41 protein-coding genes (1 of these 41 running past the window's edge) are annotated in these 57,671 nt (G+C 55.8%); 12 read left to right on the forward strand and 29 right to left on the reverse strand.

Annotation, left to right across the window (positions count from 1 at the left end; all coding sequences use genetic code 11):
• The first annotated feature begins 513 nt into the window (after nucleotides 1-513).
• Nucleotides 514-1,509 carry a small ribosomal subunit Rsm22 family protein gene (locus VAE55_RS00005; protein WP_322813780.1) on the forward strand — a complete coding sequence of 332 codons (996 nt, stop codon included), beginning with the start codon at nucleotides 514-516 and terminating at the stop codon, nucleotides 1,507-1,509.
• 63 nt (nucleotides 1,510-1,572) lie between these two features.
• Entirely contained in the window at nucleotides 1,573-4,668 is a 3,096-nt protein-coding gene (locus VAE55_RS00010) for a PAS domain-containing protein (RefSeq protein ID WP_322813781.1), read from the forward strand.
• Here VAE55_RS00010 and VAE55_RS00015 read toward each other — a convergent pair.
• The 23 genes from VAE55_RS00015 to VAE55_RS00125 all read right to left on the reverse strand — a co-directional run bounded on the left by VAE55_RS00015 (nucleotide 4,657) and on the right by VAE55_RS00125 (nucleotide 31,158).
• A complete protein-coding gene (locus VAE55_RS00015; RefSeq protein WP_322813782.1) occupies nucleotides 4,657-5,892 on the reverse strand; it encodes a glycosyltransferase family 4 protein in 1,236 nt (411 codons plus the stop codon). The genes VAE55_RS00010 and VAE55_RS00015 overlap by 12 nt on opposite strands.
• 4 nt (nucleotides 5,893-5,896) lie before the next feature.
• Entirely contained in the window at nucleotides 5,897-7,285 is a 1,389-nt protein-coding gene (locus VAE55_RS00020; protein WP_322813783.1) for a phenylacetate--CoA ligase family protein, read from the reverse strand.
• Complete coding sequence (locus VAE55_RS00025) at nucleotides 7,282-8,148, reverse strand: carbohydrate deacetylase (protein WP_322813784.1); 867 nt, start codon at nucleotides 8,146-8,148, stop codon at nucleotides 7,282-7,284. Before VAE55_RS00025 ends, VAE55_RS00020 begins: the two co-directional genes overlap by 4 nt.
• Nucleotides 8,145-9,371, reverse strand: coding sequence for a glycosyltransferase family 4 protein (locus VAE55_RS00030; protein ID WP_322813785.1), 1,227 nt, complete (start codon nucleotides 9,369-9,371; stop codon nucleotides 8,145-8,147). Before VAE55_RS00030 ends, VAE55_RS00025 begins: the two co-directional genes overlap by 4 nt.
• Nucleotides 9,293-10,105 carry a glycosyltransferase family 2 protein gene (locus tag VAE55_RS00035; protein WP_322813786.1) on the reverse strand — a complete coding sequence of 271 codons (813 nt, stop codon included), beginning with the start codon at nucleotides 10,103-10,105 and terminating at the stop codon, nucleotides 9,293-9,295. Before VAE55_RS00035 ends, VAE55_RS00030 begins: the two co-directional genes overlap by 79 nt.
• Complete coding sequence (locus VAE55_RS00040; protein ID WP_322813787.1) at nucleotides 10,102-11,295, reverse strand: glycosyltransferase; 1,194 nt, start codon at nucleotides 11,293-11,295, stop codon at nucleotides 10,102-10,104. The genes VAE55_RS00035 and VAE55_RS00040 overlap by 4 nt, the downstream gene beginning before the upstream one ends.
• The gene (locus tag VAE55_RS00045) at nucleotides 11,292-12,647 is read right to left on the reverse strand and encodes an O-antigen ligase family protein (RefSeq protein ID WP_322813788.1); all 1,356 of its coding nucleotides are present in this window, start codon (nucleotides 12,645-12,647) and stop codon (nucleotides 11,292-11,294) included. Before VAE55_RS00045 ends, VAE55_RS00040 begins: the two co-directional genes overlap by 4 nt.
• Nucleotides 12,648-12,659: 12 nt before the next feature.
• Entirely contained in the window at nucleotides 12,660-13,565 is a 906-nt protein-coding gene (locus VAE55_RS00050) for a glycosyltransferase family 2 protein (RefSeq protein WP_322813789.1), read from the reverse strand.
• Between the two features lies 1 nt (nucleotide 13,566).
• Nucleotides 13,567-14,574, reverse strand: a complete 1,008-nt coding sequence (locus tag VAE55_RS00055; RefSeq protein ID WP_322813790.1) for a GDP-L-fucose synthase — start codon at nucleotides 14,572-14,574, stop codon at nucleotides 13,567-13,569.
• 21 nt (nucleotides 14,575-14,595) lie between these two features.
• Nucleotides 14,596-15,636, reverse strand: a complete 1,041-nt coding sequence (locus VAE55_RS00060; RefSeq protein ID WP_322813791.1) for an NAD(P)-dependent oxidoreductase — start codon at nucleotides 15,634-15,636, stop codon at nucleotides 14,596-14,598.
• 21 nt (nucleotides 15,637-15,657) lie between these two features.
• Complete coding sequence (locus tag VAE55_RS00065) at nucleotides 15,658-17,178, reverse strand: efflux RND transporter periplasmic adaptor subunit (protein WP_322813792.1); 1,521 nt, start codon at nucleotides 17,176-17,178, stop codon at nucleotides 15,658-15,660.
• A gap of 3 nt (nucleotides 17,179-17,181) precedes the next feature.
• Entirely contained in the window at nucleotides 17,182-18,591 is a 1,410-nt protein-coding gene (locus tag VAE55_RS00070; RefSeq protein WP_322813793.1) for a polysaccharide biosynthesis tyrosine autokinase, read from the reverse strand.
• Between the two features lie 223 nt (nucleotides 18,592-18,814).
• Nucleotides 18,815-20,110 carry a glycosyltransferase family 4 protein gene (locus VAE55_RS00075; RefSeq protein WP_322813794.1) on the reverse strand — a complete coding sequence of 432 codons (1,296 nt, stop codon included), beginning with the start codon at nucleotides 20,108-20,110 and terminating at the stop codon, nucleotides 18,815-18,817.
• A gap of 5 nt (nucleotides 20,111-20,115) precedes the next feature.
• Nucleotides 20,116-21,096, reverse strand: a complete 981-nt coding sequence (locus VAE55_RS00080) for a glycosyltransferase family A protein (RefSeq protein ID WP_322813795.1) — start codon at nucleotides 21,094-21,096, stop codon at nucleotides 20,116-20,118.
• A gap of 3 nt (nucleotides 21,097-21,099) precedes the next feature.
• Entirely contained in the window at nucleotides 21,100-21,789 is a 690-nt protein-coding gene (locus VAE55_RS00085; protein ID WP_322813796.1) for an acyltransferase, read from the reverse strand.
• A gap of 20 nt (nucleotides 21,790-21,809) precedes the next feature.
• Nucleotides 21,810-22,592 (reverse strand): sulfotransferase domain-containing protein, encoded by a 783-nt coding sequence (locus VAE55_RS00090; protein ID WP_322813797.1) that lies wholly within the window; start codon nucleotides 22,590-22,592, stop codon nucleotides 21,810-21,812.
• Complete coding sequence (locus tag VAE55_RS00095; protein ID WP_416181149.1) at nucleotides 22,593-24,302, reverse strand: bifunctional sulfate adenylyltransferase/adenylylsulfate kinase; 1,710 nt, start codon at nucleotides 24,300-24,302, stop codon at nucleotides 22,593-22,595.
• A gap of 60 nt (nucleotides 24,303-24,362) precedes the next feature.
• Complete coding sequence (locus tag VAE55_RS00100) at nucleotides 24,363-25,094, reverse strand: polysaccharide deacetylase family protein (protein WP_322813799.1); 732 nt, start codon at nucleotides 25,092-25,094, stop codon at nucleotides 24,363-24,365.
• A gap of 48 nt (nucleotides 25,095-25,142) precedes the next feature.
• Complete coding sequence (locus tag VAE55_RS00105; RefSeq protein WP_322813800.1) at nucleotides 25,143-26,042, reverse strand: glycosyltransferase family A protein; 900 nt, start codon at nucleotides 26,040-26,042, stop codon at nucleotides 25,143-25,145.
• 90 nt (nucleotides 26,043-26,132) lie between these two features.
• Nucleotides 26,133-27,455, reverse strand: coding sequence for a nucleotide sugar dehydrogenase (locus tag VAE55_RS00110; RefSeq protein ID WP_322813801.1), 1,323 nt, complete (start codon nucleotides 27,453-27,455; stop codon nucleotides 26,133-26,135).
• A gap of 78 nt (nucleotides 27,456-27,533) precedes the next feature.
• Nucleotides 27,534-29,015, reverse strand: coding sequence for a VanZ family protein (locus VAE55_RS00115; protein ID WP_322813802.1), 1,482 nt, complete (start codon nucleotides 29,013-29,015; stop codon nucleotides 27,534-27,536).
• A complete protein-coding gene (locus VAE55_RS00120) occupies nucleotides 28,999-30,267 on the reverse strand; it encodes an ABC transporter ATP-binding protein (RefSeq protein WP_322813803.1) in 1,269 nt (422 codons plus the stop codon). The genes VAE55_RS00115 and VAE55_RS00120 overlap by 17 nt, the downstream gene beginning before the upstream one ends.
• Before the next feature lie 3 nt (nucleotides 30,268-30,270).
• Entirely contained in the window at nucleotides 30,271-31,158 is an 888-nt protein-coding gene (locus VAE55_RS00125) for an ABC transporter permease (protein ID WP_322813804.1), read from the reverse strand.
• A gap of 272 nt (nucleotides 31,159-31,430) precedes the next feature.
• Here VAE55_RS00125 and VAE55_RS00130 point away from each other — a divergent pair, with 272 nt between their 5' ends.
• The 3 genes from VAE55_RS00130 (at nucleotide 31,431) to aroB (ending at nucleotide 36,260) form a co-directional block, all read left to right on the forward strand.
• Complete coding sequence (locus VAE55_RS00130; RefSeq protein ID WP_322813805.1) at nucleotides 31,431-33,761, forward strand: xanthine dehydrogenase family protein molybdopterin-binding subunit; 2,331 nt, start codon at nucleotides 31,431-31,433, stop codon at nucleotides 33,759-33,761.
• A gap of 3 nt (nucleotides 33,762-33,764) precedes the next feature.
• Entirely contained in the window at nucleotides 33,765-34,994 is a 1,230-nt protein-coding gene (gene glp / locus VAE55_RS00135) for a gephyrin-like molybdotransferase Glp (protein ID WP_322813806.1), read from the forward strand.
• Between the two features lie 141 nt (nucleotides 34,995-35,135).
• The gene (gene aroB / locus VAE55_RS00140; RefSeq protein WP_322813807.1) at nucleotides 35,136-36,260 is read left to right on the forward strand and encodes a 3-dehydroquinate synthase; all 1,125 of its coding nucleotides are present in this window, start codon (nucleotides 35,136-35,138) and stop codon (nucleotides 36,258-36,260) included.
• A gap of 450 nt (nucleotides 36,261-36,710) precedes the next feature.
• Here aroB and VAE55_RS00145 read toward each other — a convergent pair whose 3' ends face one another.
• The gene (locus VAE55_RS00145) at nucleotides 36,711-39,566 is read right to left on the reverse strand and encodes an N-acetylmuramoyl-L-alanine amidase (protein ID WP_322813808.1); all 2,856 of its coding nucleotides are present in this window, start codon (nucleotides 39,564-39,566) and stop codon (nucleotides 36,711-36,713) included.
• A 729-nt stretch (nucleotides 39,567-40,295) separates the two neighbouring features.
• Between VAE55_RS00145 and VAE55_RS00150 the strand changes: the two genes are divergently transcribed.
• Together VAE55_RS00150 and VAE55_RS00155 are read left to right on the forward strand one after the other, a co-directional pair.
• Nucleotides 40,296-42,926 (forward strand): ATP-binding protein, encoded by a 2,631-nt coding sequence (locus VAE55_RS00150; protein WP_322813809.1) that lies wholly within the window; start codon nucleotides 40,296-40,298, stop codon nucleotides 42,924-42,926.
• Nucleotides 42,923-44,113, forward strand: a complete 1,191-nt coding sequence (locus VAE55_RS00155) for a hybrid sensor histidine kinase/response regulator (protein ID WP_322813810.1) — start codon at nucleotides 42,923-42,925, stop codon at nucleotides 44,111-44,113. The genes VAE55_RS00150 and VAE55_RS00155 overlap by 4 nt, the downstream gene beginning before the upstream one ends.
• Before the next feature lie 74 nt (nucleotides 44,114-44,187).
• Here VAE55_RS00155 and VAE55_RS00160 read toward each other — a convergent pair whose 3' ends face one another.
• Together VAE55_RS00160 and VAE55_RS00165 are read right to left on the reverse strand one after the other, a co-directional pair.
• Nucleotides 44,188-45,972 (reverse strand): ABC transporter ATP-binding protein, encoded by a 1,785-nt coding sequence (locus tag VAE55_RS00160; RefSeq protein WP_322813811.1) that lies wholly within the window; start codon nucleotides 45,970-45,972, stop codon nucleotides 44,188-44,190.
• A gap of 215 nt (nucleotides 45,973-46,187) precedes the next feature.
• Nucleotides 46,188-47,936 (reverse strand): ABC transporter ATP-binding protein, encoded by a 1,749-nt coding sequence (locus VAE55_RS00165; RefSeq protein WP_322813812.1) that lies wholly within the window; start codon nucleotides 47,934-47,936, stop codon nucleotides 46,188-46,190.
• An 833-nt stretch (nucleotides 47,937-48,769) separates the two neighbouring features.
• Between VAE55_RS00165 and pufB the strand changes: the two genes are divergently transcribed.
• The 5 genes from pufB (at nucleotide 48,770) to VAE55_RS00190 (ending at nucleotide 52,910) form a co-directional block, all read left to right on the forward strand.
• Nucleotides 48,770-48,931, forward strand: a complete 162-nt coding sequence (gene pufB / locus VAE55_RS00170) for a light-harvesting antenna LH1, beta subunit (protein WP_012257957.1) — start codon at nucleotides 48,770-48,772, stop codon at nucleotides 48,929-48,931.
• Between the two features lie 27 nt (nucleotides 48,932-48,958).
• Nucleotides 48,959-49,132, forward strand: coding sequence for a light-harvesting protein (gene pufA / locus VAE55_RS00175; protein WP_012257956.1), 174 nt, complete (start codon nucleotides 48,959-48,961; stop codon nucleotides 49,130-49,132).
• 247 nt (nucleotides 49,133-49,379) lie between these two features.
• Complete coding sequence (gene puf2C / locus VAE55_RS00180; RefSeq protein ID WP_322813813.1) at nucleotides 49,380-50,624, forward strand: cytochrome c-554 Puf2C; 1,245 nt, start codon at nucleotides 49,380-49,382, stop codon at nucleotides 50,622-50,624.
• Nucleotides 50,625-50,697: 73 nt separating this feature from the next.
• The gene (gene chlG, locus VAE55_RS00185; RefSeq protein ID WP_322813814.1) at nucleotides 50,698-51,621 is read left to right on the forward strand and encodes a chlorophyll synthase ChlG; all 924 of its coding nucleotides are present in this window, start codon (nucleotides 50,698-50,700) and stop codon (nucleotides 51,619-51,621) included.
• Nucleotides 51,622-51,650: 29 nt separating this feature from the next.
• Entirely contained in the window at nucleotides 51,651-52,910 is a 1,260-nt protein-coding gene (locus VAE55_RS00190) for a geranylgeranyl diphosphate reductase (RefSeq protein WP_322813815.1), read from the forward strand.
• A 508-nt stretch (nucleotides 52,911-53,418) separates the two neighbouring features.
• Here VAE55_RS00190 and VAE55_RS00195 read toward each other — a convergent pair.
• From VAE55_RS00195 to VAE55_RS00205, 3 genes are all read right to left on the reverse strand, one after another.
• Nucleotides 53,419-54,810, reverse strand: coding sequence for a dipeptidase (locus VAE55_RS00195; protein ID WP_322813816.1), 1,392 nt, complete (start codon nucleotides 54,808-54,810; stop codon nucleotides 53,419-53,421).
• A gap of 54 nt (nucleotides 54,811-54,864) precedes the next feature.
• Nucleotides 54,865-57,399 (reverse strand): SDR family NAD(P)-dependent oxidoreductase, encoded by a 2,535-nt coding sequence (locus VAE55_RS00200; RefSeq protein ID WP_322813817.1) that lies wholly within the window; start codon nucleotides 57,397-57,399, stop codon nucleotides 54,865-54,867.
• 94 nt (nucleotides 57,400-57,493) lie between these two features.
• Nucleotides 57,494-57,671: the 3' end of an aspartate aminotransferase family protein gene (locus tag VAE55_RS00205; RefSeq protein ID WP_322813818.1), read on the reverse strand. Its footprint extends 1,247 nt past the window's final position; the window shows 178 of its 1,425 coding nt (coding positions 1,248-1,425); its start codon lies off the right edge, out of view; its stop codon occupies nucleotides 57,494-57,496.

A 57,671-nucleotide genomic window follows, 5' to 3' on the forward strand; every position in this document is an offset into this window, starting at 1 on the left:
GCTCGTCACGATCATGGAATTGTTCGGCAATGAATGAGATACCTTCACAGTAGATGTTTTTTGAAACAGGTTCTATTCAGGGCAGGCAGCATATTTTGACCAACGCAACTTCTACCTCATCAGGAAGGCCCATCGAGGGTAAGGGCATGTAGGGTATCTCTGAGACCTGTTTGCGGTATACGTTTACGTATTCTATCTACCGCCAGTAGTGGCGTGATAGCGCAAAACGTTTAGAGTATGCGCAAAGTTCTACCAGCCAATCAATCTCAGTACATCGCATTGCTATCTGCGCTCCGACTTCTGGTCACGAATGGACGGATCGCTTGTCAACCACCATCTCTCATCATTGGTATAATGCAGCGCGTGCTGTGCAGAGTGGACGGATGTATCATTGTCGTCCGTTTGTACCTTTGTCATTGGTTTGGGATAGAGGTGAGATGAGCTCAATCCAGGCCCGGTGACAAATATTTCGCTTCTGGAAGGGTTGGCCCTACCGATAGCATTGGAACGCTTATGCAACTACCGACAACTCTGCAGAATGCACTAGAGCGAATGATCGCCTCGCAGCCGGCTTCGGCACTTGAACGGACTGCGCTCCAACTATCGGCCCGCTATCGCGAGACGGGTAGCGGAGCGCCTGTCATTGCCACAACGCTTGAGGCAGTAGCCTACGCAGCGTGGCGCATGCCGGCCACCTACGCTGCTCTGCGTGCTGTTTTCCGCCGATTAGCTGAAGTGCAGCCCGATTTTACGCCCAAACGGATGCTTGACATTGGTGCCGGCAGCGGTGCTGCGATCTGGGCCGCAACCGAACAATGGCCTTCACTGCAACAGGTGGTAGCAATCGAACGGCAACCGGCGATGGCCCGGATTGGTAAACAACTAACAGCCAATGCCGATCTCCCCACTATCGTGTGGCAACAGCAGGATGTGCTAACCATGGATCGCCTGTCTGAAAGTGATCTGGTGGTTGCCGGATATGTCTATGGCGAAATCGAACCAACAGCCCGTACCCTTGTACTGAGCCGACTATGGAAAGCTGCTGGTGGCGCATTGGTATTAGTTGAACCTGGAACACCGACTGGCCACACGACCATCTTGCACGCACGCAGTGAGCTAATCAAACGGAATGCTCACTTACTGGCGCCATGTCCGCATACCGCAGCCTGTCCATTGGCTGAGGGGAACGACTGGTGCCATTTTGCGCAACGCATTGCCCGCCCTGCGTTTCTTCGTCGGTTAAAAGCCGCCGAAGCACCGTTTGAAGATGAGAAATTTGCGTACCTGATCACATCGCGACATGAGGGCAAGCCGATTGACGGACGAATCGTCCGCCATCCGATCACTCACAATGGGCGGATTGAACTCCAGGTTTGTACAGATCAGGGACTGCAAGCGATAACCATCACCCGCGGTCAAAAAATGCTCTGGCGCCAGGCCCGTGACAGTGGTTGGGGCGATCCCTGGACAGACAATCCCCCCACAGGTGGAAGCAATCACGATGACTGAAGTGATATAATAGTAGATACCCGGTGCGATCCGTCGCCTCGGTTACATTTTAAGGACACCATTATGGCTGACGCACGCACCCACCTCATTCTCTTCGCAGTTGAAGATCTGCGTGAGCCGATTGCACAGACTCTTGCACCTTTCTCCTCTATCAGTTACTCATTCGTGACAACGTTACCGGAGCTGCTTGATGCGATCAATCAACATCAATCAGTCGTTGTTTTGTGTCGCGCAGAGGATTACATCAATACTCCGGTTGGCCTTTCAATAATCCTCCTCTGCGTAGATGATGATGTGCTATTAGCTCATTTTGCCAATCGACCGGGTATTGTAGACGTGTTATTTGAAAATCGTCTTCAACGCTTGCCATTCATTGTGCAACGAGAGATACGGCAACAACAAGCCCTTGACGGGGAAACCCGTCGGCTGCGCATGATTATTGAGCACTCACCGCACGGTGTGATTGAAGTGGAAACGAGCAACCGGCTTATTCGCTGGACGAATCCGGCTATGAATCAACTCTTCGGGTATTCGGCAGCAGAAATGCGCTCGCTACGCCTGGAAGAGATGCACCCGGATGAAGAACGGGCAACTGCCATTGATGCATTTCACCGGATGGTCGCAGGCGATGAGTCTCCCATTCTGAACGTGATCTGTCAGCGACGCGACGGTTCCATCTTTTACTGCAACATTGCCCCAGGAGGTGTATATGGCAATGGTCAGCGACTGATCTTTATCTTTTTTACCGATGTTACTGGTGAGTATCAAAGTCTGCAAACGCTGCGGGTAAACGCCTATCGGCTGGAACTGGCTTTGCGCACTGCCAATCAAGGGCTGTACGATATTGATGTGCGCAGTGGGTTGACCGTTGTAAATGACGAATATGCCACAATGTTAGGGTACGATCCGGCGACATTCACCGAAACAAACCAGCGTTGGCGCGAACGTTTGCACCCTGCCGACGCGGCAATGGTGTACCAGACGTATCTCGACTATCTTGCCGGACGAATCCCTGAGTATCGGGTGGAATTTCGCTCGCGGATGCAACAGGGCGGTTGGAAATGGATTCTCTCGGTTGGCGCTATTGTCGAGCGTGATGTTCATGGTCATCCATTACGCATGCTCGGTACACATACCGACATCAGTGCATTGAAGCGTCTGGAATTCCAGGAACGTTTACGGGTTCAGCTCTTCACCAGCTTGCTCGGAGGTGAAAGTTTGGAGAACCTTATGAGTATTCTATTAAAAACCTTTGAGGAGGAGCAGCCCGATACACGCTGTGCCCTTGTCCTCTTTGATACTACGAGTCGCCGACAAACGCATGTCATTGCCTCAAACCTGCCATCAGGGTTGAATGAGCTGCTGGAAGAGGGGCTGCGGCAACCATCACAATCGCGCTGGCAATCAATTCTTGCCAGGCAACGGCTCTGGATACCAGATTTGCGGCTCGATCCACAGTGGACAGATTACGCTGTCTCTGCTCAACTCCACGGTTTCACAACCCTCTGGGCAGAACCAATTTCCGGGGCAGGTGGAACCATCATCGGCGCATTTACCGTCTGGTCAGCACGTAACACGCTGCCACAGCGCGATGATCAGATTCTTCTTCAGTTTGTCGGGCATCTGGCCGGGCCGGTAATTGAGCAGCACGTGATCGCCGAACGCCTTCGAATCAGTGAAGAACGCTACACACTGGCCGAACGGGCCGTGCAGGATGGGGTATGGGACTGGGACATCATTAACGGCGTTACCTACCTTTCGCCGCAGTGGAAAGCGCTCTTCGGCTTCGGCGAAGATGAATTACCGAATGCGATTACGACCTTTTTCGAGCGCATTCATCCCGATGACTGGTCAGAGGTGACCAAAGCCCTCGACCGTCACTTTGCCGGATACGAACCGTTCCACATGGAATTTCGCATGCGTTACCGTGACGGCAAATATCGCTGGGTACTGGCACGCGGCGAGGCATTGCGCGACAATGAGGGAACGGTCACTCGCATGGTTGGGGCATTGAGTGACGTTACCGAACGCAGACAGCTTGACGAACGAATCCGCGAGACACAGAAACTGGAAGCCCTCGGCTTGCTGACCGGTGGCCTGGCCCACGATTTTAATAATCTGCTCGGCATCATCATCGGTAATCTTGATCTGTCGCTGAGCGACTGGCAAGGGGATGAAGCAACCCGTCAGGCCATTGACTCTGCGCTGCAAGCAGCGCTGCGTGGTGCCGAATTAACCAAAAGCCTGCTAGCAGTTGCCCGCCGCCAGCCGCTGGCCCCTACCAGCATTGATGTATTGCAGGTCATCCGCGAATTTTTGCCGTTGATTCAAGTTACAGTTGGATCAACAATCAAGGTTCAGTTGATCGAGCAAGCCTCCAGTCCGGCTCGTGCCGACCGGGCCGGCCTCGAAGCCGCACTTCTCAACCTGATCATCAACAGCCGCGATGCCATGCCGCAAGGTGGATCACTGGCTATCAAAATCAGAGAGCAGCATGTGACGGCAGAAGATACCATGTTGCTGGCGATTCTGGCGCCTGGCTGCTACATCGCTATCGATGTGACCGACACTGGGACGGGCATGACGCCGGAAGTTGCCGAACGGGCATTTGAACCGTTCTTTACGACCAAAGAACGCGGACGCGGCACCGGGCTTGGCCTGGCAATGGTCTACGGCTTCGCCCGTCAATCAGGGGGAACGGCACAGATTTATTCGACATCTGGACTGGGCACAACGATCCGGTTATATCTGCCGTGTGCCCAAGAGATCGAGCCGGAAGTTTCGGCGCCTGTGCCACTCGCAGCACGGCGTGAGGCGCGAATTCTGGTCGTTGATGACGACGCCGATCTGCTTCAGATCACTGCAGCTACGCTCCGTAATCTGGGCTATACCGTCTTCACGGCGACTACCGGCCAAGCAGCGCTGGCAATTCTGCAGGATGAAGTGATTGATTTACTCCTGACCGATGTAGTCATGCCTGAAATGGACGGTCGCACGCTGTCAGTAGCAGCCCAACAGATCAGTCCATATCTCAAAGTACTGTACATGAGTGGTTTTGCAGCGTTGCAAAGCACCGACATGAGTGGTCTAGTGGTAATTGAGAAGCCATTTCGCGCCAGCACCCTCGAAGTTGCCGTACAAGAGGCGCTAAACGCGTAGCTCCTGATGGACTGCCGCCTCTAACACGGCTAGCACCTCAGACGCCAATCGGCGACGATCAAAGCACTGTTCGGCTAGAAAGCGAGCATTCCGCCCGGCCTGTCGGGTAAACTCTGGATGTTCACACATATACACTATCTGCGCCGCCAGGTCGGCGGGATCGCCAGCGCGTGCGTAGCGACCGCATTGATATTCGGAGACGAGGTGTTGCAGCCACCCCGGTGTATTGACAATGACCGGTTTACCTGCCGCCAGCGCGTCGAACAGCTTGTTAGGTGAACAGGTTGCTAGTACCGGAACGTCTTTGAAGATGGTCAGACAGACATCTGCTGCTGATACCAGATCTGCTACCTCTGTCTTGGCAAGCGGATCGAGGAAGCGCACATTACGCAGACCATAATGACGACTTTGTTCTTCTAACCAGGGACGCTGACGTCCCTGACCGACCAGCACGATCAGAACATCGTTACGCCCCTGGTGTTGCAAAACCCGTGCCGCTTCTACCACCTGGCTTAAGTCGTTAGCTTCACCCATCGTGCCGAAGTAGAGAACCAGGAACGGTGGATTGCCAAGCTGCTGCCGCCAGTGTTGGCCATCGCGCTGTGGATGAAAGAGATCAAGATCGGCTGCGTTTGGAATGACACTGATCTTTTCCGGGGCTACCCCGGCATCGATCACCCCTTGCCGCATACCAGGTGAGAGGGCAATAACATGCTGCGACCGGCGGTAAATCGTCCGTTCGAGCCAGCGTGCGATAAGTATGAGAAGAGGATGCCGAAGTACCCCCATCTGGATCGGTGCCTCTGGCCATAGATCGCGCACTTCAAAGACCAGTGGCACTCGGTACCAGCGACTAGCCAGCATACCGGGAATACCAATCGTCAGTGGGGTGCTGGTAGCGAACACCACATCAGGCCGTTCCACCCGTACCACCACAATCAGGCTGGTCAGCGCAAAGAGAAGGAAGGCGATAATGCGTTGGCCATAACTAATGGCCGTGCCGCGACTATAGTCGGCATAGCCAGCCCGCACCTCAATCACGTTGATCCCATCAACCACCTGCCGTCGCCACAACCCGCCAGACCATGGCTCCTGGCGATTGGCAGCAGTAACCATCGTTACCTGATGGCCTTGCTGAATGAAGAAACGCGCAAACTCATACGAACGTGTACCGCCTACCCCGATGCGGGTTGTGAAGTATTGATGGAGATAGAGGATACGCATCGTACTACACCTCGATCTCGCGCACGACGTGCCGCAATTTACCAGCACGGGTTCGCGGCAGGCGTTCAACCAGTTCCCAGTCAATTTGCATCGTCGGCCCCAAATAGCGGCGTGCCGCTTCGATAACAGCTTCCATCGAAGCCGGGACAAAATCAGATGCCGGTACCACGCGGATCACAATGCGATCATGGGCAACCTGAGCAATCTGACTCTCTTTGATGCCCACCCCCGGCTTGGTCACATGGCTCAGTCGTCCAATCCAACGCCCATCAGGCGTCTTGATACGATCATCAATCCGCCCTTCAATCGCCAGCCACGAGGGACTATGCCGACCACAAGGACAGTCATCGGCAGCGAGAGTTGCCAGATCGCCGGTTTGATAGCGAATAAACGGTGTGCCTGAACTGGCAAATGAGGTAACGACAATCTGCCCGGTTTCACCAGGAGCGACCGGGTTTCCCTGCTCATCAACTACCTCGGCGATAGCCGCCCGACTGAGCACGTGGTAACGGTGATGCTCACATTGCCACGCGATCTGACCAACCTCTCCGGTACCATAGGTCTGCACCACCGGACAACCAAACGCCTGCTCGACGACGGCTTGCTGTTCGAGCGAGATACCTTCACTATCGGTGATGATTCCCCGTAACGCCGGTGGCCGATCACCGCTCTCCAGGATGTACGTTGCCAGCAGGTGCCACGACGTTGGATAGCCGGTCCCGTACACTACTGCATGGTCACGCAGTGCTCGCAGATAATGTGGATAATATGACAGAGCAAGATGGTAAGCCGAGCATTGCAATTGACGGTAGAGGTCAATCCAGACCCAAAATGGTGGTTGTGTCCGAGTATAAGGGACCACGTAAGCACCGGAGAAACGGGCACGTGGTTGACCAAAGTGACACCCTAGGGCTGCCAACATCGCATCGGCCGGAGCCTGGTGATTTCGCGTTGCCTCGCGGTCAAGGTAGAAGGTCAGTGGTGTTCCGGTCGATCCACTGGTTTTGCGCGGCCAAAGAGTACGGCGATTGAGATCGGGGGCGACAAGCGCGAGGGGATTGCGCCGAATCTGCTCCTTGCTGAGCATTGGTAAATTGCTCAGATCAACAAGGCTGGTCAATGGGCGATCCGGCAAGGTATCGCGATAGAACGGCACGCGCCGACGAACCTCTGCCAGCAAGTGGTTTAGGCGATAAAGCTGCCATTCCTCTTGATCAGAGCGAGAGCGAAAGTACCAGGCCGGATTATGTTCAGCAACCAGACGCCGGTAATCACCGTGACGCCGAAACCATTCGCGACGAACGGCTTCCGCATTCACCAGAATCCGTTGCAACCAGCGTGGTGAATGATCGTAGAGTTGTTGCTGAGATGGAAGCGGGAGCAATCGCATCATAGTACTTCGAAACCAACAGTCTGCACTCCTATTGCTGCCAATCGCTCAACCAATGTCGGATCGCGAAAGACTTCAAATTCGCGTAGGCGTGATTCGGTTAGACCACCGAAGAGTTCGGAAATAACCCGCGTTGCCGGGTGGATAACCAGTTCGGCGGGAAGACGACGCGGCCAGGGAATGCGTGCTACGATCTGTTCGATAGCAGCCTTACCCGGCCCAAAGCCCGGCGTACTCACAACACCAGCCGGCATCCGTAAACCGCGCTTTTCCGCCGCAGCGGCCCAACGCGCAATGATTTGCCCCTTTAACCAGTAGATTGGATGAGTCAGATAGTACCGTAACGTCGAACGATGACGAGGCACTGTAATCCGCCGGTGTGAGCGCATAGCCGGAATACCGAGGCGATGGGCCAGATCAACCACTAGTGGAAAGAGCCGGGGCAACACATGCACGTTCTGGTGAGTATTCCAAAATGCGGGCTGTCCAGTCAGTTCAACAAATCGGGCATGCTGGGCCTGCAATTCAATGATAACCTGAGTTGGAGATATGCGACGCGACAACCAGCGCCGACGAAACTCTGCCGCCGACCAGAATCGTCCATTGGGGGCGACCAGATCGGACACTTCAGACAACGATGCTACCGGCGTACCTGCCGTCAATGTCCAGTGGATGCCAATCGAAGCAGAGGGAAAATCCTTCGCTAGGCGATCTGCATCGGTATATGCCGGCATATTGGTCATTACGCAAGTCGCCCGCAATGCCCCGGCAGCGAGGCATTCTTCAATAGCTCGATTCACTTCAGAGCACATACCATAATCATCGGCAGTGATGATCAACTGATGGGGATTGCGATAGTTGCTCATAACAGCTCTGCGTATAATGCCAGCAAATATTGTGCTTCACGTTGCCAGTTATATTCATTAATTATTCGTCGCCGACCCTCAGCACCCATGGCCTGTCGTAATGCCGGGTTATCGAGTAAGTGCAGGATGGCGTTGGCATAGGCTTCGCTATCGTCGGGTGGAACCATTATTGCACAACGACCATCACCAACGAAAGGACGACTCGGTGGCAGATCGCTGAGAACTACCGGCATAGCGAGTGCCATGAACTCAAACAGCTTAGTCGGAATGTTGTGTTGGAACTTCGGCAGATCGGGGAGCGGAATAAAGCCTATCCGGGCCTGCCGCACGCGGGATGCCACCTGATCGTGTGGCACGGGATCGGGATCGATCACGAAATCGTCTTGCAAGCCACGGCGAGTCAACTCTTCCCGTGCCCATCCGATCTCCGGGCAACGCCCAAAAAAGAGCCAGCGCACCCAGCGTCCTCGCCGCCGTAAGGCTTCGGCGACTGCGAACGTCACTTCGAGATGGTAGCGCGGGATTGTCCCGTGGTATACCAGATCGAACGGTGTATCTTCAGACGGGGATGGTTGTTGGAGGAAGAGATCGAGCTGCGGAAAATTATGCACCGTTACTACCCGCTTGGCGCGAAATTGCCGCAGGTAGAGATCGGCCACACCGCGATCAGCCGTAATAATCGCATCGAAGGTCCGTGCAGCCAGGCGCTCAAGCGCAGCTATGCCAAGTTCTAATCCCTTGCGTAGGAAAGAATTGACATGATGTTTCTGACGGATATACGCCGTGTTATTTTCGTGACAATCGAACACGACCCGAGCGCCAGTTGTTGCTTTTAACCACAGACCAAGCGGGATCAATTCAGGATCGTGCAGGTGATACAGATCAGCCCTGAGCTGACGCGCCAGGGCAGCCGCCCGCCGTATCCGTTGCCAGCGACGTTTCAAAGCCAGCGCTAACCGTTGTTCGGCAGGTGCGCCAACACTGTGCAAATGAACCGCTTTGCGCTCCAGTTCAGTGACCGGCAACGATACCAGGAGATGAGTCTCGTAACCGGCTGATGCCAGGCTCGCACATTCACGGTAGAAGATGCGCTGATCAAACGGTGGATGGACGGTTGAGATATGAACAACCCGATAGGGGGCGATCAAAGGCCGCTCAATCGGGCGCGCCACCGTTCGGGCAGCAGCGGTATCATCGGATAGATAAGAGTGCGGTTGAGCCATCGCATTCCCCCAAAGATGGTCTCGTATAGACGCAATTCCCATGGTGCGTACACCGTCTGTAATGCCCGTTGCCGTTCGGCATCACGAAGTGCTGAACGTCGACTACTGACGCCACCACCGTCGAAGATTGCAACCTCTTTCGCGACGTGTCGATAACGCACGCGCCGTCGCAGGATCATGTCGAGCAGATAAGCGTAATCGGCTAGAATCCGGTAATCGGTGGCAAAAGGTTGGGCAAGATAGATCTCACGACGGACGAACCAGACCTGCTGACAGATCATTTTGCGATACAGCCAGAAGCGATTGAGCCGATCAGGGTAGGTAATCAACCGACCGGCACCGGCACGCCCGGTTCCCAGATGCGGATGCCGGACAAACGAGCGTACATCCCCGTAGAGAAAATCGGGTTCGCCACTGCGAGTAATCTCCTCTGCCACTGCCGAGAGCACATCTGGCCCGTTAAACCGATCACCAGCGTTGAGAAAACAGACATATGTTCCCTGAGCGTGGGCAACCCCCTGATTCATCGCATCGTAGATACCGGTGTCAGGAGAGACGATCACACGTACACCGAGAGACTGGAGACGCTCGGCTGTCCCATCGGCTGAACAGCCATCTTTCACTAGGTATTCAACGTCCGCAAAATCTTGTGCCAGGACGCTACGTGCCGTCTGCTCGGCATCCACCGCGCAATTCAAGGTAATCGTAATGATACTGAACAGTGGTTGCTTCACATTGTGTCTCCTGAGCTGATGGAACGCTGATAGCGGGCCCATTGCGTTTGATAGCGCCGGCGATGCTCTGGAATAAATTTGGCTTGCAACGCCGGTGGTAATCGTTTCACCAATGCTGGCGGTGTCTGTTCCCGCACTAGTTGAATCAGACGAGCTCGTGGTTGCCACCAGAACAGGTATGCCAGATAATCTCGCCAAGCCCGTAGCTGTTCCCGTCGCCGGGCTGCCTGCACCATCTGCTGATAGCGCGGATCGGCAAGCAGACGCTCAATATCGTCGGTACGACGTTGTTCAACGATCACCCGCCCTGTTGTTATATCGGCCCGCAACTCTTCAATAGGCTGTGGATGGCGGCCATCAAAACGGCACAACCAGTTACGTGTACCGTACTGATCCATAATCCACAGGCCATTTGTCAGATTCACCTCGCTGAGCAGATCGAGATTTTTCTGCAAACGACCACGCTCGCGTTCCCACGGTTGATTCTGGTAATACGCCCCTTTACGGGTATACTGGTACGGAAACACCATGTAGTAGTGATACATCCAGACCCCAAACGTATCGGCATATGCCATTCGGCGCCGGGTCACATCCCGTCCGTGTTCATCCACAATCGTCGGCGGGCGATGACTATCGTAGCGGTACCCTGGCCGCCAGCGGAAGACCCGCCGATAACGGCCCCACGGCTCACCCTGGTATTGCCGATGCCAGAACAAACCACCATCGGCTAGGTAATCAAAGCCACCCCAGAAGTGATAGGCACGAAAACAGAGACAACTGGTTTCGGGATGCTGCTGAAGATACGCTGCTACCTGGGCAATATCGGCGGGATGGTAAAACTCATCAACATCAATCTGCCACAACCAATCACCGGTTGCCCGTTCAGCATATGCCCGACTCTGTTCATCCTTCTCACCCGGCCAGAAGCCATTTGGATGACCGCACATCTCGGCAGTGACAATGATCAATTTATCGTCAGGGTCTTCTTCCGCTTTGAAACGGTACAATGTCTGTAACGTACCGTCAAGTGAATGACCATCAGGATTGGCCGAGTGGGCTGCCCGTGGACTGGCACCTTCTGCCACAATGATCTGATGTGCATAGGGGTAAATGGCACGCAAATTGTAGCGTAGAAATGGCTCACCATTGAGCACAATCATGCCAAACGTGATCCGCGGGTGGTTATTCATTGCTGTACCCCTGCTGTAACTGTGCGCTGACGTACTCGCAATAGTGCCGGCAATGGTTGATGGGCAGGAGCCATCGCTACACCGATACTGAGTGCCCACACTGCCCAAAGCGGCCAGTGCAGATGGGCGGTTGACATTGTATTTCCCGATGCTTGGCCGTGCACCACTGCAAAGAGGAACAAACTAAAGAAGACAACCCGCCACATAGACCGATCATCGTTGGGAGTCTGCGTCCAAACCGCCGGCAACCGACGCAATGCCCAAACGAGATAACCAATCAGGAACGTCATCCCAATCAGCCCCTGATCGGCCAGGGTACCGATAAAGATATTGTGCGACCAGAGTTTCTGTTCAAACCCCCACCCCCACACCGGTGAAGCGAGAAAATAGTTCCAGCCAATCAACCATAGACCACCGCGATCCTCAAAGATGTTAAACGACTCTTCAAGACCACTCTCACCTTCACGCACGATCAGGTGGGGAGCAACCTGGTACAGAAGAACGACAATTACTACAATTGCAGCAATCGCCAGCGGTACGCGCCAGGGCTTCTTGCCCGAACGCGACAATGCCCAGGCGAAGATCAAACTGGCAGCTAATCCCGCCCCACTGAGTGATTGCCGGGCACCGGTAAGAAACACTCCGTAACCACAGAAGAGCGCTAGAGCAAGCACGGCTATCATCGACCATAAATGACGGGCCTGGAGAAATAGTCCAAGTCCCAGCAGAAATGCAATACTCAAGTGATGTGAGAAATAATTGTATTCACGAATACCAAGATTCCGATACGGCAGTGATGAAAGGCCAGGATCACTCAATAGATAACTGAGTGGAACATCGATGAAGCGCAACGCTGCGTACAACCCATAGGCGCTAGTCAATAGGTAGGCGAGCGCAAACCGTCTTGCTGCACCAGAATCACGGATCACCATCAAGGCGACGAGCGATCCGATGATAATGTTTAGTAACAATGGACGTGCAATCGACATTTTGTTCGGCAAATCAAACTGATACAGCACACAAAGCGCCCATCCCCACCACAATCCCATCCACGGGATGATCCATGAATCGACAGTCGGTACCAATTGTCGTGTCGTTACATCAAGACGCTGTGGCAGCAATGACCACGTTCGTACAACATGGAGGTACCGGATCAACGCCAGCACAATCGTCATCAATAACGGCCAGGTAGCTGCGCTCGGCCCCACGAAGACCGTGCGTGTCCATAGTGCCACCGACAAATACATCGCCAACGGAATCTCTGGCCGTCCACGCCAGACAGCGTAAAGGCACACCAATCCGAGTAACACCAGTTCTATCGGGTTCAGAATGATTGGGCCAGTAACAATCATCGCCTCGCCTTGCTAGCACTCTACACCGTAGGCGCGATAAAGCCGATTCCGCACACTGGCATGTTTTTGCCAAAGCCACCAGAGCATGCGCAGGCCGGCATACCGGTATATACCAACCGGTTGCGCATAACGCCGCTGGAGTAGGGCATGCTCGCGCTGCCAAACCGCATGCAGAGTGGCGGTTTTCGCTTCTTCGTGCAGGCGAAAGTCACCGAGCGGCGGACCGGGTAAGCGGCGGCTGGGACCGGCTGCGCTGAGGCGAATGAAGAGATCGCGATCCATGCAGAAACGTAACTGGCGATCAACCCCACCTACCTGTTCATACACACTGCGCCGCCAAAAACACCCTTGCTGCGGCCAGCGATGCACACCCAATAGTGCAGTTAGGATCGGATTAGGAGGTAAAGCAAAAATCCGGGCGGTCACCCGCCCCTCAGCATCAATGAAATTCACATCACCGCTGGCGAAGGCCAGCCATGGCCGTTCGGCAAAGAAGCGACCGACTCGTTGCAGCGCACCGGGCTGCAACCGATCATCAGAATTGATCCAGGCCAGAATCTCACCGGTTGCCCGCGCAAAACCGTCGGCCAATGCTGCTGATTGACCACCATCCGGTTTGGATTGCCAGTAGCTCAGCCACGGTGCGTAGCGGCGAATGATCTCAACACTACCATCACGGCTGCCGCCATCCATCACAATGTATTCAAGGTTCGGATAACCTTGCAACAACACCGAGCGAATTGTCTCTTCCAGGTAGGCAGCCTGCTGATACGACGGTGTTACAATCGTGATACGCGGCCACCCACCTGGCCGCTGGGGAGCCGGTGGCGTTGCGACCGTCCACGGCCAGCCCGACCGGTTAGCCGGTGGTAGTGGTAGATCGGTAATTGCTGGTGCCGAACCATGTACCATTGTCATATCAGTGCGCCTCACCAGCTGCTCGCATTGCCATAAGCGACTCACGCTGGCTGCGATACCATTCAATTGTTGCTCGCAGACCATTGGCAAACGTCGTTTCGGCCCGGAAACCAAACCGCTCCCACGCCCGGCTCACATCAAGCTTACGACGCGGTTGACCATTGGGCTTCGTCGTATCCCAGACAATCCGCCCGCGAAAGCCGGTCAGATCGGCGATCAAGGTCACCAGATCGCGAATGCTAATTTCGTAACTACTGCCAATGTTCACCGGTGCCGGATCGTTGTAACGCTCACTCGCCAGCAAGATACCCTCAGCAGCATCAGCGGCATAAATGAACTCGCGGGTTGGCGAACCGTCACCCCAAACCACAATCTCATCATCGCCGCGTTCGGTGGCTTCGATACATTTGCGGATCAGGGCAGGAATCACGTGCGACGTTTCTAAATCAAAATTATCGCGTGGGCCGTAGAGATTGACCGGCAACAGAAAGATCGAATTGAAACCGTACTGCTGGCGGTACGCCTCACCCTGTACCAGCAGCATCTTCTTCGCCAAGCCATATGGAGCGTTCGTCTCTTCCGGGTAGCCGTTCCAGAGGTCGTCTTCCTTAAACGGCACCGGCGTATATTTGGGATACGCACAAACCGTACCAATCGTCACAAACTTCCGCACGCCAAACCGCCAGCTCTCGTGCAAAAGCTGCACACCCATCATCAGGTTATCGTAGAAGAACTCTGCCGGATGATCGCGATTGGCACCGATACCGCCAACCCGGGCCGCCATATGGATGACAATATCGGGTTGCGCATCGGCCAGAAGCTGGCGAATAGCCTCAAGCTGACGCAGATCGTACTGGTGCGAACGTGGGACAACGATCCGCCACGCACCACGCTCATGTAGCTTTTCGACGACATACGAACCGAGAAAGCCAGCACCACCGGTCACTACAACCGACTTGTCCTGCCAGAACTCATAGCTATCAGGCCAGTGATGATTGTTGAGATGCATAGAAACCTCACAGAGCAGGGCTTACTGGACGATGAACTGAGCGTTGCGGTACTGGCTATCAAGTGCGTCTTTGATCACACCGTTCGTCAAGACACTGGCCACCTCGCGAATGCCCTGTTCGACGCTAATCCGCGGTCGGAAACCGAGGCGTTCGCGGATTTTGGCAAACGAAACGCGAATATCGCGCATATCCCCACCGAAGGTCAGGTCTTTGTACTCAACCACAGTTCCCTCGACATGTCGTTGCACCAGGGCCACAATTTCATCCTTGGTGTAATTCCCTTCATCGCTTCCCACATTAAAAATCTCACGATCGACAACCGTTGCCGGAGCTTCCAGACCCAGCAAAATTGCGTCACACACATCGCGCACGTGCACAAACGAACGCGCGTAGCCGCGCTGGTAGATGATTAGTTTGCGGCGTGTGATCGCTTCGAGGACGAATTGGTTAATAATGAGATCAAAACGTGTGCGGGGCGATACCCCAAACAGAGTGGCGAAACGGAAGAGAATCGGCATAGTCGCTGCCCCGGCCGTGTTTTCGTGCAGGAACTGCTCGGCCGCAATCTTTGTCTCGGCGTAGAGTGATTGCGGATTCAGCGGCGACTCTTCAGTTACCGGCTTGCCATCGGTTGAGAGACCATAATTGCTGTAGGTAGAAGCAAAGACGAAACGCGGAACTCTCCCGGCCTCGGCGACGGCGAAGACCCGTTTGGTTCCTTCAAAGTTATACCGCCAGGCGACCTGCGGCCCTACCATCTGGCAGGCCGGAAAACCGACGATTGCCGCCAGATGAATGACTGCATCGAACGATGCCGGCGGCAAATCACCGACGGCAATGCCATCACCGGTGGCACGCAGAGTTGCCGGATCGCAAATATCGCCTTTAGTAAAGCGGAAGTTCGGATGATACCAATATCCCAACAAAGACGCTCCACCGAAGAGAAGGTCGTCTACCACTGTTACCGACCAGCCCTGGTTCAAGAGTACGCCAGTTAGTAATGAACCAATATACCCTGCGCCACCGGTAATCAAGGCATGAGGCGTCTTCGCACTCGTCATTTGCTTCCTCCTCTAGAATGGTTACTGACCTGCCGAAAAGACGACTTGTGCATTCATATTCCAGCGTAGCCGCTGATCCCAGCTATCGGGAATAATGCGCACGGTATACGTCGTACCGATACCGGTCTCCTGGCCAATCGGTTCGATGTAGCTGACCTTTCCGCTCAGACGTAGATCAGGGAGAGCGATGAAACTGATCGTGACGGGATCGTTTTCCTTTATCAAGCTGACGTGAATTTCACTCAGGTTAGGCACCACAATTTGCCACTGATCCAGCGTAGCCAGGGTGATAACCCGCTGATTGGCTTCAACCGTCTGACCAGGGTGCACCGTTACTGCGACCACCGTCGCATCAATCGGTGCTCGAATCTGGTACCGTTCACGGTTCAGTTCCGCCCGACGCACTTCAATTTCAGCCCGCTCGATCCGTGCCTGCGCAATCGCAATCTGGGCGCTGGTTGGTTCAGCTACCAGACGGGCGAAATCAGCTTCAGCCTTGCGCAGTTCTGCTTCGTAAACTGCCACCTCGTGGGGATGGTTGATAGTTAACTGCGCCAAACGAGCTTCTGCCTGCAAAATCCGCTTTTCGGCTGCCGCAATTTCATCAGGGGTTGCCGGACGCAATGCATTGGCCAAAATAGCTTCTGATTGTTCAACTTCGGCACGATAGGCCGCAATCTCGCTAAACTCATTCTGGCGCACCGTTTCGAGCGCAACCCGTGCTTCTTGTAGACGCCGTTCGGCGTTTTCCACTGCCCGCAATAGACGCGTTTCATTATCAATCTGGGCCTGCGTCAACATACCGCCACTCTCAACAATCTGCTGATTCGCCCAGGCGACCCGCGAATAGTCATCCTGCGCATTACGCAATTCATTCGCCAGTCGCTCAATTTGCGACTCGAGCTGGGTTTTCTCACCCGCCAACGTATTGATGCGAGTTTGCAGACGTGCTCGAGTCTCCGCTACTGCGGCTTCTAGCCGAGCACGGGCTTCGGGCGCGATTCCCTTCTGCAAGCGCTCGAGCACTGCACGCGCCTCCCGTAATTCAGCCCGGACAGCAGCAATATCGCTTTGGGTGACATTTGTCCGCCCATCGGCCAACCGGGCACGGGCCCGCTCAATCTCGGCTTCAGCCTGAGCAATTTGCTCGGGCGTAGCTCCACTACGCAACTGCTCGTAGTTCGCCTGTGCCTCTGCCAGTGCTACCCGCGCTTCAGCCAGTGTCAAATCGAGTGCCCGAATATCCAGGCTTGCCATGACATCGCCGGCCCGCACCCGATCCCCGGGTTTAACCAGCACCTCGACGACCGATCCGCCATTGACAAAACTGAGATCGAGCACAGTCATTGGCTGAACACGTCCGTTAGCGATCAGCGTGCCATTGACAATGGTTGGGGCAGCAGTCGGCGCAGGTGCCGGCGACGATTCAGTTGCCTGCGGCGTCGCCACAGCTACCGCTTCGGTATCAGGCATCGTCTGCTGAGTACAGGCACTTAGTAGCAACGCCAGCGTGGTGGTCAACATCAACCAGAAACGTCGCATAGGTCAATCTCCTGCATCGCCAACAGTCTCACTGCGGTTAGCCACCACCATTGAAGGCTTCGGTTCGGTGCGATGGGCATTAGGAAGGATGAATCGACTACGACGCTTGCAAACCCCGTTTAACACGATCCCCAAACAGGCGATATCGGTCTGCTGCAGCAGCTCCAGCATGTGTCGCAGATCACTCTCAGTCGTTTGGCCAGATCGCACAACGGCCAGGGTCGTATCCACAGCACGCAATAACAGGGTGGTATCGGCAAAGGTTAAAAGTGGAGCAGTATCGATGATAATGACCTCAGCATACTGGCGCAGTGCGTCCAGCACCTTCTCCAGATGTACCCCACCCAGCAACTGAGCTGGCAATCCCAACACATTACCCGCTGTCAGCACGTAAAGGTTTGCCTGTGCGGTAACCCGGAGAAATGGCTCAATAGCCTGAGCAGTACTACTGAGCAAGTTTGAGAGACCACCCTGATTCGGTAGGTCAAACAAGGTGTACTGGACCGGATTGCGAAGATTCGCATCAACCAGTACCACACGCCGTCCAGTTTGCGCCAGTGCTACCGCCAGGTTAGCCGCTGTTAGACTCCGCCCCTCGCCGGCTACTGCACTGATAACGGCAATCACTTGCGGACGAACATCGGCAGCCAGTGCATCGAGATGCAGCCGGAACATGCGATACGCTTCGGCATCGAGCGATGTCGGTTCCCTAAGCGTCACCAATTGGGCTGCCGGTGTTGATCCTTTGAGCCTGCCAACGGTAACCAGTGGCCGCCCACCACCGCGCCGGCTCAAATCGCCCTCATCGCTGATCCGGGTATTGAAGTAGTCGTAGAGAAAACCAATCACAATTGCAATCAGTACTGCAATAAAGGCACTGAGGACGATGTTGCGGGTATAATCCGGGCTGACCGGATTGCGTTTTGCATACGCCGGATCGACGATGATCAGGGTCGACGCCTGCGCGTAGGGATTATCGAGCAGATCACGCTCCAGAGCCTGGAACGAAGCGACAATCGCATCGGCCAGTTCAACAGCACGTTGCCGGCTGGTATCGCGCACCGAAAGCAGAAATAGCTCGGTCTTACTAACTTCAGTTGTACTAGTACGTGCTGCCAGTTGGGCAGGTGTCACTCCTTCAACCATTCCAGCCGCACGCTCCAGCACCGGCCGTACCAGCAGTAATTCACGTACTGTCAGTGCATACCGTTCACGTGCCCGGAGATCTTCGAGGGTTGGTGAAGGTCGGGCAAAGATGCCCTGATCCTGGTTCACCATGAGCATTGTTGAGGCTTCGTAAAGGCGGGGCTGGGTCTGCGAGTAGGCATAACCTACGCCGCCACCAACGAGCGCAAACAGGATGATCAACCATGCCCAGCGCCAGATAAAGAGCAGGTAGTTTTTGAGTTCCAAGTGACCCTCCACACAGTGCGCACAAGAGGTCTCTTGCACGTGCCAGATACAACGAAATCTCTCACGATCATCTGGTCTGTGGCGTGGAGCAATGTGTGATCGGGGAAACAGACCGTTTGACAACCATTATATTATATAGACGCTCTACCACATCGCACTGTAGTTGTAGCCGGAAAACGTGACAGTGAGATGTCATCTACAGAAGAGCGTTATAACAAAACGTTCATCGCCGCAGGCGTACCGCAGAATCGGAATGAGCCGATGTAGTAATCTGGTGATAGAGTTCAAGATAGCGCTGCGCCTGCAATTCCTGTCGGTATTCGGCCAGAGCAATCGCCCGACACTGCCCTCTCATCAGCTGTCGCTCATCGGTGTTGGTTAACAGACGCTGCATTGCTGCTCGCAGCGCCACCACATCACCAACCGGTGCCAGCCAGCCGGTTTGCCCGGGACGCACAAGCTCGCCGATGCCACCGGTATCAAAGCCAACCACCGGCGTGCCACACGCCAACGCTTCCAGCACCGTACTCGGCATGTTGTCTTGCAACGAAGGAATGACAAAAAGATCAGCCGCGCTATACACCAGAGCCAGTCTGGTATCTTCATCGATCACACCCAACGGACGATGCGCTATTGGTGCAGCTATCGGCGGCGGATTACGCCCAATCGAAACCAACAGCAGATCTGACTCATCACTCATTCCGGCCAGGGCCGCCGTTAGTTCGGCAAAGCCCTTACGTCGGTTTGCCACCGAAACTGCCACGAAGAGGACGATCTTCGCCTGTTGAGGCAAGCCCAGGGTCGCCCGGGCATACGCTTGATCGAAGGGAGCGAAAACGGTTGTGTCGAGGCCGTTGGGAATGATGTGTACCGGCAAATGCCCGAACAGCGAACTACGCTGTACTTCAGCCGCCATCCAGCGGTTGAGAGCGACGATATGCAGACGTCCGGCAGGCACTACGGCCAATGCGGCGCGTTTGCGTCGCCAGATTTGATACGAGAGATCATGATCGTTATGCGATCCGAGCTGTGGACAGGCACCACAGGCCGCAGTATAGCGCTCACACCCCTCGTTATAGTGACAGCCACCGGTGAACGGCTGCTGATCGGATAGCCGCCATACAACCGGCACCCGTCGGGGTACGACGCGAAAGAAGCTGATGTAGTCAACCAAACCGGCCACCCAATGCAAATTGATGACGTCACACGGCGGCAGCGCCCGTACCAGCTCTGCCCCGTAGCGACTGCGATCATCACTAAATGGCTCCAGCCCGGACGGTCGGGTCCGGAGGTATGGCTTCATCGCCTGCCGGATGAGCCAGCCCCGCCAGCGCCGTTGCCAGCGCTTGACGATACTCACGGTAGCAGGCAGAGTCTGTACGGTTGGATCATCACTACGTCGGTTTGCCACCAGCATTTGTGACCGACAGCCCGCTGCAAGTAAGGACCGATGGAGACGATAGGCTGCTCTGGCCGCACCGCCACTTATATCGTTGGTGCTGAGATGAACCACGTGCATATCCGTCACCGTGCCGGTAAACGTCGGTGCGCCAGCCTCCCCACTGCTGGTAATGAGTAGAGCATTTCAGGCAGTGCTCGCCGGTAATATGCCGGAATAAACGGTAAAGCAAAACCGGCTTTCAGCCAATCAATGTACCGTTCCCGACCACGGTAGAGCTGTCGCCATCGTCCGTAGTACGTTGTCCAGATCACGCGCGTAATGGCATCACGACAGACAGCCCATTCGTGCGGATGTTGTCGTGCGTATGCACGCAACACCGGATGCTGGTGCAGAAATGCCAGAAACTGCCGTGATGCCCGCGCCAGACTGGACACACCCACCGATTTGCCAAAACTGGTGTCGTAGATGCGATGGCGAAACACCGCTTCATCACAGTAAACAATGCTACGATCAATGCTGAGAACAACCAGAAGCGCGTTATCTACCCCATTACCACCATCGAAATCGGGGTACCCACCAACTGCCCGCAGATCGGCGGTACGCGCCAGATTGGTGGTAAAGCAGACGAATTTGTGCTGGTTATAGCCCCAGCGTCGGATCCAATCAGGGCCACGCATCACTCGTGGCGGCAATGGTCGGTCGGCGGTCGAAGCCACGACCCGGTTCTGTTCATCGAGTACTTCAACCCGGGAAATGGCAGCGGCTGCCCCAGTATGAGACTCCAGAGCTGCTACCATAGCGTTCAGATAGCCCGGTGCCAGTTCATCATCATCGCTCAGCAGGACAAAATAATCACCGCTGGCGGCGGCCAGCAACTGATTAAAGTGCGGCACAATCGGCACCGACGCCGGGTTCTGACGAAACACAAAGGGGCGCGGATAGTGCTCACGCACCAGATTCAGCACGGCGTCGCCATTACAGCCATTATCGGAAACAATCAACTCAATAGCTGGATAGTCCTGATCAGCTACTGATCGGATGGCCTGAGCGACGTAGGTTAGTCGCTTGTAAACCGGGATTGCCACCGTTACCGTCGCTGCCATTGTTCACCTCGCACGTTCCACATCCTGCTCAGTTCGCTCACGCACGATACGCGCCGGAATACCGGCGGCAATCACTCCTGCCGGCATACTGCGGGTTACGACACTCCCGGCCCCCACCACCGTCCCGGTACCAATCGTGACCCCCGACAGCACCACGACGCCGTAACCCAACCAGACATCATCTTCCAGCACGATAGGCCCCTTGCTGGTAAGGGGCTGGCTCCCTATCGGCTGACCGGGCGCCGTCCCATGGTCGTAGGGATAGAATGCACATTGCGGTGCAATCTGACAGCCACGCCCGATGACAATCTGTTCAACATACGCCGATAGTTGACAGCGGGGCTGAATACCGGTTCGTTCACCGATACGCAGGCTACCACCACGACCGCATTCGATGATCGTATCGCGGTGTAGCTCTACGTAATCACCTAGATCAATCTGGCCGCCATCCTGACGCTGATAGATCACAACGCCATCACCAACAAAGACATGCCGCCCTCGTCGGATACAACGACCACTCAGTTGAGCCGATGGCGCAATGTAGCCCTGTGGATAGCGATGAGCGAGCGCGACCCGTGCTTTGTAAGGAGCATGCGGCCACGCTGCCAGCCACGTCGCCACTTTCCCCCATCGCCCAGGGCCGGCCTGCCGCATCCACCAATTAGTCCAGAAACGTACCAGTCGTTCTCGCATAACGGCTTCTCCCGCTATGATCAGGCCGCTCGATCTCCATAACCGGCAGCCAGCATGCCCGCGCGATGGTATTGCCAGAACAGGTCCTCATCGGCGGGCGAAAACAAATTGCGCCAGTCACCTGAACCGCCTTTACGCACAAAGAATGGCGTAGCAGCGCCATTGGCAGCCTGTTCCTTGGCACGCATGCGCTCGAACGACGAGGCAGCAACCGCTGCCACGATCTGGTCGTCGGTGGCCTGAATCTGGCAAAAATCGAGGATATGGCGCACCTGTGAGGGTGTATCGGCGTAGAGATCTTCGTACTTCACCACCAGCAACTCAGCGCCGCTGTTCAGCCACCCCAACACATGATCTGACCAGCGTCCCCAGTAGATGTCACCCACAATAATCTCGTGCAGACTTACCGGTTTATCCGACCGGCGGTTACGCCAGTGATAGTACGATGTTATCGCATCACGACCATCGCGCACAATGTAGATAGCCCGCCGGAACACCGGTCGGTAGTGCAGATGGGTCTTCACAAACCGCGGGCGCATCTGGTTGAAGGGGGTTGTTGGATCGGCCATATAGACCAGATCGCCCTTGATATGGCTGTCTGGAACGTAGCGACCAAAACCCTGGAGTTCTAATTCCTGGCCGGCCAGCAGATTGGCCAGCAAAAACCGCACCCAGGTATTCCCCGACTTGGGAAACGAGGCCAGATAGTAAAAATCGGGTTGCGGTTTAAAACCTAGATCGGCATGTGGGCCTTTCAACCATCGCCGTAGTGTACGCCGGGCGTGTGCGAAGACATCTTTCATCTATCCCTCCAGGAATCCCTTCTCTTCCAGATAGCGAATGATCTTGCGCGCATTCTCTTCCGGGGTCACATCCGTGGTGGTCAGGGTCAACTCAGGGTTGACCGGCGGTTCATACGGATCATCAATGCCGGTAAAGCCACGTAGTTCACCACGCCGGGCTTTTGCGTATAGCCCTTTGACATCACGCTGCTCACACACTTCGAGCGGGGTGTCAACAAACACTTCGATGAACTGATCGCTGCCGATCATTGTCCGACACTCATTGCGCGCCGCCCGATAGGGGCTGACCGCCGCACAGATGACCGCACCACCAGCTTTCACCACGGCACTGGCAACAAAGCCGATCCGCAGAATGTTGGTATCACGATCTTCCCGCGAGAAACCCAACCCTTTCGACAGATGGGTACGCACAACGTCACCATCCAGGACTGTTGGTATACGGCCCCGTTCCAGCAAGAGCACATTCAAGATGGCGGCAATGGTCGATTTTCCGGCCCCACTCAGACCGGTAAACCAGACACAAAACCCTTGCCGATGGCGAGGTGGATACATCTGGCGTAGAATCTCGGCAGTCTCCGGGCGCGTAAACCATTCAGGCAAGAGCCGCCCTTTCGCCAGATACTCATCTCGCACCTGTGTACCTGAAATAGAGGCAATTTCGTCCCCTAGCGGCACCTCGTCGATTGTGACATAGCGCCCTTCCCGTTTGAGATACACCAGTTCGGTGAACGGGATCATCGTCACACCTATTTCGTGCGCATAATGAGCCAGTAGCTCCTGCGCCGCATACGGCCCGTAGAACGGCTTACCTGTACTGTCGTGCCCAGGGCCGGCATGGTCACGGCCAACAATGAAATGATTTGCACCGTAATTGCGGCGGATGATGGCGTGCCAAACCGCTTCACGTGGGCCGGCCATGCGCATCGCTAACGGCAACAGACTGAGCAGAGTACGACCAGGATCGTAGTATTTTTCGACCAGCAACCGGTAACTACGAACACGGGTAAAGTGATCGACATCGCCGGGTTTGGTCAAGCCAACAACCGGATGGATCAGCAGGCTGCCATCTACCTGCGCTGCAGCCCGTTTGGTCAGCTCTTCGTGAATGCGATGCATCGGGTTGCGTGTCTGAAAGGCAACCACGTTTGGCCGACCCATCGCCTGTAACAGACGCCGCACTTCAGCCGGGGTACGACGGAGATCGGTAAAGTCGTAGTAGCGGGGCAGATTGACAATGCGCAGACGACCGGCAGCATAAAACTTACCCCAACGCACCATTTCGGCCACCAGCGGATGGCGTGGATCGGTCGTACCCAGAACGGCCAGCGCTTCGCGTTCGGCATCCCACCGATAGATGTCACTTACCTCCATGATAGCCAGGGGATTGTTATGCACATCGCGCAGGACGATGCGGTCGCTGCCGAAATGACTCTGTTCAACCGGTAACGTCACCGGAATTGGCCAGAGTGTACCATCCGCCAGCCGCATCTCTTCCAGGACACGCTCGTAATCTGCCCGCCCCATAAAACCGGTCAGCGGTGAAAAGCCACCGGTAGCCAGCAGTTCTAGATCGCACATACTGCGCATGGAAATTTGAATCGAAGGCAGGCATGAGGCTTCGGCAAGTACGTCATCGCGCTCTTCGGCTGGCACACACAGATCAATCAGACGACCACCATACGGCGAAATGAGAAGATTGTCGTTGAGCATAAACTTCCTTAACTTGGCAAAACCAATCAGCGCGTCCACAATGGGCGCACCTCACAATCATTACAATGCCGGACGAAACCAGGGCACCCGCACTGGCGTTCCGGCACGGAGCAACTCGGGCACGGTAACAAAGCGATAGGTACGTTGCAATTCGGGTAAGGCCATCGCTAGTGCTGACACCAGATTGGAACGGTCGGCAGCCTGGGGATCACGCGGATTTGCCAATCGGTCATGGAGCAAGATAATACTCCCCGGTCGCACCTGCTCTACCAGCCGGGCAGCCAGTTGCGATGGCGGCTGCGCAAGCCAGTCCTCAATATGGCACGTCCAGCCAACAACTTCATACCCAAACAGGAAGGCATCGAAGCGTGAACCGTAGGATTGTCCGCCATAAGGTGGGCGAAATAAACGCACCCGGTATGGTGCGAGGACCTGCTGCGTTCGCCACAATTCACGCCAGCGTTGCCAGCGCCGGGTTTGCGGCAGACGAATGTGACTGAAGGTATGATTTCCAATCGCATGACCGGCGGCTACCATTCGTGCCACCAGATGACGCTGATCAATAGCGTATTGGCCTAGCAGAAAAAAGGTTGCCCGAAGTTGATACTGTTCGCACAGATCGAGAATCTGCGAAGTAAAGACGGGATGTGGCCCATCGTCGAAGGTTAACGCAGCCAGCGGTTCAGTCGTCTCTACCCGCACCAGCGTGCCGAAGAGACGCCGACCGATTGGGGTGAACCAACGCCGGACACGCCGGCCAGCACTGTATGTAACAAAAGATCGAGGGATCACAGCAGCCTTTCACACATTGACCAGGGAGCAGCGAAATGATTTTCAACTCTAAATCGCTAGTGGTGGGCAGCGGTATTGCAAACTGCCCTGCAACAAACCGATCAACCAGGCATTCATTCGCAACCATTCGGCGAGATGTGCACGTTGTCGAATCTGGACAACCCGCCCTACCTGCCGCAACCAGCGCCGCGCATACGAGAGCCAGGGTGAAAGTGATCGGCGCGGTGTGTCAGCCAGATGACTGTAGCGACGAGCCAGAGCTACATTGGCAATCGCCCGTTCCCTGGTTTGACGCAGCATCCCGACCAGCGTATCGCGATAACGCACATAGACGAGGGCATCCGGCACGAATGTCAGCGGCACCTGACACTGTAACTGCACTCGAAAACAGTAGTCGGTGTCCATCAGACGCGACAGGGTTTCATCGAAACCACCGATCTGATCGTGCAGGGCACGTTCGATTGCCAGCCCCGAACCACCGGCGTGGGGCAGGTATGGTGGATAGCTCACCCGCTGCAAGCCATCGGCCTGTGGGTTGCGCCGTGTTCGGCTCAGCCACGAATGATGATTGAGATGTTCAATATCGAAACGGGAAGCAACAAAGGGAAAGGTGTCAAGTGCCTGGCCAATTGCCGCTACCCAGCCTGGCGCCACCACATCATCGGCATCGACGAAGGCCAGTGCCGTGCCACACGCATGGCGTGCTCCCTCATTGCGGGCAAACGCTCCGCCACGCCGGGCACCGGCATCGATAATACGCAGATTCGGCATACGTACCAGAAAATCTGCCGCTACCCGTCGTGATTCATCGCATGAACCGTTATCAGCGACGATCACTTCCCAAGGCCGATCCCAGTGCTGGTTTGCGAGCGCCGTCAATTGTTCACCCAGTGTTGTTGCTGCGTTGTAGCACGGAATGATGATACTGAGACGCACTTCACGCTGCACGGTATCCCTCCTCGTTACCCCCCATCGTTCCGTATTACTGTTATGCCAACACCGGGTGAATCAATGATGATTGGCATACCGGAGTTCAGACTACAATACTGTAATCTTTGCCCGTAACTCACCCTGAATGTTGCGGGTTGCGTTGCGTGTATCCACGATTGCCGGAGCCAGCGTCACGATCCGCTCGTAGTCAAACACACGATGATTGGTGATAATGACAACGCAATCGCACTGACGGAGCAACTCGTCAGTTAATGGTACTGTTTGCATACACCGGCCATCGTGCAGCTCAAATTGGGTAATATGCGGATCGCAGGGAATCACTATTGCGCCGTCGGCAGTCAGCAGATCGTAGACCTTAAATGCCGGTGATTCGCGATAATCATCGACATCCGGTTTGTAGGCAATCCCAAGCAGCAGAATAGTACTCCCATTCAGCGGCTTACGGGCACGATTAAGAGCTCGCACAACCAGATCGTGAACATGCCGCGGCATTTGACTGTTTATTTCACCGGCCAGCTCAATAAACCGGGTTGTCAGATCATACGCTCGCGCCTTCCACGTCAGGTAGAACGGATCGATGGGAATACAGTGACCACCCAGCCCTGGCCCAGGGGTAAACTTCATAAAGCCGTAGGGCTTGGTCGCAGCGGCATCAATCACTTCCCAGACATCAATGCCCATTCGGTCGCAGAGCAATGCCAGTTCGTTGACCAACGCAATATTGACGGCGCGAAAGATGTTCTCGAACAACTTCGTTAGCTCGGCAACGTCTGGTGAGCTAACCGGCACCACCCGACTGGTGATATAGCCGTAGAAGGCACCGGCCAGTTCAGTGCAGTGTGGTGTCACACCCCCCACCACCTTCGGCGTATTTTCAACACTGTAACCCTTGCTACTCGTCTGACCGGGATCGATGCGTTCGGGTGAGAACGCCAGAAAAATCTGTTCGCCAACCTTCAAGCCGGAGCGCTCGATGCGGGGCATGATCAGTTCACGGGTGGTACCGGGGTAGGTAGTACTCTCCAGAATCACCAGTTGACCGGGCCGAATGCTGGCCGCGACATCTTCACTCGCCGCTTCGACAAAGCGCATATCCGGTTCGCGCGTTGCGTTGAGCGGAGTAGGAACGCAGATGACCAAAAGATCACATTCGGCCATCCGACGAACATCGGTTGTTGCCTCAATCCGGCCCGCTGCGCGCAGAGTCGCTAACGCATCACTGGATACGTCGCCAATGTAGCTCTCGCCGCGATTGACCTGCGCGACACGCATTGGACTGACATCAAAACCAAGCACGGAAAACCCAACCCGCCCGGCACGCTCGGCGAGCGGCAACCCGACATACCCTAATCCAATCACACCGACTTTCGCAGTGCGGCCGTGGATGCGATTCATTAATTCGTGGAACATGATGGCACAGACTCCGTGTTATCTGTTAAGAAGCTCAATCTGACATTATACGTGAGACGATAAGACACTGGTATACGATTATGGCTTCCTGGCCAACCAGAAAACAATCAGACCACTCACAACAATGGTAAGCATGCCGGCCACCAGCATCCCCCCACTCAACGGCTGGGCAATAACCAGCCAGGGCGCACTACTGATGAGCAGTGGCCCTGATGCCGCGACGATGATCGGTAGCCAGCGCCTACCGCGCCAGGGCAAGCCAGCCAGTGCCAGCGGCAGACAGATCGCTCCGGCCAAAGCAATCGTCCAGCCTCCGATCTGATGTGTCTGAACCAGGAGCCAGCGATTGATCAGCGCCTCACCCGGGCCAAAGGCATACCATTGCGGGTGCGCCTGACCATCAACAAAGAGACGGGCAACGGCACCGTCATAACTCAGCGCCAATAGCCGGGGTTGCCCGTCAGGGAAGACATTGGCAAAGCGTAACGGCGGCCGGTCATCGGCTACGCGAGTCAGCGACAGCCGCATCCGTACCAGCAGGTCGGCACCTGCCTGAATCAAACTGATGTTGTGCCCATCAATGCCACGGCCAAAATTGACAATCAGGCCCTCCGTGGTGCGATCTGGTTCGCGGGCAGCCACCTGAGCGACCAGCGTAAATGCTCGTGTCTGGGCAATTTCCGCTGCCACGCCACGCAATGGCTCACTGCTCATCAGCCAGCGCTGATACCCCACACCTACCCCGGATTCGGTAAGGGTAGGCCGACCCTGAGCCACCAGCGGACGCGCAAATGGCCCATTCCCAGCCGGGGGCAGCTCGCTGAAATCGTAGGCGAACAACGGTTGCCTCGCAATTGCGTCGCCTGGCGTCCGTACCACTCGCGCATCATCTGCGGTAAAGGCTCGATTGTAGAGCGCAGTAAAGCCTACATAACCCGGCCAAAAGCGTCGTCCATCATTGGCAGCGCCGATCTGAAGTGTGTAGCGATCCGACCATGTCGTGGGCAATGTCGCCCGTTGCCAGCGCGTGACCATCCACGTGCTGCCGGCCAGCCAGAACGTCAATCCAACAACCACGACCCATGCCGGTGTCATCCGCACACCATGATTTATCCAGCAGCCGAGTCGCTCGACCGGGAGGAGCATTGGCTGAGCCAGCCACCATGCTCCCAAAGCGGCGCCAAACGTGTTCGCTACCACATCCAATAGCGCGGCAGTGCGACCGGGAATGGTCAGTTGGGCAACCTCGATCCCAAGTGCGACAGACGCACTCAGCACAATGACACCAACGCGTTGCCACGGTAAAGGGATGCCACAACCGGCCAGAAACCAGCGTAACGCCATGCCTAAAGGAATAAACAGAACAATATTTTGTGCCATATCAAACGCATGGCTTAGACCGGTCATAAGCTCAAAGATTGGATTGGTCGGCCATAATCTGGTGAAAGCAAAGGGGTATAAGGTCACCATCCCGACGAGCAGGATGGTTGGCAAGAGCAATGCAACACCATAGCGACGCAAAGCATAGCGGAAAGCTACAAGTTCAGGCTGACGGCTCATGGATCGTCGTCCATGGTAAAAGTGGTCGCACCACCCCGGAAAGGTTGCCGGCCCAATCACCACGTGCTGAGTCTCCTTCCAGACTATCGATCACCTGAAAAGCAACCGCATCACGTTCGGCGAATTGACCAATCGGCGGATCGAGAGTGGTCAGTGCTGCTTCGACGTACAGCGATCCCTCAGCCAGAAAATTGCCGGGAATGGTCACCCTGGAGATATAACGACCCGGCGGTCGTGGCCGCTGCCGCCATTCAGGATCAAGATCGAGGGTGGTAAACACAGCGATATTATCTTCGTTATAGAGGCGAAAGTGCGGCATCAATATGTACCCACCGGTCGTAACCACAAACTCCATCTCAAGCGTTACCGGAGTCCGGATATCAATTGTGTCCGAGACATCGCCATCAACATCGCGAACACGCACTGCCCGCAGGTGGGCAATCTCCTTGCCCGGCGCACTCATCCGATCTGGCCAGACCCGTTCCGCAATCGAATGTGTGCCCTTCCCCAGATAGACACCGACCACCTGCTGTGCCGGCCCATCGGCCACCACCTGTCCCTGATTGAGCAGAATGGCCCGCTGACACATGCGCAGGATGGATTGCATACTGTGCGAGACAAACAGGACAGTACGCCCCTGCTGGCCCACATCTTGCATCTTATTGAGACATTTTTTCTGAAAGCGCGCATCGCCAACGGCCAATACCTCATCGACAATCAGAATTTCTGGCTCAAGATGCGCAGCAACTGCGAAGGCTAGCCGCACATACATGCCCGATGAATAAAACTTCACCGGTGTATCGATAAACTTTTCTACCTCGGCAAACTGGACAATTGCGTCAAAATTGCGATCGATTTCGCGTTTGCGCATTCCCAGAATAGCACCGTTAAGATAGATATTCTCGCGCCCGGTCAATTCGGGATGAAAACCGGTACCAACTTCGAGCAAAGAAGCCACCCGGCCGTACAACTCGGCTCTCCCTCGGGTTGGTTCGGTAATGCGCGAGAGGACTTTCAGCAGGGTACTCTTCCCAGCGCCATTACGCCCGATGATCCCAACCACTTCCCCTTGCTGAATATCGAATGAAACACCATTGAGCGCCCACAGCTCGGTCGTCGTTGTTTTCTGCGTGCGGCCACGCAGTCGCTCGGTAATGGCATCGCGTAGCGTGACGTATCCCATATCACGCTGCTTAATCGCACCAATCCGATACTGTTTCGCTAAATCACGGGCCCGAATTGCGTAGTGCATAGGCTAGATAATATCGGCAAACTTACGTTCCGCCGCCTGAAAGTAGAACAAACCGGAACTGAATATCGTTACTGCCATCATGACCGAGATTAACATCAAGAGACTGGGAGGTTGCGTCCCCAGCAATGCCCAGCGCAAACCTTCGACAACGCTCACCATTGGATTGAGGGCGTAAAGAAACTGCCAGTACCCTTCTACCAGATTGCTCGGATACACGACCGGCGTAGCAAACAACCAGAGCTGAATTAGAAACGGAGTAGCGTGCCGCACATCACGGTAGCGGGCGTTAATTGCCGAGAGCCAGAACCCTACACCCATAGCGGTGAACATCGCCAGCACTAGAAAGAGCGGCAAAAGGAAAATCGCCGGGGTAAGTGGCCACCGGTACCACACCATCAATGCCAACAGGATGAGAAACGACAAACTAAAATCAACCACACCGGCCAGCACACTGGCGGTAGGAATTGCCAGTCGGGGAAAGTAGACTTTGCGCACAATGCTAGCACTGCCTACCAGACTATTTGCCGCCTGCCCAACTGTGTTGGCAAAAAACTGCCACGGCAAGAGACCAGCCAGATTGAAGAGTGGGTAAGGAATACCGTTTGTATTAACACCGGCCAATCGCCCAAAGATAATCGTAAAGACAACGAGCTGTAACGTTGGTTGAATGATGGCCCAACTGGCGCCCAGCAGTGTCTGCTTGTAACGTACTTTCACATCACGCCAGACGAAGAAAAAGAGTAATTCGCGGTAAGCCCAAAGGTCACGCCAGTTGAAATGCCACCATCCCTTGCGCGGCTCGATGATCGTTGGCACCTGCACATCGTCTACTGATGCATTCGTCCTGGAAGTGTTGGCCGTCGAAGTGCCAGAGGATTCAAGAATTGCCATAGTGCTCACATCACCCATAAGGTACACATGCGCAATGCGGCCAGAGCAATGTCGAAGGGAAAGAGTGGCTGCGCATTCACGTCTACGTTGGCTTGAAAAGCCTCCCTATGTAGCATAGTCGGTTTACGGCCATTATGCAATTACAAATTCTTCAATCATACGCCTCCAATCGAGCCTCTTTCATGCGTCGGATAAGGCCGCAAATTCTGGTATCATGCCTGTAGTATCTGAGAAGGTTTCGTTGTTAACAAAAAAGAAAGGCAGGTCGAACAATGGCCTATGCAGCCCTGATCGGTGCTGAAGTCAAGCGCCGTGAAGACCCGCGTCTCGTGCAAGGGCAGGGCACATATGTGAGCGATTTGCGCTTGCCGGGAATGCTTTATGTGGCAATTGCTCGTAGTCCGTATGCCCACGCCCGCATTCTGAGCATCGATAAAGCATCGGCCCTGACGCAGCCCGATGTTGTTGCTGTTTACACCGGTACCGATCTCCTCGATCTCTGTCAGCCACTGCCATTAGCCAGTTCTGGCGAAGGTAGCAGTGGCCCCCAGCGCTATACCGGTCGCACGCGCTATGTGCTGGCAGTTGAACGGGTTCGCCACGTTGGCGAGGCAGTCGCTGCAGTGGTTGCCCGTACTCCGGAAGCAGCGCTTGACGCGGCCTTGGCTCTGGCGATTGAATGGGAACCTCTTCCGGCAGTGGTTGATCCACTGGCCGCTATTGATCCGGCAGCCCCGGTGATCTTTGAAGACCTTCCCGATAACATTGACCACCGCCGTCGCCGCCAAAAGGGTGACGTCGAAGCTGCATTTGCGTCTGCCTACCGGGTTGTCCGCCAGCGGATGGTTAATCAGCGCCTGCTCGGTTTTCCGATGGAAGGCCGTGCTGTTGTGGCAGCCCCCGATCCAACGAACGACGGTGTAACTCTCTGGACGAGCACACAGACGCCACATCAGGTACGTGGCGATGTCGCCAAAGTTATTGGGCTTGATGAGAATCGAGTGCGTGTAATCGCCCCCGATGTCGGCGGTGGCTTTGGAGTCAAGATCGGGATTTATCCCGAAGAGGCATTGCTGGCCGCGTTAGCCCGCCGGCTTCACGCTCCCCTGCACTGGGTTGAACATCGGCTCGAGCACGTGCAGGCCACTACCCATGGTCGCGGCCAGGTGTGTGACATTGAAGCTGCGGTTACGCCAGAGGGTGAAATCACCGCATTGCGGATGCGCATCGTCGCCGATCTCGGTGCCTACCCCCTTGCCCCTGGTTTACCCGACCTGACGACCGCTATGGCTATCGGGGTCTACAAGATTCCCGCAGTTGATCTGGAAGCGGTATGCGTGTATACCAACACCACACCGGTTGCCGCTTACCGCGGCGCAGGACGCCCGGAAGCTGCTTACTACATCGAGCGGTTGATGGATCTGGTTGCCGCTGAGCTGAATCTGGACCCGGCAGAGGTTCGCCGGCGCAATTTTATCCCTCCGGATGCATTTCCGTACAAAACCCCGACCGGCCTGACCTACGATAGCGGCGAGTATGATCGGGCGTTGACTAAGGCGCTCAGCCTGGCTCATTACGAGCAGTTGCGTGCCGAACAGGCCGCCCGTCGGACTGCCGGTGATCGGATGTTGCTCGGTATCGGGATCGCCTGTTATGTCGAAATGTGTGGTTTCGGCCCTTATGAGAGTGCCCAGATCAAGGTGGAGCCGAGTGGTACAGTTACCGTCACCACCGGTATTTCACCGCACGGTCAGGGGACAGCCACGACCTTCGCCCAAATTGTCGCCGATCAGATTGGTGCCGACTTCAATCGCATTGTCGTTAAACACAGCGACACCGCACTGACGCCAATGGGGATCGGCACGATGGGATCACGCTCGCTTGCCGTGGGTGGTACTGCATTGGTGCGTGCTGCAACCAAAGTGCGCGAGAAGGCTCGTCAGATTGCAGCTGCAATGCTCGAAGCGAACGTGGTCGACATCGAGTTGCACGAAGGCCGGTATGTTGTCCGGGGTATCCCTGACCGTGGCCTGACGCTGACCGAGATCGCCCGCCGCGCCTACAGTAATAAACTGCCACCCGAAATTGATCCGGGCCTGGAAGCGGTTGATTATTTCCGTCCAGCCGACCTGATCTACCCCTTCGGTGCGCACGTCGCTGTTGTTGAAGTTGATAGCGAGACCGGTCATGTCCGTATCCGGGACTACTATTCAGTTGATGATTGTGGGCCGCGGATCAGCCCGCTCATTGTCACCGGCCAGGTACACGGCGGTCTGGCCCAGGGTATCGCCCAGGCCCTTCTCGAAGAGGTGGTGTACGATGCCAATGGTCAGTTGCTGAGCGGGACGCTTATGGATTACGCTATTCCACGGGCCGATCTCTTCCCGCCATTCACCGTGGACAAGACGGAAACACCGACCCCCCTCAATCCGCTCGGCGTGAAAGGGATTGGCGAAGCAGCCACCATCGGCTCGACACCGGCCATCACCAATGCAGTGATTGATGCGCTTCTACCGTTTGGTGTGCGGCACATTGATATGCCGTTGCGGCCCGAAAAGATCTGGCGAGCAATCAACAATGGATATTTCAAAAAAGGAGAGTGATCGATGTCCGAGATGCTCCGTGAATCACCGTATCCAATGGTTAGCATCGCCGAAGCAACGGCGACGATCATGGCGCAGGCTCGTCCGCTGGCGAGTGAGGAGATTGAAGCGTTTTCCGCGCTCGGTCGGGTATTGGCCGGCGAAATCACGTCACCGGAAGATATTCCTGACGTGCCCAAGTCGGCGATGGACGGCTATGCCCTCCGCGCCGCCGATGGTCTTACCCCTCGGCGCGTGGTGGGTGAATTGACCGCAGGCGGTGCCGCAGCGGTTATACTTGCGCCCGGTGAAGCCACTCGCATTATGACCGGTGCCCCACTTCCACCCGGCGCCGATGCAATGATCCCGGTCGAACTGACCACAGAACGCGATGGAATGCTCTACATCCAGCGCGAGCTACAACCCGGCGATTACGTCCACGTTGTCGGCCAGGATGTCAGACGCGGTCAGACCATTCTGACCATCGGTACTACTATTAGCGCCGCCGAGATTGGCATCTTAGCGACCCTTGGCATTACCCGGATTCCCGTGTATCGCCAGCCCCGGGTCGCGATCCTGGCAACCGGTGATGAAGTGGTCGAGCCGGGTAGTCCTCGTCCTGCCGGTGCCGTTCGCGATAGCAATCGGTATGCGTTGATGGCCGCGGTCCGCGAGGCCGGCGGCATCCCGATCTCACTCGGTATCGCCCGCGATGATCGTGATGTACAACGTCAGGCGATCCTGCACGGCCTGGATCAGGCCGATGTCCTGATCACCAGTGGCGGGGTCAGTATGGGGACGCGCGATCTGATTAAACCGTTACTGGCCGAACTCGGCACCGTCCATTTTGGTCGGATTGCTTTCAAGCCGGGAAAACCAACCACCTTCGCCACCATCGGCGGCAAGCTGGTCTTCGGCTTACCGGGCTATCCGGTCTCTTCACTGGTATCGTTCGAGGTCTTCGTTCGCCCGGCGCTGCGGGTGTTGCAAGGTGATGCCTCACCGTTCCGCCCCCAGATCGAGGTCACACTTGCCGAACCAATCCGCCCTTCACCTGATCGCTCTGAGTATCAGCGCATTATCGTGCGCTATCAGGAAGGACGCTTCACCGCAGTCACAACCGGTAGCCAGAGCAGCTCGCGCCTGCTCTCGCTACGTGGTGCCAATGGCCTGCTGCTCGTACCGGCTGGCGACACGGTCTACCCTGCCGGTAGCACCTTGCCCGCGCTCCTGACCGGTCCGCTCATTGTGTAGAGGATACAACTCGTGGAATGGTTTCTGCTCCAAACCGTCGAACCGTGGCCCGGTCCACTGACATATCTTGGTATCGCCCTTTTACTGATTGCGGCGCTGATGACGATCATCAATCGGCGTCGCAAACCCTGACAGCGAACAATGATCACAACCACGCTCACAGTTACGACCAGCACAACTCCCTACCCGGTCATCGTCGGGGCAGGTATCCTGTCTAACCTCGCCGACTACCTGGCCGAACGTGCCCTGCGTGGGACAGCCTGGATTGTTGCCGATGAACACCTGACCGCCATTGCCAATCAGACAGCAGCCCACCTGAAAGCAGCCGGGTACCGCGTTCATACAACTACTGTGCCATCAGGTGAACAGAGCAAATCGTTTGGTGAACTGAACCGACTGTACGACTGGATGATCGAACACGGGATCGAACGCCGTGATGTCGTCCTGGCCCTCGGTGGTGGCGTGGTCGGTGACCTGGCAGGGTTTGCGGCAGCAACCATCTTGCGCGGTGTGGCCCTCGTCCAGATACCGAGCACGCTGCTGGCGATGGTTGATGCTGCGGTAGGTGGTAAAACCGGTATCAACCATCCGCTAGGCAAAAACCTGATCGGAGCTTTTCATCAACCACGGCTGGTGTTAGCCGACACCAACCTGCTGGCGACGCTACCGGCCCGCGAGCTACGCGCCGGCTGGGCCGAAGTGATCAAACACGGTGTCATTCGCGATGCCGAATTGTTTGGCGCCCTGGAAACACTCGCCGCAACCCAACGCTGGCACGCAGACAATCCGGCTACCTGGGATGCGACCGATCCGGCTCTCATCGGTGAACTAACCGGCATCATCGCCCGCGCTATTGCGGTCAAAGTCGACGTTGTATCACGTGATGAATTTGAACGCGGCGAACGTATCACGCTCAATTACGGACATACCATCGGTCACGCTATCGAGCAACTGCTTGGGTATCGCCTCCTGCACGGCGAATGCGTCGCCATCGGCATGGATGCCGCTGCGCGCATTGCCGTCGCCCTGGGCATCTGCCCGCCGGCCCTGGTTGAACGACAGCGTAACCTGCTCGCTGCCTACGGCCTATCAACCACACTACCGGCAGACCTTGACCGCAGTGCGATCCTGACTCTCATCGGTCGCGACAAAAAGGTACAGGCCGGGAATGTGCGCTGGGTCTTGCCAACCGCCATCGGTCAGGTCGTCGTGCGCGCCGACGTGCCGCTTGAGATGGTTGAAGCGGTGCTGAGTGACAAGGACTGAAGCGTGCAGGCCACGCAGCAATCGCGATCTGGTACGACATCGACAAGCGGACCCCGATCAGTAATAGCCTGGCTATTGCCTTTGTCTGCTGTACGGGCATATGCATGGTGAGATAACGTGTACTGGTTGAATGTTGTTAGGCGTTGGGGCGATCCGCGTGCATCTGCGAGTATCCGTAGAAATATCTGCGGAACACGGATGCGTGCGGCTCTGGCAGATATGCGCCGATATGCTACTAGCTATGGTGATCTATCACTGACCATACGTATCGTGCGCGTCACCGTTGGATGCCTATGCAGCAGAGAGGGCGTATTGGAGCGCATGCTATCCTCTGTATCTTAGATTGCAGACCCTATTCTGTTTTCCTCATTGATGTTGGTCAGGTCGGTAAGACCCAGGAGTAACCCGGCCTCCTGTTAGTACAACAGCGTCTCTGCAACGCCACTCAACTCACTCCCGTGCCACTAGGGGGAGCATCACCTGATACAATGTCACATTGCTGTTAACCCGAAACTGGAGACTGACGACCTCAGACTCATTGCCATTGCTGTCGAACGCCTGATACCGCAGATGGTAGTCGCCATCAGCCAATGCTCCTATCTCGATAAACGGTTCGGTGGTTGTCACCCAAGTCTCGCCATCCCAGGAATAGCGCAGCAGCGTGCTCCCACCACCCAGGTCCGAGGCACTCAACCGCAAACCGTCGAGACGCCGGAACAACGCCCCAAGTATCTCACCACTGCTCAGACCATCGCGCACCAGTTGAAAATCGCTTACCCCCGGCTCCTTCACCCGATAGCCAACCGCTGCACTCCCGTCGAGTTCAAAATACTTGACGGACAGGGTATGGAGACCGGCCGTCAGTGTGATCGTACCGGTCAGCGTTCGGAGTGGATGCAGACCGGTATTCGCCACAACTAATCGCTCGTTCACCCACAGCCATGCCCCATCGTCACTACTCAGCTCGAAGGTGTACTCTCCGCTGACCGGTGCCACGAAGGTGCGTGTCTGTTCAATGAGGAAGTGATTGTTGCGCTCAGGCACCGGTCCTCCGTCTCTCCAATCGCGTAGTTCGCCATACCAGACAAAACTCCCTAATAGGGCACCACGCCGAATCGAGAGCGGGTTCTGGGTGCGGGCCAGCAGGCGTTCAGGTGTATTGGCTAACTCATAGACCATTGCCAGCGGTTGGAACAACCCGGTATAACGGGTGACCTGGGGCGGTTGACGTTCGGGCGTGATCGTAATCTGTTGCTCGGCTTGCGCAAGAGCGACATAGCTGACATACTCATGAATCGCCCCTGCCCGTAATTTCACCACACCCGGCGTGCGAAAACGCACGTAGCCGACAATAGTTTGCGTCTCACCGGGATCAAGACGGCCACTGATCCCCCACCGCCACGGATAGCCACCCGTCTCACCAGCACATGGCACAGTGCGATCTTGCGGGCCTAACATCACACGGAAACGACCCGCCTCTTTCGGAAAGGTGGGATAGTCCTGGTTTGCCGCACCGAGAAAACATTCACCTTCATCGTAGACGTAGCCTTCACGTTCAAACTGATCGCTACTTACATCGAAAACACTCCCACCCTGGGGGTCTTGACCGTAGATCGGGTCAGAACCGACATTACGGACGGTAAAGCGCACCGGCAACACCTCACCGGCGGCAATCGTCGTCGCGCCATATTCAACGGCAACCAGTTCCATGCGCTGGCGAGAGGTGTCAATCGGTTGCCATTGCACAGCATCAAACAGCACTGCTCGCTGGCCGCTGAGCGGTTCACCGGTGAGGTCTGAGAGATAAAGACTGGCGGTACTGGCAGCAAAATTGTAGGTGCCAAGATCGATCCAGCCGGTTTGAGCGGCCTGATTGACTACCCGTTCCACCACGCCACCGGCTGTCGTAATGCGGTAACGCGCCTGTTGACTTACATTCAGCCCGGTACAATTGGCAGGCACGTGGACTAAAACCCGATAGACACCAGAGGCCGGTAAATTGGGGCGCCAGGTTGCGTAGTTTGTGCTTTCGGACTGTTTATCAGTTGCAAAGGTATACAGTGTTGTACCACCGTATCCACATGCTATCTGATACCAGTTCGCATTGCTGCGGGTGAACCCACTCTCGTGTTCTTCAACGATCAGATCGCCATTGTCGGGTTGACTTTCACCTGCCAGCCGTGCCTGAACACGCTGCCGAATCTGCGGCAGCAGATTGAAGAGCGCATCACCTGGACAGGTGGTATGGCCCGGTGTCACCTGGCGATGACCACTGATATGGTCAATCACCGCACCGGGATTGAACGGCGCACAGAAGCGGGAGATTGAACACCCATAGTAGAAACTGCGCCCAAACGGATCGATCCGCTTCTGGTCAGCCTTCCAGGCTAACAGAGCCACCAGTGAGTCAACAGCCACGGCAGTAGGTGCCGCGCTGCTATACGTACCGATCAGCGAAACACCCATTGAACCATAGTTGGCCGTATCGTGAAAACCAACGACATCATCACCGCCAGCTCGCCCTTCGTAGATAACACCATTCGGATCGATCAGGTAGTGGTAACCAATGTCGCCCCAGCCCCGTGTGTAGGTATGGAATGACCAGATTGCCCGCACCCGGTCAGCCCAGGTCTGACCTGCAGCCAGGGTGTTGGAGTCGGCAGTGTGATGAATCACCAGATGGCGTAACGGATAGTAGGCCGGTGGCGCCAGCGGACTGGTTTGGCCGTGAGGATTGCCCCACGCTGTCCGACTGACAACCGGCGGACGGGCGACTGCTGCCGGCTGGCTGGACATCGTCGCGGTTGGTGCTGCCGGGCCAAAACGACTATCCACCGTACTCACGAGGAGCGAATGGAATGTGGATGGCGCCGAAGGTGCATCAACTCGCACCTGATACCAGCGCCGGTCGGCACCGACATAGACCATCTCGCTCCAGTGCAGATCGGGGCTATCCGCAGGTTGCCACAGCTCATCATCTTCCTGCACCTCATACCAGTCGCTCCAGACCACACCATCAGCACTGACCCGCAAGGCCAGTCGCGGATTGAGGTTGGGGGCTGCAGACCAGCGTAGCAGCATGTGGGTAAATGGACGAGGAGTCGGCGTCGGTGGGGTAAGGAACCCGTCGGCAGCCGGCAACAATGGCAGTGTATCGCCTGGTACAACTGTTTGATCGGTTACAAAAAGCTGTTCATCAGGCCGTCCATCAGCAGTTCGTTCCAAACCTGCCGATCTTGCCGACCATGGTAACATCAGCGCCCAGAGGATGCCGATACATATCACGAGACGAAACCAGGAAGTCATCGCACACCTCGGCGATAAGATAGCTTCTCCATCAATCATGCTAACGATACTGCGTCGTAAAAGGCGAGAGGTCTGGGTGACGAAATGATGACAGGCCAGGAAGTCATCTCTCCCATCTGTGACAGGCTTTACAGGAGAGTTCGCATTAGAGCGTATTTCATAAAAAGCCTTGCTGCTGTGCTACCCAACCATTGCACAGGCACATACACGCTTGCCAATCACCAAAGACAGCCTACCGCTCCTGGCCCGTTGGCAGAGCGCAGCTCCGGTCGTGCCATCAACTCACTGAATTGGTTGCCTTGCCCGTTCACCATGCGTGTGTCGCGGAGTTTGGAGTGCGGCAGCATGGCTGCCGCAGCAGCCGTGCTCACGATCCGGTGTGTGGCACGCTGTTGACCATACTGGTCACGGAAATGCTGTGTGATAGTCTCGATCATCGAGTCGGTCAGTAATGATAGCTTCTAGTAAATGTTTTCTGAAATAAGTTCTACGCAGCCCAGGACTTCAGGCTGTGCCAGCACAAAGACCTTGCGCTTCTGACCTCCACATAGCATAGGTTTTTAGCCCGTGCCAACGGGTGTATCATTCCACAGACAGGTGAACCGTCTCACGCACTGTAAGGCATCCGTCATCTCGTGATAATTGCGATTCAGGCCGCTTTCTGTTACCATACATAACGATTTGATACCAATAGCCGAGACACGGCTACCAACATAGTTGTGTGCATCTATGATGAACGCCATTCGCTCAAGCATACAGCTCAAAATCCTGCTTCTCCTGCTCGGTCTGGCCTTACCACCGCTGATTATTGTTGGATGGCTCGGACTGAGCAGTTTGAATATTGCCCGTGAAACGGCTGTCGTTGAGGGCACAAACGCCCTCCGCCAGCAGGCGACCGCCAGCCTGCGCCAACGTGCCGCCGACAAGGCCCAGTTTTACGATGCATCGCTTATCGGTGTCCAGCAACAGGTAGAAACCGTTGCCGATTACGCCCTGCAACGCTACAACACACCGGTGGTCGCGTTCAGCAACGAGCGGGTCTGGATAGCGCCCCGCCCTAGCGAAGACTTGCTGCAAACCTACGCTGCCGAAATCGGATATGTGCGACGCGTTATCCCTCTCTTGCGCGAAATCGTGGCTAATAATCCGTTGGTCAACATTGGCTATATCGCGCTGGAGACGGGAGGCATTATTGCCTTTGACAACGAAGCCGTCATCGATCAGTTGTTAACCCTCGAATCGTTCGATCCGCGAGTACGTCCGTGGTACGTCAAAGCCCGTGATGCCGGCACAACGGTGTGGACAGAGCCGTATATTGATGCCAATACCGGTTTGCTGACAACAACGTGTGCTAGTCCGCTATACGACGAGCAGAATCGATTTATTGGCGTGGTCGCATTTGATCTATTGCTCGATACAATCCAGCAAGACCTGTTGACGGTTGATGTTGGTTCAAGCGGGTATGCCCTGCTCATCAATGCGAATGGCGATGTTGTGGTTCGGCCCAACATGCAAGCGAATGGACGCTGGGATCAGCCATACCAGACTGAAAACCTGCTCAATTCAACCAACACCGACCTCCGGGCTGTCGCCGAGCAGATGGTGGCACGGCAATCAGGCGTGCAACTCATTCAGGAAGATGGACAGTCCAGCTACGTGGCTTATGCCCCAATTACCACTGCTGGCTGGAGTGTGGCGCTGGTGATACCCGCCAATGAGATTGATGCACCGGCAATCGCCACCGGTCAGCGCCTCAGTGAGAGCCAGAGCCGATTGTGGAATCAGCTCGTCGTAGTCTTGTTGATGATCATTATCTCCATCGGCTTTCTCGGACTCTTACTGTCGTTCTCGTTCACCAGTCGGATCAGCGTCCTCCGCGAGGGCGTGCAGGCGGTAGCGGGTGGCGATCTCTCGCGACGCCTGCCCGTAGCCGGAATTGACGAGATTGGGCAACTGGTTGACGCCTTCAACCGCATGACCGATACGCTGCAGAGCAAAATTGTCGAGCTGGAAGAAAATGCCCGTCAACTCGCCATCCTCAATGCCGTCTCCAATGAATTAAAAAGCATTCTCTCCTGGCCGATCTTGCTGGAGACTATTCCAAAAGTGGTGTGTGAGCGATTTGGCTTTGACCGAGCAGTATTGTATCTGGTTGACGGTGATGTCTTGCGGGCTGTAAGTGCTTCATTTGGCCCCGGCAATGAAGAACAGGCACAACAGTTTCTTGCAGTTGCCAACGCACATCCACTGCGGGTAGACGGTGGCAGTGTCGAAGCAGATGTCGTGCGGAGCCGGAAGGCTATCATTGTTGATAATCCCTGGGAACATCCGCGGGTTGACAAGATCAAACAAGCCGCCTCAGCCAGTCGTTCGTATGTCCAGGCGCCTATCTTTGGTCGCAACGATGTGGTGATCGGGATTATTTCGGCAGATTATAAACTGAGTCAGCGTCCGCTGCAGGCGCGTGATGCTGCCCAACTGCTGACCTTCGCCAGCATGGTTGGCCTGACGATTGAGAATGTCCAGCTCTACAACGACCTCGAGCAACAGGTAGCGCAACGAACCGAAGAGCTGCGGGTGGCGTTGGAGCGGGCACAACTGGCCGACCGGCGCAAGAGCGATTTTCTGGCCAGTATCAGCCATGAGCTTCGCACACCGTTGAATGCCATTATTGGTTTTTCTACAGTGTTGCTCGATGATACCGAACAGCCGTTAACCCCTACACAGCGCGAAGACATTCAGAGTATCAACCGTAATGGGCGCTTCCTGCTTCATCTCATCAATGAATTACTTGACCTGGCTCGCATCGAAGCCGGTCATCTCAATCTGGAAATTAGCAGTATCAACCTCTACCAGATTACGAGCGAGGTCTGTGACACCGTCCAGACGTTGCTGAGAAACCGGCCGGTAACGTTGCGCAATGCAGTTCCAGTCACACTACCCGATATTGCTGCTGATGGTGATCGACTACGGCAGATTCTGTTTAATCTCCTCTCGAATGCTATCAAGTTTACAGAACGTGGTACTATTACAATAAGCGCACGAGTGCATGATGAAGTAAATGAAGACGGGAAAGTCGGGCGGTATGTTGCGGTCAGTGTGTCAGATACCGGCATCGGAATACCGCTGGAACGACAACACGAGATTTTCAGCGAATTTGTTCAGATTCACGGTCGCCGGTCACGGCTCAGCGGTACCGGTTTAGGATTGGCGATCACGCGCAAATTAGTGCTGGCCCAGGGGGGAAGAATTTGGGTTGATAGTACACCAGGGATTGGTTCAACATTTACCTTCACGATACCGGTTGCGCAACCGGCATTGCTGGCAGCGCCGGTAAACATTGACACAACGACGCTATGAACCAGTTGCCACAAATTCTGTACATTGAAGACAACCCAGACAATCAACGTCTGGTCCAGCGAGTACTCAGCGCCCGTGGCTATCAGGTCGTTATCGCAGAAGACGGACCGAGTGGGCTCGCCCTCGCCCGCACGAACCATCCAACACTGGTACTGGTCGATCTCGGCATCCCCGGTCTCGATGGCTACGAAACGACAACCCGCCTGCGTTCACTGGCTCACATGCATAATGTACCGATTATCGCCCTGACCGCAGATGCCTCACCCGGCTCACGCGAACGAGCATTGGTTGCCGGCTGTGATGGGTATCTGAGTAAGCCGATTGACGCTCGTGTGCTGCCGGCACAGATCGCCGAATTCATTGAGGGGCGCCGTGAACGCTTGCCGGAAGTTATGGAGACGGAGCTGCTACGCTCGTACAACCAGAAGCTGGTCGAGCGTCTTGAGGCGCGGGTACGTGAACTGACCCTGGCCAACGCCCAACTGCAAGACCTCGACCGGATGAAGGATCAGTTCCTGGCAACCCTCTCGCACGAACTCCGCACCCCCCTCACGTCGCTCCTTGGTTATCTCGAACTCTTTGACCGCGGCATGCTGGGTCCGCTCACACCACAGCAGGAAGAAGCGGTTCGCGTCATGCGGCGCAGCAGCGAAGTGCTAGCCCGCCAGCTCAACAACCTGCTCTACTTTCAAGAGGTACGCAGTCGGTCACTCAATTTTGTGCAATTACAGCCACTCGATATCCTGCGTCCACTTATCGCCGCTGCTCGCGAACGGGCAACACAGGCGCAGTTGCAGTTCGATGTCCTCATTTCCGAGATGCAGCCGATTGAGGTTGACCGCTCGGCATTTGAACATCTGATACGCAATCTCCTCGACAACGCCTTTCAGTACACCAAACCCGGTGGGCGAGTTCGGTTCATCGCCCGTGATGAACCAACCCGCCTGATCATTCGGGTCGAAGATACCGGGATCGGCATTCCTGCCGGCGAGCACGAAAAAATCTTCCTTCCCTTCTACCAGGTTGATCATTCGCTGGCTCGTGAACATCCCGGCAGTGGGCTTGGGCTGGCGATTGTACGCCATATCCTCGAAGCGCACGGTGGTCAGATCGCGCTGCGGAGCGCCCCTGGCGAGGGCAGTGCGTTTACGGTAGCTATTCCGCGCCGACAGGTAGTAAGTGAGTGATTGATCACCACAGCGACACGGAGAGCACAGAGAGTTGTTAAGATTCTCTGTGTCTCTGTGGTGAACACTGCCACCTACTCACTCATGCCGGCAAACTGCAACTGATACAGGCGGTAGTAATAGCCGTGCCGCGCCAGCAGCTCATCATGGGTTCCGTCCTCTACCACTCGTCCCTTATGCAGCACGATAATCCGATCAACGTGGCGAATGGTGCTCAAGCGATGGGCAATGATGATGCTCGTGCGGCCCCGCATCAATCGCGCCAGCGCCTCCTGGATGAGGGCTTCAGTCTCGGTATCAACACTGCTGGTTGCTTCATCGAGAATCAGCAATACTTCAGGGTTAAAGGCAATAGCTCTGGCAAAGGCCAGTAACTGACGTTGGCCGATAGAGAGATTCGCTCCCCGTTCGCGCACTTTGTGGTTGTAGCCACCCGGCAGCCGTTCGATAAACCGGTGGGCGCCGACCAGTTCTGTAGCGGCCCGCACCTGATCGTCGCTGATCGCGTTATTGTGCAGGCGAATATTACTGGCGATAGTCCCACTGAAACAGACCGAGTCCTGCGGCACTGCTGCAACGTGCCGCCGTAATTCAGCCTGCGGCAGATCGCGAATGTCGATCCCATCGAGCGTGATACTGCCCTGCTGCACATCGTAGAACCGGGCCAGCAGCCCGACCAGCGAACTCTTGCCGGCACCGGTCGCGCCAACGATAGCAACCGACTGCCCGGCAGGAATATGCAGACTGATCCCACGCAGCACGGGTTCCTGCGGATTGTAGCCAAACACGACGTTGCGCAACTCAATCTCACCCCGTACCGGTGTCGGCAAGGTACGGGGTTGCACCGGGTCGCGCACCTCAGCCTGCGTATCGAGCACCGCAAAAATCCGCTCTGCTGACGCCATTGCCGACTGCAAAACGGTGTACCGTTCAGCCAAATTGCGGATGGGTTGAAAGGCGCGTTCGAGATATTGAATAAACGCTACCAGCATACCTAGCGACGCCCAACCAGCCAGCACGCCATTGCCACCGCCCCACAACAGTGCTGCTGTGCCGATGGCGGCCAGCAGGTTGACCGATGGAATAAAGATCGCGAAGATCAGCACTGAACGGATGTTGGCCTGCATGTAGTCATCACTCAAACGGGCAAACGCTGCCTGACTGCGTGCTTCCCCGTTGAAGAGCTGGGTCACCAGGACACCGCTAATCTGCTCGCTGAGAAAGGCATTGATCCGGGCCAGGCGCTGCCGTACCAGGCGATATGCCGTGCGCATAAAGCGCTGGTAGATGGAAACAATCAGCATCAAGACGGGCAACGTCGCCAGACTGATCAAGGCCAGACGCCAGTTCAGCACAAACATCACCACAATAATCCCGATCAGGGTCAGCAGATCGGCCACGATCATCACCACACCCTGAGTCAGGAACTCGTTGAGCGCATCAACATCATTGGTAATGCGCGTGATCAACCGCCCCACCGGGTTGCGATTGAAGAAAGAGAGACTCATGTACTGAATGTGACGAAAGATCGCAACCCGCAAATCCTTCATCACCTGCTGACCGACGCTATTGATGAAGTAGGAATGGCTATAGCGGAATAGAAAATTGGCCAGCAACGCGCCAAGAAAGGCGACAAAGTAGGGCCAGACGCCGTCAATGGCACCGGCACTAATCGGACCATCGATGGCCTGTTGGATCAACAACGGTGGTACCAGATCAGAGAGGATCGCTCCGATCAATAGCACAATTGCAACACTGAGCCGTCCCCAATAGGGAATGACGTAGGTTGCCAGACGCCGCACCAAACGGCCATCGTAGGCTTTACCGAGAATTGTGTCATCATCGAACTGATGTGCCACCCTGAACTCCTTATGACTGAAAATACGCCAGACCTGCTTAGAACCTATCCGAAAAATCGCTTCTGAGGCACTTTTCGTAGGGCGAGATGGCATCTCGCCCCACTTTTCGGATAGGCTCTTAGTGCCTATCCAGATATGCCCGAGTCTCTTTGATGATGATGAAGGCAATGCCTTCGTCCAGTCCTTTAAGGTTCTGCTGACACATTCCGAACCTGCTAATCATCACGTTCCAGCTCAGCGGCGAGCAACTCGCGGCGATACATAGCTGCGTAACGTCCGTTACGGGCAAGCAGTTCTTGATGCGAACCACGTTCAACAATCTGACCTTCGTCCAGCACAATGATCTGGTCGGCATCACGCACGGTGGCAATCCGCTGGGCAATGATGATAGTCGTCCGACCGGTCATCTCGGTGCGGAGGCCGGCCAGAATCTGGGCCGCCGTGTGAGTATCAACGCTACTCAACGCATCATCGAGGACCAGAATCCGCGGATCGCGCATTAAGGCCCGGGCAATCGCAACCCGTTGTTTCTGACCACCAGACAGCGTAACTCCTCGTTCACCAACCATCGTCTCCATACCACCAGGTAGCTGATCCAGATCATTGACCAGACGAGACACCTCAACCACGTGATTGAGGCGATCAGGATCAACCGTTTCGACACCAAACCCAATATTCTCGCGCAACGGAATACTGAAGAGAAAACTCTCCTGCGGCACATAGCCAATCATTCGTCGGAGTGCAGCCAGATCGAGATCACGAACATCAATCCCATCAACCAACACCTGCCCGACATCAGGATCGCGCACACGACCAAGGAGATTGATCAACGTCGTCTTCCCGGCACCGGTAGCGCCAACAATAGCCAGCACCGTACCTGCCGGCACCCGGAACGACAGATCGCGCAGCAGCCATTGCTGATCGGAATGGTCGGCCCGCACACCCACACCACGAAACTCAATTTCGCCCTTGCCGGCAGGCAGACGTGGCGTTGCCGGCGAGGTAATCAGCGATTGACGGCGGAGAATGTCACTTAACCGTTCGAGCGAAGCGGTTGCCTGTTGAAACAGATTAACCATCCAGCCCAGAATGATCATCGGGAAGGCCAGCAGCGCCAGATACGCATTGAACTGCACCAGCTCACCGATAGTCAGCGTCCCGGCAGCTACCATCTGCCCACCAACCAGCAAGATCAACGCCGCAATCAGACCGAGGCAGAGCGTCATTGCCGGCCACAACGCGCCCGACAGCAGCACATAACGTAGATTCAGATCACGGTATCGCTCGTTATCAGCGGTAAACACCGCAATCTCAGCCTCTTCCTGAGCAAAGGCTTTCACTGTGCGAATGCCGGCAAAATTCTCCTGGGCACGAGTCGACAGCACACCAAACTGATCCTGCACCCGATGGAAAATCTGGCGCATCCGGCCACCGATAGCGACAAACACAATCGTTGCCAACGGCAACAACAAGACCACAATCAACGCCAGCACCGGCTGAACCAGAAACATCAACACAGCGGCAGCCAGAAAGGTCAGAATCGCAGTAGCAGCACCGTTAAGCCCAGGGCCAAGAAACTGACGAACCGCACTCAAATCGTTCGTCAGACGCGCCATCAGATCGCCGGTATAGTTCTGCTGATAAAACATCTGCTCAAACGACAACAGACGATCAAACAGATCGGCACGCAGATCGTTCTCAATCCGATATGACGTCACTGCAATCAACATACGCTGGGCAAATTTCAGGCCACCATCGATTAGGGCCAGACCGATCAGTGCGCCACCAAACCAGACCAATTCCAGCGGAACGATAGTGCCGTTGGCAACCCGATCAACTGCCAGGCGCAAGACCAGCGGAGCGAGAGCGCTGACGGATGCGCCAAGGGCTGCTGCCAGCAAACCCAGCAGCAAACGACGACGGTAACGATGCAGATACGGAAACAACAGACGCAGGTGGTGCATAGCAACTCCTGACAAGACAAATATCGTCATAGCAGTATAACCGGTCTGATGAGAGATTGGCGTCAGTCGTAGGATGGAAGTTCTTTTCAGGAAACCATGAATGATGAAGATGGTAGGGCACAAAAAATTCAGCACTTGCACCTATGCAATCAGAAGACTGCCGTGACGCAACACATCCATACTCAACTAGAACTTATTTCGTAAAAATCTGTGTGGTCGTGCTACCCGACCATCGCACAGGCGAAGGGCTGACGATCATCTCTAGCCAATGCCATCACTGGTTGGATAGGTGGCCTTGCCCGTTTGTCAGGCGTGTGTCGCGGAGTTTGGAGTGCGGCAGCGTGGCTGCCGCACCAGCCATGCTCACGATGCATGCGCGTGTTACGCCGTTTACCCTGCTGGTCACGGGGATACGGTGTGTGCTCGTCACAATCATGGAGTCGGTCAGTATTGAGATAACTTCTAGCAACCCAATAATGCATCGCTGGGAATCATGGCTACCCAGCCGTAACATCACGCAGGTACGCTACGAATCAACCGAATTATCGACCAACAACATCTGCACGCACCCAACCCAAAGCAGTTACAGGCATTTGAAACAACCTGCTTACTGAGCACGGAATGCCAGAAGAATCGCAACCTGGGATTGTCTTTTTTCTTAAAAGCAACGGATTGACATTTTTCTTTGATTTCTATATAATTTAAGCAACACACCGCCGTTGCATGGTCTTCAACGAATACCGCTGAAGGGCACTTACGATAGCGGAAATTTCGCAGGAGGCCAGCCGGGTGTCAGTCAATCTCGCCGGTAGCAGAAGAGTGGAGGTTCGCCCATGCGCGACGACGATGATCTGGTTCCACCAAAATGGCGTCCGCTGTTTAACAATCAGGACTGGCTGCTGCACGACATCGTGGTGAAGTCGTTCTACGGCTTTGGTGTCATTGCAGCCATTGCCCACCTGCTGGTCTATCTCTGGAAACCGTGGCTTCCCTAGATGATGTAGAGTGAGGAGGGACTATTCATGCAGCCTCGTAGCCCGGTGCGGACGAATATCGTCATTTTTACTATTCTCGGTTTTGTGGTGGCGCTGCTTATCCACTTCATCGTTCTGAGCAGCCCAGAGTACAACTGGTTGTCGAATGCCGAAGGCGGTGCTCTGCTGTTAAGTGCAGCGCGTGCGCTGTTCGGAATTTGACCGATGGCGGGCCGACCACGGCTCGCGTGAGACGGCAACCGCCAGCAGCGTTTCTGCTGGCGGTTGTTGTTCGCAGGCGACGGAGATTCGGCGTTTTTGCACATAAATAAAAAGTTGACCTCACAAAATAATTCGTGTATACTAAATATTACCACATAGTCAAGGGCGGCGTCGCCCTTCCGCCGCAATCTCTCGCTTTTATCGGCACCGATAATATCGGTTTGCCGATCTGGATCAGGAGAGGCCCATGCAATCGTCACGACCAAGTGATCGACAATTAGCGATCGTTGTTTCGGTGGCGGTGGGAATCGTTGTCGCGGTCATTACGACGGCCACCTTCTGGTGGGTATACGATTTGACGTTAGGCCGTGCGCAACGGGAGGCCGCACAAACAGCCGGTGCCCGCTGGAGTCCAAGTGACGGGATTAAAGTTATCACCAGCTCACCTCCGGTCACTCCCACCGATGGCCGCCAGAACTGGATGGGTACGCAGGCATGGAACGAAGGAGTACAGGCTGGTCAGGCCTGGGTCCAACAGTATCCAAACACGGTAAATGTCCAGGTGCTGGTAGGGATGAGTTCAGCCCAAATCTGGACGTATATGCAGCAGTATGTTTCGGGTGCCCTTGGGGTTGGTTGTCAATATTGTCACAACATCAACAACTTTGCCAGTGATGAATATCCGCAAAAGATTGCTGCCCGCAACATGTTGCGCCTGGTACGTGACGTGAATGCAGAGTTCATTGTCAACCTCCCTAACTGGCAGGGGAATTATGTCCAGTGCGCAACCTGTCATAACAATGCACCTAATAATCTTGAGGGATTCGGCGCTCAATTTATCAATTCGGTGCCACCGATTAAGGTAACGGTTGATCCGCTCGATGCCAATGGAATGGCGATTCTTGACCCGGCGCAGAAGCCCGAAGCGATTCGCGAGCCGGTGCTGCTCAAAGATGCCATCCTATTCTATATTTACAATTATCAGGTCTGGAAGCCATTTGATCCCAATGATCCCGAAAGTGGGCGTGGTTCACTTGCCCTGACCTACGATGGCGGTCGCACCCAGGATCAGGTGACCATTAACCAGAACGTGATGAACTATCAGTCCTGGTCGCTTGGGGTTGGCTGTACGTTCTGTCACAACTCGCGTAACTTTGTGGCCTATGAACTGAATCCGGCTGGCGATAATGTCCTTAATCCGCTGTACGCCTACAATAAGTTGAAGGCACAACGTATGTTGCTGCTGACAACCTGGCTGGCCGAGAACTGGCCGCGCTACGGCGCGATCGGGAAACCTGAAATTCCGACCGGCCCTGGTGCTGCAAGCCGCTATTCGTACCAGCGCCTCGGAGATGGTCAGGTATATAATGTGCCCGGCTGTTACACCTGCCACCAGGGAAATAATATCCCACTGGCGTCAATCAATCAGGCCGATATTCCATCTGGTGATGCAGGGATTGTGGTCTTACCACCTCAAATTCGCGGACGGTAAACGATCGTGTTGAAGGGGGCGTGAATGCGCCCCCGCGCCATCAATGCGCTAGAGAGCATTTCCCATGAGCGACATGAGCGATCAAACCAGGCTATCTTCTCCTCCGTCGCTACCCCTGCACAAACAGCCCCAATCGCGCTATGCATGGTTGGTGCGTTCGATCCAGTTGATGAAACCGGTTACCTGGTTCGCGCCAACCTGGGCCTTTATGTGTGGCGCTATTGCCAGCGGTGCCCTGAGCTGGAATGAGTCGATTGGCCGTCTGCTCCTTGGTATGTTTATGGCCGGTCCCATCCTGTGTGGCCTGTCACAAGTCGTCAACGATTACGCCGACCGTGAAGTCGATGCTATCAATGAGCCGCATCGCCTCATTCCTTCGGGACAGGTCTCATTACGGCACGTCTATACTTTGACCGCTATCCTCACCTGGATCGGAGCGAGTATTGCCCTTTTCCTGGGCCGACAGGTTGCTTTTTTTGTCGCGCTGGGCCTGGTATTCGCTCTCGCCTACAGTTTGCGGCCGATCCGGGGCAAGCGCAATGGCTGGATCGGTAACGCACTGGTGGCTATCTCCTACGAAGGTCTGGCCTGGATGGCCGGCCACGCCGCGTTTGCCCCGCTGACCGGTGAGAGTGTGACGATTGCACTCCTCTATTCGCTCGGTGCTCACGGCATTATGACCGTCAATGATTTCAAGAGCATTCGTGGCGATACCATCATGGGTATTCGTTCGATACCGGTACAGTACGGCAAAGTTATGGCTGCGCGGATGGTCGTGACAACCATGGGTGTGGCGCAGATTGCGGTGATCGGGTTGCTCTTCCATTGGGGCCATCCGGTTGCGGCAACGGTTGTCGCGATCTTACTGGCAGCGCAGAGCATTCCTAACGCCCGCTTTATCCGTGACCCTGAAAACAATGAGGTCTTTTTCAACGCGACCGCGATTATGCTCTATGTCTGGGGCATGTTGGCGGCAGCAATTGGTCTGGCAGCTTGACGGGCTTGTGCCCCTAGAGGTGGGTTGGAATGGCACCACGGGTTCTGATTGTTGGCGCATCGGTAGGCGGAGCGACCGCAGCCATCACGCTGCGGTCGTTCGGTATCGAGACCATCATGCTTGAAAAGGAGTTGAGCAAGGCTAAGCCGTGTGGTGGCGCAATACCGCCAGCCGCCTTTCGTGAATTCGATCTCCCGACCAGCCTGATTGACCGGAAAGTAAAGCAGTGTCTGATCGTGTCGCCGTCGGGTCAGGAGACACGTGTTCCGGTAGCCGGCACGATCCCCAGTGACGATGATTACGTCGCCATGGTGCGGCGCGAGGTCTTCGATAACTTTTTGCGGCAGCGCGCCCAAGAGCGCGGTGCCGATCTGATCCACGCCCAGTTGACCGGTTTGCGGGTTGACCGGCGTGGGGTTGTCGCTACCTACCGCACGCCATCCGGCCATGAAGGTTCAGTCTGGGCCGATGTGGTCATCGGCGCCGATGGTGCCTATTCGCCAACGGCGAAGTTTCTCGGCTTACCCCATCTCCCCCGAGCAGTGGCCATTCAAGAGCGCATTAAGCTCCCCCCAGACAAGATGGTGCGCTGGGAGGAGACGGCTGACCTGTATCTCGGCTATGAAGTCAGTCCCGATCTGTACGCCTGGGCCTTCCCCAAGCGTGACCATATCGCCGTAGGTATCGGTGCCGGCCCTCGCCATAGTACCGCAGCAAAACAGTTGTTGACGAACCTCAAGCGGCGGCTTGGTGATGCCCTGGCCGGTGGACAGACGATCCTGCGTGAGGCACACGCTCTACCAATGGAGCCACGGCCACATATGGCATTTGACCGTGCAATGCTGATCGGGGATGCAGCCGGCTTAGTCGTACATACCTCCGGTGAAGGTATCTATTGGGCAATGAAGAGTGGCCAGATGGCAGCCCAAACACTGGCCGAGTATCTTGATGCTCCCAGTGCAGCAAACCTGCGCCACTACGAGCGGCGCTGGTGGAAACAGTACGGCACGATGTACCGCTTCTTGCGCTTTTTGCAGATGTGGGGCTACGGTAACGAGCGGCAGATGGAGGTATTTACTGAAATGTGCCGTAATTACGATGTGCAACGCTTGACCTTCGACAGCTATATGCACAAACAGATGGCCCCCGCACCCTGGTTAGCCCAGTTGCGGATGACTGCCGAGATTATTGCCAGTGAGGTTCGCAATTATCTCCGCCCACGAACGCCGATACGAGAACAGTTGGGATTGACGGTGGTCGAAAAAGAGCGCATGGTCGCCGCAGATTAGGCGGGGTAGGTTGGGAACCCGCCCTGTATCCAACCTGACCCGTGCCCAACCTGCCCGTATCCAAATCGCCCGTACCTAACCCGCCCTCTGCCCAACCTGACCCGTTCCCGACCCGCCCTATTGCGGCGGTAGGGGCGGGTTGCTGACCCGCCCCCCCAACTCATTGCGATAGGAATTTCAAGCGCGGACAGAACCTGTAATATTAAATCTTGACGACCACAGTGCATGATTCAGGTTGTCAGATCCCTGCAGGAATGCTACCACAAAGTATGGTGCCAGGAAGATCTTTGATAAGGTGCCAGAACTTCTATCGCACCAGGTTTGATACGACCAGAAGGGTGACAGATACGACCTGCAACCGGTGTAGCGTACAGTGGGTGCAGACACATAGCATCCGCACGCCAAGCCATGCGACCCGCTAGCTCAGAGTGTGGAACGTAGCCAAGCCAGTGTGTAATGTCTATGTGGATGTACGAAATAGCTTCCGGGTTTTGCTCAAAAGAAGTCTTCAGCTTGAGGCATATATATCTGTCAGTTCGGCCAGATAGTGAATGATCATTGCACTGCCGCCAAACAGGCAGGGCAGAAATATCTTTTCATTCGGCGCGTGCAGGTTGTCGTCAGGCAGACCAAAACCGGTAATGACAAGTGGGACATGCAGATGTTTCTGGAAGGTCGCCGCAATTGGCAGGGTGCCCCCGCCAATCGAGAAGGCCGCCGGTCGTCCAAATGCTCTGGCGAAGGCTGTCGAAGCCGCCTGCACCGTTGGATGGCGATAATCAACCAGCACCGGCCACGATGCACTCAATACCTCTACCGATACCTGTACGGTTGATGGCGCCTGCTGCTGCAAGAAGTTCTGCACCAGTTCACCAATTTCAACCGGGTCTTGATGTGGCACCAGACGCATCGAGAGTTTGGCCCTGGCCTGAGCCGGGATCACCGTCTTTTTGCCCGGCCCCGTGAAACCGCCACTGATGCCATGAATGTCGAAGGTTGGCCTGATGCTGGCCCGCTCAAGCGGCGTAAAGCCCTCTTCGCCGGCCAGCACCGGCACACCAGTCAGTGCCTGCAATACCGCATCACTCACCGGTAGGCGATTGATAAACGCTCGCTCTTCGTCATCAACGATACGCACTTTCTGGTAAAACCCCGGTACCCGAACCCGGCGTGTATCACCATCTTGCAGTGCGGCAAGCAGGCGCACCAGCACGTTGAATGGGTTATCTACCACACCGCCAAAGGTGCCGGAGTGGAGATCGGTCTTCGGGCCACGCACGGTCACTTCCAGATAACAATTGCCCCGTGTGCCGTAGAGGATGAGCGGTTGTTGCGGACTGAGCATCATCGAATCAACCAACAACACCGCATCACAACGCAGCCGTTCTGCCTGATCGGCCACGAACCGATGAAGCAGCGTACTCGAAACTTCTTCTTCACCCTCGATGATCAATTTAACGTTAACCGGCAAACGACCGCTAGTCTGGAGACAGGAAGCCAGGGCAAAGATCACGGCCATAACCTGTCCCTTGTCATCGGATGCGCCGCGAGCGTAGAGGTTCTCACCGATCAGCGAGGGCGTAAAGGGTGGTGTATGCCATTCAGCGACCGGGTCGGCAGGCTGTACATCATAATGGCCGTAGATAAGCAGCGTAGGCGCTTGTTCAGCACCAATCCATTCGCTGTAGACCAATGGCAGCCCATGGTCGGCGACAATCTCAGTGTGGTGCATCCCAATATGCCGCAGGTAGGTTGCCAGCCATTCAGCGGCTCGCCCCATATCGGCCCAGTGGGCCGGATCCATGCTTACACTGGGGATGCTGAGCAATTCGTACAGTGCAGACAGATGTTGATCACGATGTTCCGTAAGATAACTCAACGCAGCGGCCACCGGGGTCATCGCATCCTCCTTGATGAATATGTCGCTTGAAAGCAGAATCGCTTACCGGTTATTCTACTCTACAATCCACGGTAGACCGCTGACGGCACTGCTGCGTTGTTCGGGATCGGTGACGACGTTGATCAATGCCGGTTTTCCCGCTGCAAAAGCGCGCCGTATAGCCGGCACCAGTTCGTCGAGGCGCGAGACATATTCGCCGTGCCCGCCGAGAGCACGGGCCAGTTCATCGTAACGGGTTGGATTGAGCGCTGTGCCGACGATGGCTGCGTCTCCCCACCGTCGTCGCTGACCGTCGCGCGTCTCACCCCAGCCGGCATCGTTGGCGACGACTACCACAATCGGCAACTGGTGGCGTACCGCGGTATCAAACTCCATCCCACAGAGACCAAAGGCACCATCACCCATAATTGCCACCACCGGCGCATCGGGTCTGGCCAGTTTAGCCCCGATAGCAAAGCCTAAGCCGACGCCGAGATGTCCGGTACTGCCAACCCACAGCACGCCGCTGGGGACGAAAGCGTCGAGGTATTGGATGGCGAAGGCTGCACTGTAACCGCCATCGACAACCTTGATCGCTTTGCGGGGAAGGCATTCGGCTAGCGCCTGCATCAGTTCAATCGAATGGATTGGTCGTTGATCGCGGGTTGATAATTGGGCCGCAGCAGCCGTTTGCTGGCGCATCGCAGCGATACTGCCGTGTGCTAGCGCCGGCCACTCTGCATCCATTGCCCACGGCCCGGTTGCCGACACCATTGCGTTCAATTGCCGCAGTGCCTGCGCCGCATCAGCGACAATTCCGATCTCAATCGGTCGTGTCTTGCCGATACTTTCGGGATGGAGATCAATCTGGGCTACCGGTGCATCAGGCGAGAAGAGCGGCGGTCGTCCATAACCGATTGTCCAATCGAGCCGGGTGCCGATAACCAGAAAGGCGTCGGCCAGGGCGGCGGGAGACGGGTAAAAGCCGGCTGCCAGCGGATGATCGTCAGGGATGATTCCGCGTGCCAGGTTGCGCGTCAACACCGGAATGCCGGTTGTCTGGACAAAGCGAACGAGTTCGGCTTCGCCGTGCGCCCACCAGACCCCGCTGCCGGCAATAATCAGGGGCCGACGTGCCTTGCGTAGCATCTCGATCACCTGCCGGAGCAAGTCGGGATCGGCCAGCGGGCCGCTCGTCACCCGATAGTGACGCGGTTGAGGGACGGTCTCAACATCAATGGTCACCTGCATCACCTCAAGTGGAAAGTCCAGAAAGGCCGGCCCAGGCCGACCGGTAGTTGCATGTCTGATGGCAGCAGCCGTGTATTCGGGTAGGCGCCTGGTCTCGAAGCAGGTGCGTTGCCATTTCGTGATCGGGCGCACGAACCGGAGCTGGTCAATTGCCTGCATGACTCCAATATCCCGTCCGGCCAGTGAACCTTGAGCTGAAACGACAATCATCGGCACCTGCGCTTCATAAGCTACCTCGATCCCGGCCACCGCATTCACCAACCCCGGCGCAGCATCAACGGTGAGCAAGGCAGGACGACGCGCCAGTCGGGCAAACGCATCGGCCATATGGGCGGCATGCATTTCGTTGCGGGCATCGATGACACACAAGCCCTCTTCGCGACAGGCATTGACGATCTGATAGTTGTGACCACCGACAATAGTGAAGGCATGGGTGATACCCGCTTCCCGCAACGTTCGTACCACCAGCCAGCCACCATCACCGCGCACTTTCGGCAACGGTGGTGGCGTTGATTCGGCTGTCAGCCGGTAGACAAACCGTACCAGATCATCGTGACTCATCTGCTGACGCAGACCCAGCAAGCCGGTACGATCAGGTGCGCCAACTCGCCGACGAATCGGTGGCGGATCGGCATCGGCAACGTCGAGAATGGCCTGGGCAACTTCAGCGGGATCACGCGCCGTTTCCCAGGCAGCGGACAGGGCTGACGCCATTCGTAACGCACGATCGGCGTAGGGACTATCAGGTTTCAGCGCCGAACGGGCCTGGGCAATCGCATTCGCCGGCATCGCCGTCTTGAACATCCCACAGGGTTGAACGACCGAGACGTGGATGCCGAACGGAGCCACCTCTTGATACAGACTGTCGGAAAAACCTTCCACTGCATGCTTGGTTGCAGTGTAGAGACCTTGAAACGGGAAGCCGATGACCCCGCTATCCGATGAAAGATTGATAATCCGTCCACCACCAGCCGCCCGCATCACCGGCAAGACAGCCTGCGTGATCAGCATCATCCCGATGATATTGACATCGAACAGGCGCCGGATGTCGGTCAATGACACCTCTTCGAGCGGGCCACCGTGACCCAGACCGGCGTTATTCACCAGCACGTCGATTCGTCCAAACCGCTCGATCACTGCTGCCACACCAGCCTGGATGGTCATCGGATCGGTAAGATCGATAGCGACCGGAAACAGACATCCGTCTGCTGAGGAAGGTAGCGCGGCGAGCAGTTCGAGGCTACGGTCGGCAGCAGCGACATACTCGCCACGTTCGAGAAGCTGTCGCACGAGGCTGCGCCCAAAACCACCTCCGGCACCGGTGATCAACCAGACTCGTCGAGAGATTGTCGCTGTCATACTATCCCTTCCTGCAGCTATGCCGCATCACAAGCAAGGCTGCCAAGCCATCAGTGGCAACCAACAACCAGACATCGGATGAACGGAACTATCACTAAAACAGCGAATTGAAGACATCAATCACCAGCTCATTGGCAATCGCATCGGGCAGAGCATCGAGCACTTCGTTAATCAGAGTCATATCGGTCGGTAACCGGCCTTCAGCCAGGCCGATAGCCTGCCAGAGCTGTTGTACAGCGGACGGAGAATGATCAATGGTCAGCGCACGAACG

The sequence above is a fragment of the Chloroflexus sp. genome, from assembly GCF_034432675.1.
Classification (GTDB): domain Bacteria; phylum Chloroflexota; class Chloroflexia; order Chloroflexales; family Chloroflexaceae; genus Chloroflexus.

Coding starts and splice junctions, on each gene's coding strand:
- aroB (WP_322813807.1), top strand. CDS start 35,136: ATGATCACAACCACGCTCACAGTTACGACCAGCACAACTCCCTACCCG.
- VAE55_RS00195 (WP_322813816.1), bottom strand. CDS start 54,810: ATGACCCCGGTGGCCGCTGCGTTGAGTTATCTTACGGAACATCGTGAT.
- VAE55_RS00155 (WP_322813810.1), top strand. CDS start 42,923: ATGAACCAGTTGCCACAAATTCTGTACATTGAAGACAACCCAGACAAT.
- VAE55_RS00065 (WP_322813792.1), bottom strand. CDS start 17,178: ATGCGACGTTTCTGGTTGATGTTGACCACCACGCTGGCGTTGCTACTA.
- VAE55_RS00055 (WP_322813790.1), bottom strand. CDS start 14,574: ATGCATCTCAACAATCATCACTGGCCTGATAGCTATGAGTTCTGGCAG.
- VAE55_RS00110 (WP_322813801.1), bottom strand. CDS start 27,455: ATGTTCCACGAATTAATGAATCGCATCCACGGCCGCACTGCGAAAGTC.
- chlG (WP_322813814.1), top strand. CDS start 50,698: ATGAGCGATCAAACCAGGCTATCTTCTCCTCCGTCGCTACCCCTGCAC.
- VAE55_RS00190 (WP_322813815.1), top strand. CDS start 51,651: ATGGCACCACGGGTTCTGATTGTTGGCGCATCGGTAGGCGGAGCGACC.
- VAE55_RS00200 (WP_322813817.1), bottom strand. CDS start 57,399: ATGACAGCGACAATCTCTCGACGAGTCTGGTTGATCACCGGTGCCGGA.
- pufB (WP_012257957.1), top strand. CDS start 48,770: ATGCGCGACGACGATGATCTGGTTCCACCAAAATGGCGTCCGCTGTTT.
- glp (WP_322813806.1), top strand. CDS start 33,765: ATGTCCGAGATGCTCCGTGAATCACCGTATCCAATGGTTAGCATCGCC.
- VAE55_RS00015 (WP_322813782.1), bottom strand. CDS start 5,892: ATGCGTATCCTCTATCTCCATCAATACTTCACAACCCGCATCGGGGTA.
- VAE55_RS00050 (WP_322813789.1), bottom strand. CDS start 13,565: ATGACAATGGTACATGGTTCGGCACCAGCAATTACCGATCTACCACTA.
- VAE55_RS00145 (WP_322813808.1), bottom strand. CDS start 39,566: ATGACTTCCTGGTTTCGTCTCGTGATATGTATCGGCATCCTCTGGGCG.
- VAE55_RS00095 (WP_416181149.1), bottom strand. CDS start 24,302: ATGCTCAACGACAATCTTCTCATTTCGCCGTATGGTGGTCGTCTGATT.
- VAE55_RS00080 (WP_322813795.1), bottom strand. CDS start 21,096: ATGGCAGCGACGGTAACGGTGGCAATCCCGGTTTACAAGCGACTAACC.
- pufA (WP_012257956.1), top strand. CDS start 48,959: ATGCAGCCTCGTAGCCCGGTGCGGACGAATATCGTCATTTTTACTATT.
- VAE55_RS00165 (WP_322813812.1), bottom strand. CDS start 47,936: ATGCACCACCTGCGTCTGTTGTTTCCGTATCTGCATCGTTACCGTCGT.
- VAE55_RS00030 (WP_322813785.1), bottom strand. CDS start 9,371: ATGGCTCAACCGCACTCTTATCTATCCGATGATACCGCTGCTGCCCGA.
- VAE55_RS00130 (WP_322813805.1), top strand. CDS start 31,431: ATGGCCTATGCAGCCCTGATCGGTGCTGAAGTCAAGCGCCGTGAAGAC.
- puf2C (WP_322813813.1), top strand. CDS start 49,380: ATGCAATCGTCACGACCAAGTGATCGACAATTAGCGATCGTTGTTTCG.
- VAE55_RS00005 (WP_322813780.1), top strand. CDS start 514: ATGCAACTACCGACAACTCTGCAGAATGCACTAGAGCGAATGATCGCC.
- VAE55_RS00020 (WP_322813783.1), bottom strand. CDS start 7,285: ATGATGCGATTGCTCCCGCTTCCATCTCAGCAACAACTCTACGATCAT.
- VAE55_RS00150 (WP_322813809.1), top strand. CDS start 40,296: ATGATGAACGCCATTCGCTCAAGCATACAGCTCAAAATCCTGCTTCTC.
- VAE55_RS00075 (WP_322813794.1), bottom strand. CDS start 20,110: ATGCACGTGGTTCATCTCAGCACCAACGATATAAGTGGCGGTGCGGCC.
- VAE55_RS00085 (WP_322813796.1), bottom strand. CDS start 21,789: ATGCGAGAACGACTGGTACGTTTCTGGACTAATTGGTGGATGCGGCAG.
- VAE55_RS00115 (WP_322813802.1), bottom strand. CDS start 29,015: ATGAGCCGTCAGCCTGAACTTGTAGCTTTCCGCTATGCTTTGCGTCGC.
- VAE55_RS00025 (WP_322813784.1), bottom strand. CDS start 8,148: ATGAGCAACTATCGCAATCCCCATCAGTTGATCATCACTGCCGATGAT.
- VAE55_RS00060 (WP_322813791.1), bottom strand. CDS start 15,636: ATGACGAGTGCGAAGACGCCTCATGCCTTGATTACCGGTGGCGCAGGG.
- VAE55_RS00040 (WP_322813787.1), bottom strand. CDS start 11,295: ATGAATAACCACCCGCGGATCACGTTTGGCATGATTGTGCTCAATGGT.
- VAE55_RS00125 (WP_322813804.1), bottom strand. CDS start 31,158: ATGGCAATTCTTGAATCCTCTGGCACTTCGACGGCCAACACTTCCAGG.
- VAE55_RS00010 (WP_322813781.1), top strand. CDS start 1,573: ATGGCTGACGCACGCACCCACCTCATTCTCTTCGCAGTTGAAGATCTG.
- VAE55_RS00090 (WP_322813797.1), bottom strand. CDS start 22,592: ATGAAAGATGTCTTCGCACACGCCCGGCGTACACTACGGCGATGGTTG.
- VAE55_RS00120 (WP_322813803.1), bottom strand. CDS start 30,267: ATGCACTACGCAATTCGGGCCCGTGATTTAGCGAAACAGTATCGGATT.
- VAE55_RS00045 (WP_322813788.1), bottom strand. CDS start 12,647: ATGATTGTTACTGGCCCAATCATTCTGAACCCGATAGAACTGGTGTTA.